Genomic DNA, 55,015 nt, shown 5'->3' with positions numbered 1-55,015 from the left:
TCGGCCTCACACGCGTCCGGAAGGATTGCCGCGCACGATGGCCGCGCGCAGGTTGTGCGGATCAAGCTGGGTGATCAGCCGCAGCTCTTCCGGTGTCGGCGGCGCCGTCTCCGGCAGGGCCTCGCCGGGCGTGTTCGCCAGCGCAAAGCCGGTGGCCGCCTGTACCTGGTCGAAGCTCGCCCCCGGGTGCAGCGAGCGCACGCGGATGGCATGGTCAGCCCCCCTGAAATCCATCACGCACAGGTCGGTGACAATCACGCGCAGGTCAACGAAGCTGCGCATGCCCTCCAGCCGGCGGGCCGGGTTGTAGCCGGCGCTGCAGACCATGTCGACTTCACCGGCGACGAACGCGCGCGTGCTGTGCGCCGGCACGAAGAAGGAGTTGGCGTGGTGGATGCTGTTGCCGGGAAAGCCGCGCGCGCCCAGCAGCTGGGTCTTGGGCTGCGCATGGGTGCCGCCCAGGCAGGAGATATTGGCCTGGCCGAAGCGGTCGATCTGCGTCGGCATCACCAGCGCGTGGCGGCGCCCGCCCCACAGGCAGTCGAACACGCGCGAGTAGCCCATCCAGCCGCTGACGCGCACCTTGTAGCCGGGCTCGCGCGGGCCCAGCGGCACCGGCGTTTCCACCAGGTAGGCCTCGCCGTCGGTCAGCAGCAGGCCCGGGTTGTGCGCAAGCCGCGCCAGGCCGGCGGCGATGCGCGGGCCGGTGCCGATGCCGGTGGCCAGCACCTCGCCGTCGTCGCGCCATGCGCGGGCGGCGGCGGCAATCATCAGCTCGGCGCGGGTGAATTCATAAGTGGCGCTCACGGTCGCTCCTTGGGTTGGCGGGTTCAAAGTACCGGCAGCGGCAGGTCGTGCACATGGCCGAGGCCGCCGATGCGCTCCAGGTAGGCCGCTTCGCTCGCGCCCACCACCTCGTCGCGCCAGGTGCGGAAGCCGTCCTCGGCCTCGGCGCTGGCGCAGTACGCCTTCAGCGCAGGCAGGTCCCAGCCGTAGGCCGGCGCACAGGAAGTGGGATGGGCGCCGCCGGGTGCGTGCACCACGCCGCTTACCAGCGAGCGCTCGAAGGCGTTGTTGCGCGCGCGCGCCAGGTCTTCATCCTCGAGGCGCGGGTGCAGTGTTTCGCAGCTCACATAGCAGCGGTGCGCGGCGCGTGCGAACCATTCATCGAAGAACGGATCGGGGCCGTCGATGCGGGTGTTGCCGAGCACATCGCTGTCGTTCACGTGCAGCAGCGCGGCATCGAGCTCGATCGCCGGCATCGCCACCAGCACTTCGCCGTCGGCATAGGGCGAACGCACCGTCTTCAGCTGGGGGTTCATGTCCAGCACGTCGGTGCCCAGCGCGGCGCGCGTCGGCAGGAACGGCAGGCGCGCGGCCGCGGCGCGCAGGCCCAGCTGCAGCATGCCTTCGTCCAGCTCCGTCACTTCCAGCACGCCGCGCTCGCGCGCCTGGCGGAAGTAGGGCTCGAGCGGAATCACGTCGAGCGAGACGAAGCCGAACACCAGCCGGCGCACCTTGCCGGCCGCGCACAGCATGCCCACCTCGGGGCCGCCGTAGGCGACCACGGTCAGGTCCTTCAGCGGCGAGCGCAGGATCTCGCGCACCAGCGCCATCGGCTTGCGGCGCGGGCCCCAGCCGCCGATGCCGATGGTCATGCCATCGGCGAGCTGGCCGACCACGTCGGCCGCGCTCATGGTCTTGTCGATTGTCTTGGTCATGGTGTGTTTAGCGGTATCCGATGCTGAAGTCGTGTCCCCACAGGCTGACGCGCGTGGCCTCGTAGGCGGCGTGGTGGCTCCAGTCCACCTCCAGGCCGCCGTGGCCGAACTCGAGGTCAAAGCCGCCGGGGGTCTTCATGTAGAAGGAAGTCATGCGGTCATTGCAGTGCTGGCCCAGCGTGGCCGAGAGCTTCACGCCGTGCTGCTGCACGCGGTCCAGCGCGCGGCCCACCTCGGCCATGTCCGGAACCTCGGCCATCACGTGGATGCAGCCCGCTTCCGACGGCATCTCGAAGATCGCCAGGCTGTGGTGGCGGGCGTTGCCGCAATGCAGGAAGTGGATGCGCTTTTCCGGTTCGGCCGGGTCATTGGTAAAGCGCACGCGGAAGATGTCGGACAAACCGAAACCCATCACCTCGCACAGGAAGGCATAGGTCTCGTCGAAGGCCGGCGCGGGCAGCACCGCATGGCCCGCCCCCATCGGGTCCGTGATGAAGCGCGGCACGCCCACCGGCGAGATAAAGCGCAGGAAGTCCGAGCGCATGCCCCAGGAGATCTCATGGCGGTTGCCCGACGGATCGGCAAACCAGGCCATGGCCTGCACGCGGCGCTGTGCCAGTTCCGCGGCGCTGGCGTGCACGACCTCAACGTTCGCCTGGCGCAGCGTGTCGAGCGCGTGGCGGTAGGCCGGTTCGTCGGCCAGCTCCCAGCCCGATGCCAGGTAGCGGTCGCGCGCGCCCGGCACCACCAGGTAGCGGTAGTCGCGCTCATCCATCTTCACGTACAGCGCACCGCCGGGGGCGCCGGAACAGGTCATGCCCAGCACCTGTTCGGCATAGTGCCGCCATTGCCCCAGGTCGGTGGACTCGACCACGATGTAGCCAAGCGCACGGATATCCAACATGCCGGTCTCCTCAGGTTCGTTGCCACTGCTGGCTGATGGGACCATTCTTCCGTGCGCTGCAGCCCGGCACATCGTCCAGTGGGACTAGCCGGTCCGGCGCTGGCGTCAGCCCGCTGCCGGGCGCACGAGGTACTGGCTGGTGGGGATCACGTCGATCTTGTCGAAGTCGATGAAGCGCTGGCAGCTTTCCATCATGGCCTGCAGGTTGCGCTGGAACTTGTCTTCGTCGCCGGCCGCGTCGAAGAACGCCTGCGGGTCGGTCATCGCCGCATCGGGGAAGCCCTCTTCGACAATGGCGTCGTAGTGCGGCGCGGCGTAGGTGAGCGGCCGCACCACCACGTTCTGCACGTAGAGGAAGTTGTCCTGGGTCTCGACCGCCACCGGCGTGTGGTGGTTGTGCCAGAGGTCCAGCCAGGCCTGCGGCGTAAGCCGGGGCGGCCGGGTAAGGAAGGCAAGCTGCGCGAAGCCGGGCGTGCGTTCGCCCGGCGCGGCCGGGAAACGTGTATTGCGGATGGGCTGGGACTCCGTCACAAGGTAGCCGGCCATGCGGCCCACGGCGGTCGCGATCGCCTGGTCGAACGGCTGCCGCAGGCGGTCGATGGCGCTGTCCATCCAGACCGAGACCAGCCCTTCCATCTGCGGGCGGGTATTCGCCTGGCGCAGGCCCGCGGCCGGCAACACCGCGTCATCGGCCACGTTCACCTGCAGTCCGCGCGCGCCCAGCGCCAATAGCTTGTCCGCAAGCGTCGTGCGCAGCCGGCGCGCGAACTCCCCCGGCTCGGTCTGAGAATCGCGCCAGACGATATAGATGACTTTTTCCATGCTCCACGCTCCCTGGTACAGGTGCCGGCCGGGGCCGGACAGGTTGATGCGTGCGCGGAACAGGACCAAGCGCGGACAGCACGCGTCGCTGCGTCCGTCTGAGGTGCCATCCGTGTGCCGCGCCCGCTTGTCGGATGCATGCTAGGGGCGCGGATGGCGGGACTCATCCTCCATTCGGACTAGGAGGACCGGTCATCGGGCCACAAGGGAGTCACGCGTGCCCTGGAACACGCGTGCGTGGATCAGGCCCTGGCGCTCAGCCGAGCGTCACCACACTGCTCAGCAGCATGCGCACCAGCGTGGCCTGCCGCGTGACCCCGGTCTTGGAGAAGATCGCGCGCAAGTGGGCGCGCGCCGTGTTCTTGCTGGTGCCCAGCGCCTCGGCGGCTTCGTCGAGCGTCATGCCGTCGGCAAGCACCAGCGCCAGCGCGGTTTCGGCGGGCGTGAGGTCGAACAGCTTGCGCACCACCTCGTGCGAGGCGCGCGACTTGCGCTCCGGATCGCGGATAAAGACCGCGCAGGCCGGGCGATGTCGGTGGTCTTCGGACCATTCGCTGAGCGGAATGGTGCGGATCAGCACGCCCAGCTTGCTGCGCCCCGAGGGGCGGGTGATCGACATGGCTTCGGCCAGCGCCGGCGCGCTGCCGTGGTGCCCCATCTGGGCGCGGCGCAGCAGGTACTGGAACTTGCGGCTTTCCTGTGCGTAGGCGATCTCGAAGTTGCCCCCATTGAGGCGGATGCCGTCGTTCTCCGCCAGGATCTCGTCGGCTTCCGCATTCTTCTTCAGGATTGCGCCGGCTGCGTCGAGGATGACCATGCCCACCAGCATGCGGTCGATCGCGCCCGCATAGAGGCTGCGTTCCGATTCGACCACATCCAGCCTGGAATGCAGCCGGACCGCGCGCCTCAGGTGCGGCAGGATGGTGGCGCACGCCGCCTTGTCCACCTCGGAGAAGTCCTGCGCGTCGTGCTGGCGGCAGACGCGCAGCCGGCACTCGACCCCGTCTTCGGTGCGGATATCGGCGCCCAGCAGGTAGCGCACGCCAAGCGGCTGCAGGAACTGACGGTAGATCTCGCTGCGGCACCAGTTGCCGGCGCCCATCGCTTCGTCGACCGTCACGGCCCGGTCGGTGGGCAGGTTGATAAAGGGATCGATGGCGTAGTAGTAGGTGTTGTACGACGCCTCGGCCTCCAGCGAAGTGCCGTGCTGCGACGCGTGCACCGCGATGCCACTGCGGTCGCTCGCGGGCGAGCGCAGGATGAAGCTCACATAGCTGGCACCAAGTTGCTTGCGCAGCATTTCCAGCGCGCGGCCCCAGGGCACGGGTTCCATCGGCCCTTCGTAGACCGCCGCCAGCAGCGCGCTGAATTGCGGCAGGCTCAGTCCGGACTGCGCAAACCAGGGCGACGCCACCCCTTGCGCCTCAACGGTCGCCATCAACATTGTCTGTCTCCTGTTTCCACACCCCATGCGGGGACTGGCCGGTGCTCTGCGGCACCTGGGCAGCGCAGATTATAGGGAGGCTGCCTGCCGATGTCCGGCGCGCGGCGCCCTTGTTCGCCCTGGTTTGCGCCATCTAAGTGTTTTCCCTGACCTGCAATCGGACGATGCCGGTCCCGCCTGCCGCCGATCAAATGGCCGCACACCACAGTGCAACCGAAGGAGAACGACTCAGATGGATTTCACCGACAAGACCGTGCTGGTCACCGGCGGCGGCGCCGGCATCGGGCTCGCCACCGCGCAAGCCTTCCTGGAACAGGGTGCGCGCGTGGCGCTGATCGAGATCGACGCACAGCGCGCCGAGCAGGCCCGGGCGCTGCTGGGCAAGACCGGCGCGGAAGTGCTGGTAGTACAGGGCGATGCCACCGATGCCGGCACCGTGCGCGAACTGGCTGCGCAGGTCGAACAGCGTTTCGGGGTGCTGGACGTGCTGGTCAACAACGTCGGCGATTTCCTGCGCATCGCCAAGCCGTTCGAGCACTATGCCGACGACGAGATCGCCAGCCTCTACGCCGCCAACCTCGGCCACGTCTTCACCGTCACGCGCGCCATGCTGCCGCTGCTGCGGCGCAGTGCCGCCGGCAGCATCGTCACGGTGTCGTCGATCGAGGCCTTCCGCGGCATTCCGTACTGCAGCGTCTACGGCGCCTTCAAGGCCGCCATCACCGGCTTCACGCAGAGCCTGGCGCTGGAGCTGGCGCCGGCGGGCATCCGCGTCAACCTGATCGCCCCCGAGACCACCGAAACGCCGCAGGTTCCGGTGTCGCAGATGGTCGCTGCGGAACACCAGCACCATATCCCGCGCTGGATTCCGCTGGGCCGCTTCGGCACGCCGCGCGACATTGCCGACGGCATCCTGTTCCTGGCCAGCGCGCGCGCGGCCTGGATCACCGGCACGGCGCTACATGTCAATGGCGGCGCGCTGGCCGCGGCCGGCTGGTATCGCGACCCCAAGGGCGCGTGGACCAACATGCCGGTCATCGGCGGCAACGGCATGAACCTCTGATGGCCGCGCACCGCGGCCACACCACCCCACCAAGGAGACAAGCATGAAGATACTGATCGTCGGCGGCACTGGCATGATCGGCGGCCACGCGGCCCTGCACCTGCGCAGCTGCGGGCACGAGGTCACCATCGCGGGGCGCAACCGCCCCGCGCCCGGCACGGCGCTGGGCGGGCTGGACTTCCTGCGCTGCGACTACATCGCCAACGACGTGCCGGCCGCGCAGCTCGGCACCTTCGACGCGCTGGTCTTCGCCGCCGGCAACGATGTGCGCCACGTGCCGCCCGGCGGCGACGAAGCCGCGCACTGGGAGCGCGCCAACATCGAGGGCGTGCCGCGTTTCCTGCGCGCGGCGCGCGCTGCCGGGATCCGGGTCGCCGTCTACGTCGGCAGCTTCTACCCGCAGGCGCAGCCGCAGCTGGCCGAGGACAACGCCTATATCCGCTCGCGCAAGCTGGCCGACGAAGGCGTGCGCGCGCTGGCCACCGATGCCTTCCGCGTGAGCAGCGTGAACGCGCCGTTCGTCGTGGGCACGGTGCCGGGCCTGATGGTCCCGATGTTCAAGGCCTATACCGACTACGCCCGCGGCAACTTTGCGCCGATGCCGGATTTCGCGCCGCCCGGCGGCGTCAACTTCATCTCGGCCACTTCGCTCTCGGAAGCGATCGAAGGCGCCCTGCTGCGCGGTGAAAACGGCAAGGCTTACCTGGTAGGTGACGAGAACCTGTCGTTCCAGGACTATTTCGGTGCCTTCTTCCGCGACGCTGGCCGCCCGGTGCCGCCTGTCATCGACCAGGAGCATCCGTTGCTGCCGGACTCGGCCATCTGCTTCGGCCGGGGCAACACGCTCTACTACGAGCCGGATGCGGCCGAGACCGCCCTGCTCGGCTATCGCCGCCGCGACATCCTGCGCACGGTCGGCGAGATCGTGACGCAGTACAGCTAGCCTGGCGGGGGGGGGGGGGGGGGGGGGGGGGGGGGGGGGGGGGGGGGGGGGGCCTGCTTGCGCGGGCCCCCGCAGCGGGCCTTACAGCCCCGAGATCAACTGCGCGTTATCGATGCGCAATTCCGCGCCATTGATAAAGCGCGACGCGTCCGAAGCCAGGAACAGGACCAGGTTGGCCACATCCTCCGGCTGGCACATGCGTGCCATCGGGTCCGTACCGATACCAAGCGTGGCCGGATCCAGGTCCGGCACCAGCGCCTGCGTCATCGGCGTCCAGACGCCATCGGGATGGATCGAGTTGCAACGGATCCGGTAGCCATTCTGCTTGCAGTGCACGGCCACGCTGCGCGTCAGCGCGGTAACGGCGCCCTTGGCGCCGCTGTACGCGCACATCATCGGCAGCCCGCCCAGCGCCGCCACCGACGACATCACCACGATGGAGCCCCCGGCGGGGTTGCCCTTCATCGCCTGCACACCGAACCTGCAGCCCAGGAAATAGCCGTCGGCATTGACCCGCATGACCTGCCGCCAGCTGTCGAGCGAGGTTTCCTCGATCGACCCGAGCGGACAGATGGCCGCGTTGTTGACCAGCACGTCGAGCCGGCCGAAGCGGTCCTGCGTGGCGGCCATGGCCTTGCGCCAGTCCTCCTCGCTGGCAATGTCGTGGCGCACGAACATGGCCGCATCCCCGATCTCGCGGGCCAGTGCCTGCCCGCCCTCCTGGTTGACATCGCTGATGACCACGCGCGCGCCTTCGGCCGCCAGCAGCAGCGCATCGGCGCGCCCTACCCCGCTGGCCGCGCCGGTGACCAGCGCAACCTTGTCCCTGACTTGATTCATTGCTTATCTCCTTGGGTTGCCGGCTTCAGCCGGCTTCGGGAATCCTGCCGGCCAGCACGGCCTGCAGCGCGGCTTCGCCATACACCGCAGCCACGGTTTCATCGAGGATGGGATTGCCGCGCAGTTCGCTGCCGCCGTCCACGGCGATGCTCTGTCCGGTCACCCAGCCCGATTCCGGTCCTGCCAGGTAGCGCACCGCGCTGGCAATGTCGTCCGGTTCGCCGGCGCGGCCCAGCGGCATCTGCGCGACGAACTTGTCGAGGATGGCCGGGTTGTCGAACATCGGCCCGGTCGCGCCGGAGCGGGTGAGTCCCGGCCGCACCGCATTGACGCGGATGCCGCATCCCGCCAGCTCCTCGGCCGCGGCGCGCACGAACGCTTCCAGCCCCGCCTTGGCGGCGCAGTACGCCGACAGCCAGCGGCAGGTCATGCGCGCCGCGTTCGACGAGATGCAGACGATGGCGCCGCCATGCGGTGCCATCAGCGGCGACGCGTGGCGCACCGCCAGGAATGCGCTGGCGATGTTCAGCTCCAGCTCCGCCATCAGCGAGGCCGCGTCATGCATCAGCAGCGGACGGAAACCGCCCCCGCCAACGGTCGCGACCACGATATCGAGGCGCTGCTGCAGCTCCCAGGCCTGCTGCAGCGCGGCCTGGACGTCATCCTCGCGGCAAGCGTCGCCGACGCTGATTGCCACGGTGGCGCGGGCCACCTGCGCGCACAGGCTGCGCCGTGCCGCTTCCAGCGCTTCGCGCCGCCGCCCCATGAGGACCACCGTCGCGCCGTCGCGCAGCAGCGCCAGCGCGCTGGCCGCACCGATGCCGCCGGCGCCGCCGGTGACGAGGGCGGTCTTGCCTTCCAGTACACGGGTCGTCGTCATCATGCCCCCCGCAGCGGCAGGTCCTGCGTCCAGTCCACCACCAGCTCGCGCGCGGCAATGCGCCACTGGCCGCCGCGCCGCACGAAGCGGTCCTGGTAGCGGATGCCCCAGTCCAGCTTGCGCGGCACGCCGTCCTGTTCGTACAGGTGGTTGGCCACGCAATAGGTTTCGCCGGTCGCGGTATCGCCATCGACGTCGACCAGTTGCTGGTGCACGTGATGCTGCGTGGCGCTGTACTGGCCGAGCGATGCCATGCCGTCAGCAATCGCCTGCGCTCCCTCCATGCGGAAGCCCGGCCCGCTCAGCCATGCATCCGCCGTGAACAGCGCCGCCAGTTTCGGGAAATCGCGCCGGTCCACCGCCTGCGCATAGCGGCAGGTCAGGGCATGGATGGCTTCCTTGCACTCCAGTTCAGACATGGCCAGTCTCACTCCTTGTTGTGACCGCCAGCGCCGCGATATGCAGCGCGGACAGTCGTTGGGATGGGGACTATCGTCGGCCTTGCCGCGCCGGGGGCCATCGTCCGCGTGGAGTATCCGGACCGGATACCGCTTAGTCCGAACGAAGGATGTAGCGACGCCGCGCCCGCCCCAAGCTTCAATGACATCAATGACACAGGAGACACACATGAAGCAGGCGGAACAGGCCATCGTCGCCGTCGTCACGGGCGGCTCGCGCGGTGCCGGCAAGGGCATCGCGCTGGCGCTCGGTGCGGCGGGCGCTACGGTGTACGTGACCGGACGCACCGAGCAGGAAGGCAGCGCGCCGCTGCCCGGCACCATCCACGCCACGGCGCGCGAGATCGATGCGCTGGGCGGGCGCGGCATCGCGGTCGCTTGCGATCATCGCGACGATGCGCAAGTGGCGCGTCTGTTCGCGCGGGTGCGAGAGGAATCTGGTCGGATCGACATCCTGGTCAACAATGCGACCTTCCTGCACGACGAGCTCATCATGCCGGGGCCGTTCTGGCAGAAGCCGCTGGAGATGGCCGGGATTCTCGACGTGGGCCTGCGCTCAGGCTACGTCGCCAGCTGGCATGCCGCGCCCGTCATGGCAGCGCAGGGCCGCGGGCTGATCGTGTTCACCTCGTCATTTGGCGCCAACTGCTATATGCACGGTCCGGCCTATGGGGCGCAGAAGGCGGGCATCGACAAGTTCGCGCATGACATGGCGGTCGACCTGCGGCCCTACGGCGTCGCGGCGGTGTCGCTGTGGATGGGGCCACTGCGCACGGCGCGCACGCTGCGGGTATGGGAGAAGCATCCGGACAAGTACGCGGGCTTCGCGCCGGTGGCGGAGACGCCGGAGTTCACCGGGCGGATTATCGATGCGCTGTATCGCGACCCCGCGCTGATGGATAAATCCGGTCGCGTGCTGATCGGCGCCGAGGCGGCGCTGGCCTATGGCATCGTCGATGCCGAGGGGGTGCAGCCGCCGTCGTACCGGCAGGCACTGGGCGGGCCTCCGCCGGTGCATCCGGCGATTGTGGAATAGGGTTGGACTAGCCATCACCCTTCGCATACGCTCCCCTCTCCCGCAAGCGGGAGAGGGGAGCAAAACAAGCGCGGCCTTCTACCCTCCCTGTGACAACAACCCCGTCGTAAACACCGTCGACCGGATCATCCACGCCCCATCAACCCGCACATACTCATCCGCATAGCGCCCGGTCAGGAACGTACGCGAGCCACTGGCATCATCCAGCGCCAGGTAGGCCAGATCCCAGCTACCCTGCGCCGTGCTGTCATTCAGCACACGGATATCCGCCTGCCCCGCAAAATGCATCTCCCGCAGCGTTGGCCGGCACGCCAGCTCCGCAAAGCACTGCACCAGCGCCTCGCGCCCGGCAAAGCTGCCGATCCGGTCATAGTGGATATGCGCGTTGTCCGGCACGAAGCAGGCGCGCATCGCGTCAGGGTCCTTGTCATCGCAAGCGCGCAGGTAGCGCAGCTTGAGCGCGCGGATCGCCTCCGCGGCTTCCAGCCGCGCGACACGGTCGGCAATGGCGGCAATGTCGGTCATGATCGGTTCCTTGTTCATCAGGCTTCGCGCAACTGGTACTTCAACACCTTGCCTGCCGCGCTGACCGGCAGCGACGTCACGAACAGCACCTCGCGCGGCACCTTGTAGTTGGCCATGTGCCGGCGCGCCCAGGCGATCAGGGTTTCGGCGTCCACGCGCGCGCCGTGGCGCAGCACCACGTAGGCACGCCCCACTTCACCGAGCCGCTCGTGCGGCATGCCCACCACCGCCACCTGGGCCACGGCCGGATGCGCCACCAGCAGCTTTTCCACCTCCGCCGGATAGCAGTTGAAGCCGCCCACGATAAACATGTCCTTGATGCGGTCGGTGATGCGCAGGTAGCCGCGCGCATCGAGCGTGCCGACATCGCCGGTATGCAGCCAGCCATCGCTGTCGATGGCCTCGGCGGTGGCGTCGGGCAGGCCGAAATAGCCCTGCATCACGTTGTAGCCGCGCACCAGCACTTCGCCCGGCTGGCCGGTGGCGGCCGGCTGCCCCTGCGCATCGATGCAGCGGATCTCGATGCCCGGCATGGCGCGGCCGGATGTGCCTGCGACGGTTTCGGCGTCGTCGCCGGCGCGGGTCAGCGTGGCGAAGCCGCACGATTCCGTCAGCCCATAGCCGGTGATGATGGTGTCGAAGCCGAGTTCGTCGCGCATGCGCTGGATCAGCGCGGGTGCGATCGCCGAGGCGCCGGTCACCGCCACGCGCAGCGTGGACAGGTCGAACTCGCGCAGGCGCGGTGCGTTGAGCAGCGTCTGGTAGAGCGTCGGCGGCCCGGGCAGCACCGTGATGCGCTCGTTCTCCACGCGCGTCATCACCGCTTCGGCGTCGAACACCAGGTGCGGCAGCACCGTGGCGCCGCGCGACAGCGCGGCAAGCCAGCCGGCCTTGTAGCCGAAGGTATGGAAGAACGGATTGACGATCAGGTAGCGGTCGCCCGCCCGCACGCCGGTGATGGCTGCCCAGCCGTCGATCGCGCGCAGGTTCTGTGCGTGGGCGGTCATCACCCCCTTGGGACGCCCGGTGGTGCCCGAGGTGAACATGATGTCCATCAGCGTGTCGCCGCGCACGCCGGCCTCGCGACTGGCGAACGCCGCCATGTCCGCCTGTGGCGCCAGCGCGAGGAAGGCTTCCCAGGCCAGCTCGTCGGGGCCGGGCGTCCGGCCCTGCCCGGGGCGCAGGATCACCAGCCGCTCCAGCGTGGCGGGGCGGTGTGGCGCCAGCATCTGCGGATAGCTTTCGCCGAGGAAAGCGTCGACGCAGAACAGCAGGCGCGCGCCGCTGTCGGCCAGCACGGCACCGGCCTCGGCCCCCTTCATGCGCGTGTTGAGCGGCACCAGCGCCGCGCCTATGCTGTGCGTGGCCAGCGCCGCGATGATCCATTCGGAGAAGTTCGGCGCCCAGACGGCAACCCGGTCGCCGGGCTGCACGCCCAGCGCCATCAGCGCCCGGGCCGCCTGTATCCGGCTGGCGTCGAGCGCGGCGTAGGTGAGGCGCAGCCCGTCTTCCTGGATGGCGATGCGCTCGCCGTGGCGCCTGGCCGCGCGCCGCACCAGCTCGGGAATGGTCGCGGCAGTGTCGTCGTTGGCGGCGGCGAGGTCGAGGTCGAGGCCGGCCGGTGCCGCAATGGCGTCGATGATGTCAGATGGGGTCATGTCAATCCGGGAACTTCAGGTGGATTTCGGCGCTGGACGGGCGGGCCTGGCAAGCCAGGGTCCAGCCCGCCTCCAGGTCGGCGCGGTCGAGCACATGGTTCTCGCCGAGCGTCACGTCGCCCTGCGTCACCTGGCACATGCAGGCGCCGCACAGCCCCGCGCGGCAGGAATTGGGCGCGGCCACGCCGGCGCGCTGCAGGGCATCGAGCACGGTTTCGTCCGGCGCCACGCCGACGTGGTGGGTCTCGCCGTCGAGCTGCACGGTCAGCGCGGCACCGCGCATCGCGGGCGATGCCGGGGCGGTGTCCCCCGCGCTGGCGGTCCCGCTTGCCGGTGCCTTGGCCGCCGGCACATCGGGCAAGGACACGAAGCGCTCGACATGCAGTTGCCCACGCGGCACTCCCAGTGCCTGCAGCGCGGCCTGGGCGCCGTCCATGAACGGGCCGGGCCCGCACACAAAGCATTGCGCCATGCTCCACGGCCGCACCAGTTCCTCGATCTGGCGCTGCGTGGGCGGCCCCTGCACACTGTCCAACCAGTGGATCACGCGCAGCCGGCCGGGGTGGCTTCGTGCCAGTTCCGCAAGCGTCTCGCGGAAGATGATGGAGCGCTCGTCGCGGTTGGCATAGACCAGCGTGACCGCGCCGCGCCCGTGGCGCAGCGCCGCCTTGGCGATCGACAGCACCGGGGTGATGCCGCTGCCGCCGGCCAGCAGCAGGAAATCGCCATGCAGCGCGGGCGGGGTGAACACCCCGGCGGGCGGCATCACCTCGACCGTATCGCCCGCGCCCAGATGGTCGCAGATCCAGTTGGACACGCGCCCGCTCTGCACGCGCTTGATCGTCACGCGCAGCGCGTTGTCCACCTCAGGCGTGCTCGACAGCGAATAGCAGCGCTGCAGCGGCACGCCGTCGACGGGCACGCGCAGGGTCAGGAACTGCCCGGGACGGTAGGCAAACGCATCGCGCAGGCCGTCCGGCAGCGCGAATACCAGCGAATGCGCCTGGTCCGTTTCCGTGACGACTTCGGCGATCTGCAGCCGGTGGAATTGCACTGGCGCCATGATGTCCTTCTTCTGCTTGGGGCGGGGTCAGGCCACGCCCATGATGGTCTGCGCGTTGTCGATGCGCAGTTCCGCACCGTTGACAAAGCGCGATTCGTCGGAGGCCAGGAACAGCACCAGGTTGGCCACGTCGCGCGGATGGCACATGCGCTGCATCGGCTCGGCGCCGCCCACCTCCTCCGGCAGGGCCGTGGCGCCGCCCGGCAGGAAGGCCGCGGTCATCGGCGTAAGGATGCCGTCCGGGTGGATCGAGTTGCAGCGGATCCGGTAGCCGCTCTGCTTGCAGTGCCCCGCCACCGCGCGCGTGAGCGCGGCCACCGCGCCCTTGCTGGCGCTGTAGGCGCAGAACGCGCCCATGCCGCCCAGCGCCGCCACCGACGACATGTTGACGATGCTGCCGCCGCCCGCCTTCATCGCGGCCACGCCGTACTTGCAGCCGAGGAAGTAGCCGTCGGCGTTGATGCGCATCACGCGCTGCCATTGCTCCAGCGTGGCGTCCTCGACCGAACCCAGCAACAGGATGGCGGCATTGTTGACCAGCACGCTGGGCGCGCCGAACTGCTTTTCGGTGCGCGCCATCACCTGCTGCCAGCCGGCTTCGCTGGCGATGTCATGCGGCACGAACAGCGCGGTTTCACCGATCTCGCGCGCCAGGGCATGGCCCGCTTCCTCGTTGAGGTCGGTCAGCACCACGCGCGCGCCCTCGCGCGCCAGCAGCAGCGCGTCTTCCTTGCCGACGCCGCTGGCGGCCCCGGTGACGATGGCGATCTTTCCTTCAGTACGTTGGCTCATGGGTGGTCTCCTCGTTGGTGTGTGCCTGCCGGTCGCCGGCAGGCTGTCGTGTCAGGTGCCGGCCCGCGTTGCGCCCCGACCAGATGCAGTCGGCAAGCGACAGGCCGCTTACGTAATGGTTGGATGCGATGCCAACGGCAGTGCGGCCCACGGCGTAGAGCCCTTGAATGGGCGCCCCGCCAGCGGCGGCCAGTACACGGCCGCTGGACTCTTCCACCGACAATCCGCCCAGCGTGATGGCAGGGCACGGAAAGACGCGGCTGTTGGCCGAGATGTCGATGGCAAGCCACGGCCCGGTTTCGAGCGACGCGCACATCGGCGCCGACTTGCCGGCCGGATCGGGGATCTCGCCGCGGGCCGCGGCGCTATAGGCATCGACGGTCGCCCGCAGCGCCGCGCCGGGCATGCCCAGCTTGCCGGCAAGCGCTTCGAGGGTGGCGGCGCGCCGCGCTCCGGCCAGCATCAGCAGCGCCGCGGGCAAGGCCTGGAAGGCCCACAGCCGGCCGCCCAGGCATTCACGCAGCGCCGCGCGCGCCAGTTCGCGGTTCAGGATGAGCCAGGCCCGCCCGCCGTGCCGTTCGCAGATGGCGTGGCCAAGGGTGGCGCCGTAGGTTTCCTCGTTGCCGATGCGCGCACCCTGCGCATCGACCACGCAGCCGCGCGCCCAGTCGAACGGCGGATTGATGAAGCGCCATGCCGAGACCCGCTCCAGGTGCCGCGTGGCCGCGCCCGCCGACTCGCCGAGGCGGATGCCGCTGCCGTCGCAGCCGGTCGCGCCAAGGCGCCAGTTCTGCAGGTACTTGCCGGCGTGGCGCGCCACCATGGCGCGGTTGAAGATAAAGCCGCCGGTGGCCAGCACCACCGCGCCGGTGCGCACCGCGACCGGGCGTGCATGGCGCAGTTCCAGTTGCAGCACGCGCTCGCGCAGCAGGTCGGCCAGCGCAGGCGCTGCGTTGTGCAGGCGCTCGGCCAGGCGCGCCAGGCGGGCGTGGCGTTTCTGGTGGCGGCCCGGCGGCAGTTGCCACAGCTCGATGCCGACGACCGCGCCGTCCTGGTCGAGAATCAGCCGCCGCGCCGCGGTCTGGCGCATCACAGTCACCTCCGGCCGGGCCTGCACGGCGGCGCGCAGCACGCCGTACAGCGTGCGGCCGGACATGCCGGGGCCTTTCACGCGGTGACCACGCGGCGCGGGCGCGGCGTGCTGCGCGTAGGCGGCGACCGCTTCGTTGCCGGAGTAGTAGAGGTAGTAGGGTTGCGCCGGATAAGAGGTCTTGCGCGGCGGCACGGTGGCGGCAAAGCGCACGCCCAGGCCTTCGAGCCAGCCGATCATCTCGCGGCTGCGCTGGCAGAACGCCTGCAGCGTGGCATCGCTGACGACCGCGCCGGTCTCCTGGCGCAGGTAGGCCGCCATCGCCTGCGGTGTATCGGCATAGCCCGCGGCGGACTGGTACGGCGTGCCGCCGCCGGCGTAGACCACCCCGCCGCTCCTGGCGCTGGCGCCCCCGCCTTCAAAGCGTTCCGCAACGATCACGCGCGCGCCGCCATGCGCGGCTTCCAGCGCGGCGCAGGCCCCGGCGGCGCCGAAGCCCACCACCACGGCATCGCACGCGGCCTGCCACGGGTGGGCGTCCGGATCGTCGAGGCGCAGCGGCGCGTGGACCGGCGTGGCGGAATCGGTCGGAGGGTACATGCTGGCTTGCGCTCCCGGCTCAGGCCGAACACAGTGCGCCAAGCGGCGCGGACGTGGTGTAGGCACCATCGACATAGACCAGCGGCGACACCTCGCCAGCCAGCTTTACCTCGCGCAGGCGTCCGATGAAGACCGCGTGCGTGCCGTAGTCGAAGCGGCCATCCTGCTGGCACACCAGGTTCGCCTGGGCATCGCGCAGGCACGGCACGCCGAGCAGGTCGTCCTCCCACTCGCCACTGGTGAAGCGCTCTTCCCCCTTGAGGCGTCCGCTGCAATCCACCGCAATATCGCGGTGGTCGGCTGCCAGCAGGTTGATGCAGAAGTCCGCGCCGGCATCCAGCGGCGGGTAGATCGAAGAATTGCGGTTGATGCAGATCAGCAGCGAAGGCGGGTCCGCGGACAGCGAATCGACCGCGGTCACGGACATCGAATAGCGGCGCTCGCCATGGCGGCAGCTGATCACCGCCACCGAGCGCGCCATGCGGCGCATCGCCATCAACATGTCGTCGCGCAGCGCGGTGCTGGGTTCGGCGCGTTTGTCTTGACTGGCGCTCATAAGGCCTCCTGTACGGTTTGAGCATGGGGCGCGGCGGCAGGCTGGCGCGCGTTCTGCGAGAGCACGTCGGCAGCGATAAAGCCGAAGGTCATGGCCGGGCCCAGGGTGGAGCCCGCGCCGGGATAGCTGGTGCCCATCATCGAGGCACTGGTATTGCCGATGGCGAACAGTCCGGCGATGGCGGAGCCGTCGTCGCGCAGCACGCGCGCGCCGGCGTCCGTCACCAGGCCGCCCTTGGTGCCGATATCGCCGGCATCGATGCGCACGGCGTAGAACGGCGCCTTGCCGATCGGCGCCAGGCACGGGTTGGGCCGCACTGCCGGGTCGCTGTAGTAGGTATCGAACAGGTTGTCGCCCTTGCCGAACTCCTCGTCCACGCCGGTGGCCGCAAAGTGGTTCATGCGCGCCACGCTGTCGGCCAGGCCGCCGGCATCGACACCGATCCGCTGCGCCAGCTGCGCCAGCGAGTCGGCGCGCACCAGGATGCCGGCGAGGCTTGCCGGAATGCTGCGGTCCGGCATGACCGAGCCGGGCAGGATCGGCCCGCACGGATATTTGTGGCGGAAGGTGGCGTCGAACACCATCCATGCCGGCACGCTGCTGCCGGTCTTCTCGTGGTCGCGGTACATGGCGGGAACGAACTCGGAATACGGCGCGGCCTCGTTGACGAAGCGCCGGCCCTGCCCGTTCACCACCAGGCAGCCGGGCATGGCGCGCTCGATAAAGAGCGCGCGCTGCTTTTCCTCGCCCTGCACATGCACGGTGGGTGCGCCCCAGACGTGGGACATCAGCGCGACGCCGGCACCGGCGGCCTGGGCGGCGCGGATGCCGTCGCCGGTGTTGTTGGGCGGGGTCGCGCTCCAGGCGGCCTGGGTCGGTTGCGGCAGGTACTGTTCGCGCATGGCCTGGTTGCGCTCGAAGCCGCCGGCGGCCAGGATCACGCCGCGCAGCGCGCGGATCTCCACCACGCGCCCGTCCTGCACCGCGCGCACGCCGCGGACGGTGCCGTCTTCTACGATCAGGTCCTGCAGCGCGGTGTCGAGCCACAGCGGAATCGCGCGGTCCATCATGGCCCGCCGCAGGCCGCCGACCAGGCTGTTGCCGAGCGTGAGCCGGCGGTCGCGCCGGGTCTTGCGGCGCCAGCCCAGGTCCAGCCAGTAGCGGGCAAACTGGCGCACCGCCAGGCCCAGCCAGCCGGGCGTGCGGCACAGCAGCGCATGCGCCTCGGCCGAGGTCACGGCCACGCGCCCGCCCACCAGCGTGCCCGGCGACGGCGGCCGCAGCCGCGCGAATTCCTCGCCCAGCTGCGCGCCGTCGAACGGCATCGGGTCGAGCGCGCGGTAGCCCGGCATCGCGCCCGGAACCTTCTGGAAGTAGTCCGCGTAGCGCGGCAGCGTGTAGTAGCGCACGCCGGCCTGCTGCTCCAGGTACTGGAGCATGCGGGGCGCCTGCTCAAGATAGGCGCGCACGCGCTGCGGATCGCCGTGCTCGCCGGCGCACGCCAGGATGTATTCCAGCGCCGTGGCGTAGTCGTCGCGCCCGCCCGCCGGCGCGATATGGTGGTTGAGCGGAATCCAGATGCCGCCGCCGGACACCGCCGAGGTGCCGCCGTACTGGCTGCTCTTTTCCAGCACCACCACCGACAGTCCGCGGTCCGCGGCGCGGCAGGCGGCCAGCATGCCGCCGGCGCCCGAGCCGACCACCACCACGTCGAACTCGCTGGGCTGCATGCGCGCTCTGCTCTGGCTCATATTGGGTCTCCGTGCCGGCGCGCGGCTCAGATGAAGAAGTCAGTGTTGGCGCGGCCCATCATCACGCCGCCCAGGTTCTGGCCGAAGCGGTCCAGGTTGTTGGCGTAGTGGGCGCGGGCCGCATGCAGGTCGAGGAAGCGGCGCACCATCGGGTTGCTGCGGTAGATGCCGTTGCCGCCGGCATAGCGCAGCAGGCCGTTGGCCAGCTGCGCGCAGCGCTCGGCCACTTGCGCGGACTGGTAGCGGAAATGCAGGCGGCGCGGGGTCTGCACCTGGCCGCCTTCACGCGCAACGGCCAGCAGCTCGTCGAAATTGCGCTCAAGGATGGTCCGCATCTCGTCGATGGCGACCTGCGCGTTGGCGCAAGCCATCTGCGCGCCGCCGTCTTCCGCGGTCTTGCCGCCACCGTTGCTGCTGACGCGGCCGTCGGCATAGGCGACAAAGTCATCGAGCGAGCCTTCCAGCGCGCCGATGCAGGCGGTGCACACCGCGCGCACGAAGATCTGCGCGAACGGCAGCCGGTACAGCGGAACGTCATTGACGGCCAGACCCGGGCTGGTGCCCATGGCGCCATCGACGGCGCGGTGGGTGCGGTACTCGGGCACGAACACGTCGTCGACCACGATGTCGTGGCTGCCGGTCGCGCGCAGGCCCAGCACATCCCAGTTGCGCACGATCTTGTAGTCGGAACGCGGCAGCAGGAAGGTGCGGTAGTCATAGGCGCCGCCTGGCTCTGCCGGCGGCACCAGCCCGCCCAGGAAGATCCAGTCACACAGTTCGCTGCCGCTGGAGAACTTCCAGTGGCCGGAGAAGCGATAGCCGCCTTCGACCGGCGTGACCTTGCCCACCGGCATATAGGTCGAGGCGATCAGCGTGGCAGGGTTGCTGCCCCACACTTCCTGCTGCGCGCGCTCGTCGAACAGCGCCAGCTGCCAGTTGTGCACGCCGACCACGCCATAGACCCAGGCGGTGGACATGCAGCCCTTGGCCAGCGCCATCTGGATGCGGAAGAAGGTCTGCGGATCGAGTTCGTAGCCGCCGTGGCGGCGGGGCTGCAGCACCTTGAAGAAGCCCGCGGCCTGCATGTCGGCGATGGTCTCGGCGGGAATGCGCGCTTCGGCCTCGGCCTGCGCGGCGCGCTCGGCCAGCACCGGAATCATCTGCTCGGCACGCGCGATCAGCCGTGCCGCCAGTTCCTTGGAATTGTTGTCGTGATGCACCGCGGTCTCCTTGTTGCTTGGTCTTGTAGCTGGCCTTGATGTTTGCACCGGTGGGGCCGGGTGCCATCGTCTATTGGGACTAGCTATGTCGCGATTTGGTGAGTGGGACTTCGTGGATGTGCTGGCCCTCTCCCCCTGCCCCTCTCCCGCAAGCGGGAGAGGGGAGCAAACCCGCAGGCTTGCATAGCGCCGATCAAGCCAGCGCGCGCAGCTTCCGTCCCTGCTTGCGGAAGTGCGGGATCACGTGCTCGCCGATATTGCGGATGGTTTCCAGCTGCGCCCACTGCGGCACCGTGCCCATCTGGCAGATGAACAGGATCTCGTCGGCGCCGGAATCGATCAGGCGCTGCACGTAGCCGATGCAGTCCTCCACCGTGCCGTAGGCATGGTTCGGGTTGAGCATCATCATCGCCGGGTCGCTGAAATCCACCGAAACCTTCTCGGAAGCGAAGTTCGTGTTGATGACGGCCTTGCCCTGCGCGTCCGTGGCGGTGACATGCTCGTCGTCCCACTTCGAAGGATCGGGCCGCTCGCCGCCCGCATACCAGTACGACAGCGACTCCATGAAGTAGCGCTGGCCCTTGATGCCGATCTTGCGCGCGGCCACGCCGTCGTCCAGCACGATGGTCGGGCACAGCGCGGCCAGGTGCTGGTGCGGGCGGAAGCCCACCTGGTCCTCAGGCTTGCGGGTCTCCCACGCAGCGCGGTAGATCTCGTTCTTCTTGGCGACATCCTCGGGGCCGCCGAAGCCGAGCACCAGCGCGCCCATGCCGCGCGCGCCGGCGCGCTGCAGCGTGTCGGCATTGGTGCAGGCCAGGTACATCAGCGGGTGCGGGTCCTGGCGCGGCTTGGGGTGGATCGGGCGGCGCGGGATCTTGATGAACTCGCCGTCATGCTCGATCTCGTCCTGCGTCATGATCTTCGGGATCAGGTACATCGACTCGTCGATCATCGGGTGCAGGCTGTTCAGGTCGTAGCCGAAGGTGCCGGCCTCCTGCTGGGTGCCGCCCTTGCCCACGCCGAAGTGCACGCGGCCGCCGGACAGGATGTCCAGCGTGGCGATGCGCTCGGCCACCTTGACCGGATGGTTCATCGCCGGCGGCAGGCACACCACGCCGTGGCCGATGCCGATGCGCTGCGTGCGCCCGGCGACGAAGGCCAGGAAGGTTTCCGGCGCGCTCATGTGCGCATAGTTGGTCAGTGCGGTGTGTTCGACCGCCCAGACCACGTCAAAGCCCATGTCCTCGGCCAGCACCACCTGTTCCATGATTTCATCGAACACCTTGTGGTCGCCGGCACGCGAGGCATCGACGGTCTGGGCTTCATAGATCAGTGAAAAACGCATTGCAGTCCCCTTGTCTGGCATTGATGGTTCAGGACCGCCGCCGGGGCGCCGCCCGTTGCCGCGCCACCGGCCCGAAACGGCCTGTGTGATCGCAGTGTGGTCGGCGCAAGGCGTTGCAACATCGTCTGATTGGATTATGAACAGGACATGGAGCATCCCTATCATTGGCCACGGGCATCACGCCCGCTTTCACCAGGAGGATCAGGACATCATGCAAGCCAGGCTGCTGCTTTACCCCGTCGCGGACATCGACACCGCGCTGCCGTTCTTCACGGAAGGACTCGGACTACCGGTGAAGTTTCGCGACGGAAACCGCTATTGCGCGCTCGACGCGGGCGCGCTGACGCTGGCGCTGGTGGCCGGCGAGGAACGCCTGGTGGACCAGCCCGCGCTGGCCTTCAAGGTGGATGAGGCTGACGATATCGCCGCGGCGATGGCGCGGCTGGTGGGTGCCGGCGCCAGCGTAACGCTGCCCGCGGCGCAGGGGCCGCATGAGACGCGCGCAGTGCTGGAAACGCCGGAAGGCTTTGCGCTGGTGCTCAGCGCAAAGCCCTGACGTGCGTTACGTGGCTTAGCCGAGAGAAATCACGCTGCTCAGCAGCATGCGCACCAGCGTGGCCTGCCGGGTCACGCCGGTCTTGGAGAAAATCGCGCGCAGGTGCGCGCGCGCCGTGTTCTTGCTGATGCCGAGCTCGTCCGCGGCCTCATCGAGCGTGAGCCCGTTGGCCAGCTGCAGCGCCAGCTGCGTCTCCGCCGGGGTGAAGTCGAACAGCTGGCGCACCACCTCGTGCGAGGCCTGCGAGCGCCGCTCGGGGTCGCGGATGAACACCACGCAGGCGGGGCGCTTGCGGTTGTCCTCGGACCACTCGCTGAGCGGGATGGTGCGGATCAGCACGCCCAGCCTGGCGCTGCCGGACGGGCGCGTGATCGACATCGCTTCCATCAGCGCCGGCGTGGTGCCGAGGTGGCCCATCATGGCCTGGCGCAGCAGGCGCTGGAACTTGCGGTTCTCCTGGCCGTATTCCACGTCCAGGCTGCCTTTGGCGACACGGATGCCATCCTTGGCGCCCAGGATTTCATCGGCGGCCGCATTGGTCTTGATGATGGTGCCGGACTCGTCCAGGATCACCATCCCGACCAGCATGCGGTCGATGGCGCTGGCATAGACGGTGCGCTCGGATTCAACCACGTCGATGCGCGAGTGCAGGTCCACCGCGCGCTTCAGGTGCGGCAGCAGCGCGGTGCACAGCGCCTTGTCCGCGGCGGAGAAGTCGCGGCCGTCATGCTCGCGGCACACGCGGAAGCGGCATTCGACGCCGTCATCGGTACGCAGGTCCGCGCCAAGGATGTAGCGGATGCCGATGTCCTTGAGGAACTGCTGGTAGAGCTCGCTCTGGCACCAGGCGCCGGGTCCGAGATGCTCATCGATGGTCACCACCCGGTCCGACGGCAGGCCGATGAACGGGTCGAGCGCGTAGTAGTAGTTGTTGTAGGAGGTCTCGCCCGGCAGGGTCGAGCCATGCTCGGACGCATTGATCATCAGCCCGGGCCGGTCCGTGGCCGGCGAGCGCAGGATCAGGGTGCAATAGTTGGCGTTGAGCTGGCGGCGGATCTGTTCCAGTGCCTTGCCCCAGGGCACCTGCTCCATCGGGCCCTGGTAGATATTGCCCAGCAATGTGCTGAACTCCGACAGCGACACCGTCGCCTGCGCGAACAGGTGTGCGGCCGCCTGGTTCTGGCTAACCTCCATCAGCATTTTCCTCTGTCTCCATTGTGGCGTGCGCAGCGCTTCGGGCGTGCCGGGTCGGCGCTGGCCTGCTACGGGCTCTGTGGCCCTTTTTTATGCCCTGATTATAGGGACGGCAAAGGGGTCGCGGCTTGCCCCCCGCCTTCATGGTTTGCCCTAGGCAAGACCGGCTGCACACGCTGGCCGGACTAGTCCTGCGGGACAGGCCAATCCTCACGCGCCGGCGGGCCGAACACATACTCCAAACAGACTAAGGACAGACCCATCCCGGCCTGTCGAGGGCAAACCCCTAGACACCATGTGACGCCGCCCTCCTACCCAAACAGACGATGCCGTGCCGCCGCGCTGCCGCTACAAGTCAGCCATGCGCGGCGATCCCCGCCGCCTTCTTTTCACGGAGAAACATGACCATGGCGGCAAACCCGCGGCAGCAAGCCGCAGTGATCACCGGAGCGGCCAGCGGCATCGGCCGCGCGCTCGCGCAGGCGCTGGCAGCGCAAGGCTACGCGCTGGCGCTGGCCGATATCGACGCCGGCGCGCTTGAAGCGGTGCGCGAGGCGCTTGCCGGCCAGGGGGCAAACGTCATCGCCATCCCCACCGACGTCTGCGACGCGCGGCAGATCGAGCACCTGTGCGAGGAAAGCTTCGTGCGCCTGGGCCGTGTCGACCTGCTGGTCAACAACGCCGGCGTGCTCGTCACCGGCCGCTGCTGGGAGCTGCCGCCGGAAGTGTTCGACCACGTGATGCGCGTCAACCTGTGGAGCGTGCTGCACGCGCTGCGCTGCTTCGTGCCGCGCATGGCGGCGCAAGGCGCCGGCCATATCGTCAACGTGGCCTCGATGGCCGGCCTCGCCGTGGGGCCCTGGCTGGCCCCCTACACGCTGTCCAAGCAGGCGGTGGTGGCGCTCAGCGAAGGGCTCGCGCTGGAGCTGCAGGCCGCGGGCCTGCCGCTGGGCGTGTCCGTGGTCTGCCCCGGGCCGGTGGCCACCGGCATCGCTGCGGGCCTGGACGGCGGCGGCGCGCAAGAGGTGGACCACATGAACGGCGCGCTGCGCAGCGGCATTGCCGCCGGCATGACGCCGGACGCGGTCGCGCGCTACATCCTGGACGGGGTCTCGGCCGGCCAGTTCTGGATCCTGCCGCACGAGCAGGCCGTGCATGCGGCGCTGGCGCGCGCGCAAGGCATTGCCGCCGGCACCACGCCGGCATTCGCGCTCTGACACTGATTTCCCCACCGCAATCCAGGAGACCCCATGCCGCTCGATCCCCAGGCCCGCGCCGTGCTTGAAGCCATGGCCGCCATGCCCAGCCCCGACTTCTCCACCCTGCGCGCGGCCGACTACCGTGCCGCGCTGGCTGCCATGCCCGCGTTCGCGCCCGGCGACACCGTCGCCGCGCAGCAAGATCTCACCATCGATGGCGCCGCAGGCCAGCTGAAGGCCCGCCTGTACCGGCCCGACGACAGCACCGCACTGCCGCTCGTGGTCTATTTCCATGGCGGCGGCTTTGTCCTCTGCGGCCTCGATTCGCACGACAACATCTGCCGCGGCCTGGCGCGTCGCAGCGGCGCGCTGGTGCTGTCGGTCGACTACCGGCTCGCGCCGGAGGCACGCTTCCCGGCCGCGGCCGACGACGCCGTCGCGGCCGTGCGCTGGGCCGCCGCGCATGCGGCGCAACTGGGCGCCGACCCGGCCCGCCTTGCCGTGGCCGGCGACAGCGCCGGCGGCAACCTTGCCGCCGTTGCCTGCCAGCAGTTGCGCGGCAGCGGCATCGCGCTGCGGCACCAGTTGCTGCTCTACCCCTACCTGGACTGCAGCGACGCCGCGGCCGCCAGCGCCAGCTACCGCGAATGCGCGCAGGGCTACTTCCTCAGTGCCGCGGAACTGGACTGGTATCGCGCCCAGTACCTGGCCAACCCGGCGGACGCCACCGATGTGCGCGCCAGCCCGCTGCACCAGCGCGAGCTGCACGGCCTGCCGCCAGCCACCATCATCACCGCGGAATACGACCCGCTGCGCGACCAGGGCGAGGCCTATGGCGAGGCCCTGCAGCGCGCGGGCGGCAACGCCACCGTGCGCCGCTGGCCCGGCCAGTTCCACGGCTTTATCAGCATGCAGGGGATGATCGATGCCGCCAGCGATGCGCTGGATGCGGCCGCGGCATCGCTGCGGCAGGCCTTCGGCAGCACCAGCCGGCAGGAGGCAGCATGAGCCCCGCCACCACACTGCCGCCGATGGCCGACGTGCTGGCGGCGCTGGCCGCGGGCCAGCGTGTGCTGGTGATCGAGGACGAGACCGACGAGGCCACCGGCTGCGTCCTGGTTGCCGCCGAGCGCGCCAGCGAGGCCGACGTCAACTTCATGGCCGCCGAGGCGCGCGGCCTGGTCTGCATGGCGATCACCGAGGCGCGCCGCGCGCGGCTGCAGCTGCCGCCGATGGCCGCGAACCACCGCCAGCGCGAGCGCTACACGGTGTCGATCGAAGCGGCCAGCGGCGTCAGCACCGGCATCTCCGCCGCCGACCGCGCGCTCACGCTGCGCGTGGCGGCGGCAGCGCGCGCGCAGCCGCATGACCTGGTCCAGCCCGGCCACATCTTCCCGGTGGTGGCCCAGCCCGACGGCGTGCTGCGCCGCGCGGGCTTTGCCGAGGCCTGCTCCGACCTGCCGGCGCTGGCCGGGCGCGTCGCCGCCGGCGCCTATGCGATGCTGCTCGATGACGACGGCGACCTGCTGCGCGGCCCCGCGCTACTGGCCTTCGCGCGGCACCACGGCTTGCCGGCGGTTTCGATCAGCGGGCTGATCCACCACCGGCTGCTGACCGAAAGCGCGCTGCGCCGCACGCATTCGACGGAACTGGCCACGCCCTTCGGATGCTTCACCGTGCACGCCTACCACGACGCGCCGGTGGATGCGCTTCATCTTGCGCTGGTGCTGGGCCAGCCCGATCCTGGGCAGCCGGTGCTGACGCGCGTTCAGACTGTGGAAATGCAGCGCGACGTACTGGGCTTCGGCACGCCGGCCCTGCCCGCCTGGAACCTGGAGCGCTCGCTCGCCCGCATCGGCGCCGAAGGTTGCGGGGTGCTGGTGCTGCTGGATGAACGAGAATCGCCGCAGCAGCGGCTGGAGCGGCTGGCGGCGCCGGCCGCCGCCACGCCGGCGCTGGCCTTCGCGCAACGCGCGCTGGGGGTCGGGGCGCAGATCCTGCGCGATGTGGGAGCGCACAAGCTGCGCCTGCTCAGCCATCCGGTGCCGTATCGCGCCGTCACTGGCTTCGACCTGGAGGTCACCGAGTTCGTGCCGCCGTGCTGACTCGTCAGGAACGGGGACCGAAGCAATCGGCAAAGCTGCGCGTGAAGCGCTCCACGTCGGCGTCTGGCAGGTGGTTGATGCCGCCTGCCAGGCGCCGGCCGCCGCCGGTCTCGAAGCCGCGGCAGAAATCGGCCGCACCGGTGGCGCTGTGGGCGGGCACCCGCACGCTGACGGCAAAGCCGCCGCCGGACTTCGGCGAGAGCAGGCCGATGGCGTCGCCGGGCCGCCCGCGCACCAGCTCATTGGCCAGCACGCCGATCGCGCGCCGCGCCCACGGCGCGTCAGGCAGCACCAGCAGCGCGGCGCCGGGCACTTCGTGCGCTGGCGCCAGGCAGCGCGCGCGGGTCATGTCGTCCGCATAGCCGTCGCACAGCACCGCATAGGCGCCGCATTGCGCGGCGAAGGCCAGCGGGTCGGCAAACGGCAGCATGTGCCGCGCCAGCTCGGCGGGATCGAAATGCAGGTCCGCCACGCACTCGCCGTAGGCGTTGTAGTTCAGGCACGTGCCCAGCTGTTCCAGCACCGCGGTTTCGCACTCGCCCAGCCCCGCCTGCGCCGCCAGCGCGCGCGCCACGCTGCCCAGGTTGTCGCCGAACGCGGCGGTGATCGCCCAGCGCCGGTGGCAGCCGTCCAGGTGGCGGTCGACCAGGAGGCTGGTGCAGACCTCCGGCCCCTCGTCGATATGCGCGCGCAGGCCGGCATGCCCGGGCAGTTCGCCGGCATGGTGGTGGTCGAAGTAGTCCACCCGCGCACCGGCGCCGAGCAGCCGCATCAGGCCATCGCGGTTCTGCTCTAGCGAGATGTCCAGCGCGGTCACGGTGTCGCCGGGCCCGGCGTCGATGCGCTCGAGCAGCCGGATATCGCGCTTGACGCCGGTGACCAGCGTGGCGTCGCCGGCATGCGCCAGGCGCAGCTGCTGCAGGGCGCACAGGCCGTCGGCATCGCCGTTGAAGGCAAAGTAGCGTGTCATGGCAGGTGTGGTCAGGACTCAGGGCATGAAATCGCCGCCGTTGGCGTCGAGCGAAGCGCCGGTGATGGCCCTGGCGTAGTCTGACACGAGAAACAGCGCCGCGCGCGCGCAGTCGTCGTCGGTCGGCATGCGGCCCAGCGCAATCTGCGCGGTCACCGGAGCGACCACGGTGTCCTCGCTCACGCCCTGCTCGGCCGCGGCGTGGCGCACATAGCCCTGCACCGGCTCGCCCCACATCCAGCCCATGAAGATGCTGTTGGCGCGGATGCCATGCGGGCCCAGTTCGCGCGCCAGGTACTTGACCGCCACCGCCAGCGCGCCCTTGGACGCCGCGTAGCCGGATTCGCCGGGCATCGGCTTGCGCGTGGCCTGGGTGTTGATCATGACGATGGCGCCGCCGCCCTGCGGCTTCATCAGCGCCGCCACTTCCTGCGTCAGCGTCATGGTGCCGAACACGTTGGTGTCGAACACCTGGCGCCAGACGTCCAGGTCGGCCGCTTCCACCGGCTCGGGGAAGTTGCCGTGCTGGAAGGCGCTGTTGACCAGCGCGTCGATGCGCCCGAAGCGGCGCATGGTCTCGCCGGCAAGGTGCCGGGACTGGGCCCGGTCGGTGATATCGGTCACCACCTTGAGCACTTCGCAGTCGGCGCCCAGTGCATCGATGCGGGCCTGGGCGTCGTCCAGCTTCGCCGCGGTGCGCGCGGCGATGGCAACGGCACGCGCGCCTTCGCGCGCCGCCTCCACGGCCAGCTTGACGCCCAGCCCGGGACCGATTCCCGACACGATGACGACCTTGTCTTTCAACAGCATGGTGTTGTCTCCTGTGATGCGCAGTGCGCTGTCTTAGTTTTGCTTAAGGATGTGCCGCGCGCGGTAGCCGGCGAAATCGCGTTCCAGTTGTTCCTGGCTCAGTCCGAACTGCTCCAGCGTATAGGCGTGGGCCGCGCGCTGGTTGCGCGGGTTGCCCTCCATCCATGCCCACATGCCGGCGCGCGCGGACTCGGTCAGCGGCATGCCGGCAAAGCGGTAGACCGCCTGCGCCACGCCGAAGGGATCGCGCACGGTATCCTCGAAACGCACGTCGAGGAAGCGATCGGCAGGCAGACCGTCGCGCACCGTCATGGCATGGGCGGTGGCGCGCTGCATCTGCCCGCTCCACTGCCGCCCCACCGTGGCGGCATCGGGCGCGTCGGCGTACAGCTTCCACAGCGTATGCGCCATGCTGGCCATCGACGGAATGGTCTGGGCCGGGTCGCGATGGGTCAGCACGACCTGCGCGCCGGGGAAGACCCGGAACAGGATTTCCAGCGTATGCAGGTGCTGCGGCGTCTTCAGCACCCACCGCTGCGCCGGCGCCTCGCCGCGCTGCCGCTTCTGCCACTGCAGGAACTGCAGCATGGTCTTCAGGCAGGCATAGACCTGGGTGTGGTCCTGCCGCGCCAGCCAGTCGGTATAGGACGGCACGTTGGCGTAGGAATCCATCGCGCACAGGAAGGAATGCTCCATCAGCATGAATTCCTCGTCGGCCGCCATGGCGTCGAGCGGATGGATGGCGAGGATGTCCGGGATAAAGCGGATCATCTGCGCCACTTCCTCGCGCGCCAGCCCGATGCGCCGGCCGGCGTCGCGCACGTGCTCGCCGGGCAGCGGCGCCGGGTAGCGCGTTTCCCACCACGCCGCCGAGTGGAAGCGCGCGTCCGTGGCCAGCATGCGCTGCAGCAGCGTGGTGCCGGTGCGCGGCAGGCCGACGATCACCAGCGGATCGTCGACGCGCTCTTCCAGGATTTCGGGATGGCGCCGGCAGTAGTCCTGGATCACCAGCCGGTTCACCAGTTGCGCCTGCAGCTTGCCTTGCAGCATCTGCGCGCCCTGCGGCGACAGCCCGGCTTCGCGTGCAAGCGAGTCAAACAGCACCTCCAGCGCCTCGCGGTAGTCGCCCGGGCCAAAGTCAGTCAGCCCGCCGGCCTGTGCGCTGGCCTGAGCCAGCAGTCGCTCCACGTCAAGCACTGCGGTGTCGTCGGATGCGATGGTGTTCATGCGTTCTCCCTGCATTCATTCCTGAGCGATTCAAGCTTGACCACGCGCGTGCGCGGATGCACCGGCTGCGCCGCCCCCACCCAGCGCCAGCACATGGTGCCGTTGCGGTGGCCGGCGGTTTCCAGCCAGTTGGGCAGGCCCGGATCGCGCGCGCTGAGGACGACGGTGACGCCGCCGTTGGCATCCAGCCGGGCACTGTGCTTGTTCAGGCAGATGTCGTGGTAGCGGTAGTCGAGCGACTCCATCCAGTAGTTGTTGATCTGGAAATTCCAGAAATCGCAGACCGGCACCCGGTCCACCTCGACCACCAGCGCTTCGTCGTCCGCCAGCGCCCAGCAGGAGTGGTAGTAGAAGATGTTGGGATCGCCGCCTGCCGCCTGGCATACGGCCTGGTCGGCGGGCGGCAGCGCATTGACATGGCCGCCATAGCCCTGGGCCCAGTCGGCGAAGATGCGCGCGGTGCCCTCGACAAAGCCCGCGGCGCGCAGCAGGCCGCCGTGCAGGCGTTCGGCATCTAGCACGGGCGGCTTGCCGCTGCCATTGAGGCGCTCGATGTGCAGTTCGGCCGGGGTCTCGGCCTTGCGCTCGAGAAAGGTCTGCCGCACCACCAGCGCATTGGTGCCCGGCTCCATGCGCACCCAGTTGCCTTCATGCTGGCGCGCGCTGAGGATGATTTCGAAACTGCCATCCGCCGCCACTGCCAGCTTGTTGCAGTCGATAAAGCCGGTCTGGACCATGCGCCCGTCGGTTTCGTAGCCGCCCTTCTGCGTGCCGAAACTCAGGTAGGCCACGGTGCCGCGCCGGCCGCGGATGCGGTACTCGGCACTGCCGTCCAGGCGTGCGTAGCGATAGAGATTGTCCGGATTGTCCGCGCCGATCTTGGCGGTTTCGTGCGACGGCGAGAAGAAGCCGGGAAACGCCGGATCGGCGAATTCCACATGCATCTCCAGCGCAATGCGCAGCAGGCGGCTCAGGTAGCGGAAGCCCTCGGCGCGCGTGAGCGCATCCGACGGGGCCTCCGGGCGCAGGATCTGCTGCCCGCTGCGCTTGAGCACCTCGCAAAACTCGGCCCAGGTCTGGCCGCTCAGCATTTGTTCTTCGGCGGAGTTCGCCATCTGCCTGCTCCCGTGGTTCGTCGGCGAAGCAACGATACCGAGCGCGGGGCCGCCCCAGCCTCGTCCGGGTGGACTAGGAAATGCGCGCCGCGTCCCGCGATTTCTTAGTCCGCCCGGACGAAGTGGCGAAGGGCCCCGGCTCGCTACCTTGTGGCCATGCCGGACCGCCGCGACATCCCTGCACGGCGCCGGCAAATCAAGAGGAGATCCCGATGTTGACCCACCTGGAGCAACTGGAGGCGGAGAGCATCCACATCATGCGGGAGGTGGTGGCGGAATGCGAAAACCCCGTCATGCTCTATTCCATCGGCAAGGACAGCGCCGTGATGCTGCACCTTGCCATGAAGGCCTTCTATCCCGCGCGGCCGCCGTTCCCGCTGCTGCATGTCGATACCACATGGAAGTTCGGCGAGATGATCACGTTCCGCGACCAGACCGCCGCGCGGCTTGGCCTGGACCTGCGCGTGCATGTGAATCCCGAGGGGCTGGCACGCAACATCAGCCCGCACGAGCACGGCTCCGCCGTCCATACCGACGTGTGGAAGACCCAGGGCCTGAAGCAGGCGCTGGACCACTACGGCTTTGACGCCGCCTTCGGCGGCGCGCGCCGCGACGAGGAGAAGTCGCGCGCCAAGGAGCGCGTGTTCTCGGTACGCACCGCCCAGCACCGCTGGGACCCGAAGATGCAGCGCCCCGAGCTCTGGCGCCAGTACAACACCCGCAAGCGCAAGGGCGAAAGCCTGCGCGTGTTCCCGCTGTCCAACTGGACCGAGCTGGACATCTGGCAATACATCTACCTGAACGACATCCCCATCGTGCCGCTCTACTACGCCAAGGAGCGGCCGGTGGTGGAGCGCGACGGCACGCTGATCATGGTCGACGACGAGCGCCTGCCGCTGCGCCCCGGAGAAACGCCGCAGCTGCGCAAGGTGCGCTTCCGCACGCTGGGCTGCTACCCGCTCACCGGCGCGATCGAGAGCGAGGCCGACACCCTCGGCGGCATCATCCAGGAAATGCTGCTGGCGACCACCTCGGAGCGCCAGGGACGGCTGATCGACAGCGACTCGGCCGGATCGATGGAAAAGAAGAAGCAGGAGGGATACTTCTGATGGAAACCCTGATCGACACCGCGCCCGCGCCTGCGCAGGACGCCGCGCAAGCCACCGCCACCTCGGGCGAGATCGCCCGCTACCTGCACGCCCAGCAAAACAAGAGCCTGCTGCGCTTCATCACCTGCGGCAGCGTCGACGATGGCAAGAGCACGCTGATCGGCCGGCTGCTGTATGAATCCAAGATGCTGTTCGAAGACCAGCTCGCCCAGCTGGAAGCCGACTCGAAGAAGATGGGCACGCAGGGCGAGGACCTCGACTTCGCGCTGCTGGTGGACGGCCTGGCCGCGGAGCGCGAACAAGGCATCACCATCGACGTGGCCTACCGCTTCTTCGCCACCGACAAGCGCAAGTTCATCGTCGCCGATACGCCGGGGCACGAACAGTACACGCGCAACATGGTCACCGGGGCCTCCACCGCCGACCTGGCCATCCTGCTGGTGGATGCGCGCCGCGGCGTGCAGACCCAGACGCGCCGCCACAGCTACCTGGTGGCGACGCTTGGCATCCGCCGCGTGGTGCTGGCGGTCAACAAGCTGGACATGGTCGACTACTCGCGCGAGGTCCATACGCGCATCGAGAACGAGTACCGGGAGTTCGCCCGGCAGATCGGCCTGACCGATATCACCTGCATTCCGATGTCGGCCCTGCGCGGCGACAACATCACCGAGCCCAGTGCGAACACCCCGTGGTACCACGGCCCGACGCTGATGGCCCACCTGGAGAACGTGCCGATCGACAACGCGCCCGTGCAAGGCGAACCGTTCCGGCTGCCGGTGCAGTGGGTCAACCGGCCCAACCTGGACTTCCGCGGCTTTGCCGGCACCGTCAGCGCCGGCGAGATCCGCCGTGGCGACCGCGTGCGCGCGCTGCCCTCGGGCCGCGAGAGCCGCGTGGCCGGCATCGTCGGCGCCGCCGGCGCGTGCGAGCACGCCATGCGCGGCCAGGCGGTGACGCTGACGCTGGAGAACGAGATCGACATCAGCCGCGGCGACGTGCTGGCCTGCCCGGAAGACCCGCCGGCAGTGGCCGACCAGTTCGAGGCCACGCTGGTGTGGATGAACGAGGACGCCATGCTGCCCGGGCGCCCCTACCTGCTCAAGCTCGGCACGCGCACCGTGGGCGTGACCGTGGCGCAGCCCAAGTACAAGGTCAATGTCAACACGCTCGAACACCTGGCCGCGCGCACGCTGGAGCTGAACGAGATCGGCGTGTGCAACCTGCACCTGGACCAGCCGGTGGCCTTCGATCCCTACGCGCGCAACCGCGAGCTGGGCGGCTTTATCATCATCGACCGTCTCAGCAACAACACGGTCGGCGCCGGCATGCTGCACTTTGCGCTGCGCCGGGCGCAGAACGTGCACTGGCAGGCCATCGACGTGGACCGCCGCGCCCATGCCGCGCTCAAGCACCAGTCGCCGCGCATCGTCTGGTTCACCGGGCTCTCCGGCGCGGGCAAGTCCACCATCGCCAACCTGGTGGAAAAGCGCCTGCACACGCTGGGCCACCACACCTACCTGCTCGACGGCGACAACGTGCGCCACGGCCTGAACAAGGACCTGGGCTTCGCCGAGGCCGACCGCGTCGAGAACATCCGGCGCGTGGCGGAAGTGGCAAGGCTGATGCTCGATGCGGGCCTGATCGTGCTGGTGTCCTTTATCTCGCCGTTCCGCTCGGAACGCGACATGGCCCGCGCGCTGGCCGGCGACGGCGATTTCGTCGAAGTCTTCATCGACACGCCGCTGGCGGTGGCCGAGCAACGCGACCCCAAGGGCCTGTACCGCAAGGCGCGGCGCGGCGAGCTGAAGAACTTCACCGGCATCGATTCGCCGTACCAGCCGCCCGAGCGGCCCGAGATCCGCATCGACACCACCGCCGACAGCGCGGAGCAGGCGGCGGAGCGGATCGTGGCGTGGCTGCGGGAGAAGCCCTAGGCCGAACGGACGATGAGGCGACGGACGGGGTCGGTACGATGGGACAGGGATTCCTGCCCTGGACTACCGCCACGTCTGGCGCCAGTCATGGCCTTTGCATGACCGATTGGGCGCTCCCTCGCCCGCTTGCGGGAGAGGGTTGGGGTGAGGGCGGGAATGTCCACGAAGTTCCGGCTGCTGGTATGCCGCCGCCGGCCCTCACCCCTGCCCCTCTCCCGCACGCGGGAGAGGGGAGCAAACCGTCGCACCGCCATCATGCTGCCAGCCTCCCTGCCCGCCGCCGAGCTGAGCGCCCTGCTCGCCCAGCTCTACCAGGGCCCGACCGAAGCCGTGCCCTGGGCAAGTTTCCTGGAAAGCGTGCGCCAGCGCCTGGGCGCCGCCTTCGTCACGCTGGTGCTGCGCCACCCGGCCACCGACCGGCCGGGGCTGATCGTCAATGCCTCCGACTACGGCCCGCACCTGCCGGGCGAGCCCTCGTACAGCGAGCAGTACTACGCGCTGTGCCCCTTCCTGGACCTGCACCCGGACCGGCTCTTCAGCGCCGACGAACTGTTCGGCGAAGCCGGCTGGCTGGCACACCCGTTCTACGCGCAATACCTTCAACCGCTGGGCCTGCGCTATATCCTGGCGGCCAACCTGGTCACGCCCGACGGCGTGGAATGCGCGCTGTTCATCAGCCGCGTCCACGCGGGACAGGACTTCGGCGAGGCCGACAAGGCACTGCTGCACGGCCTGCTGCCGCACCTGAAGCGCGCAGTGGACCTGCATGCCGCGCTCGATGTGCTTGCATCCGAACGGTCCCTGTACGCGGATGCGGTCGACCGGCTGCAGGTCGGCACGGTGATCCTGGACGAGCACGGCAGGACCATCCGGACCAACGACGTCGCCGGCCGCCTGCTGCAGGCGCGCGACGGCCTCTACCTGTCGGAGGGCGCGCTGCACGCGCACTGCCCGGTGGAGAACCGCAGGTTCCGCAAGATCCTGGAGGACGCGGCCCAGGCCCACGCGCTGGCCGCACCGCGCAGCGAAGTCACCACGCTGAGCCGGCCCGCCGCGCCCACGCCCCTGAGCGTGCTGGTGCGGCCGATCCCGCTCAGCTATCGCAGCGAAGACAAGTCGCGCCGACCCGCGGTGGCGGTGTTCATCCGCGACCCGGCGGGATCGCCGCGCAACACCCACGCCAACCTGCGCAAGCTGTTCCACCTGACCCCGACCGAGATCGAACTGGCTTTGCTGATGGTCGACGGGCTGACGCTGGACGAAGCCGCGATGCGGCTCGGCGTCAAAAAGAATACGGCACGGGCGCACCTGCGGGGCATCTTTGCCAAGACCGGGGCGACGCGGCAGGCGGTGCTGGTGAAGATGTTGCTGTCCAGTGTGGTGGGGATGGGGTGAGGGCTTCGTACTCCAAGCGGACGATGCCGGAGTAGCGCCGGACTGCTTTAATCCTCGCAAACCACCGGAGACGAGTCGATGACCGACGATGCCGTGCAGCTTGCCAATCTCCTCTACATCTATGCCGAGCGCATGGACGCCGGTGATCTGCCGGGGGTCGCCGCACTGTTCGAACATGCGGAGATCGAAACCGGAGATGCAGTGCTGCGAGGTTCCGAGGCCATGCTCAAGCTCTGGCAAGCCTATGTGAAATTGCATGCGGATGGAACGCCCAGAACCCGGCATGTCATCAGCAATCCGATCATTGAGATTGCTCCGGACAAGCTGACGGCAACCGTCAGATCGTACTATACGGTTCTCCAGGCATCCGAGCGTATCCCACTACAGGTGATCGCAGCCGGTCGCTATCATGACGCCTTCGAAAAGGTCGAGGGACGCTGGCGCTTCAGCCGCCGGAATTATTCGATGCTCGATCTGAAGGGCAACCTGACCGATCATCTGCTCTTCCCGTCTGCCTGAGGGATGGCACGGCGGCACTCCTGGCAGGTCGAAATGCTAGGCAAGCAAGCGCAAGGCATCAGCGAGCGAAAGCACCGTTGTGCGCGAATCGAATGCCGTTGAAAAGAGATGGTCGTGCACGACCTGATCCGGGTCGTAGCAGCAATCCTTGACCGTGAATAAGCGGAAGTCCGCATCGCTCGCATAGGCGACCGACGACAGCACCACACCGGTCGACGCAATGCCCACCATGAGCAGGGTATCGATACCCTGCGCGGAAAGCCGTACCTGCAGGTCGGTACCAAAGAACACGCTGGCGCGATGCGCGATGATCAGCGGCTCAGTGGCCTGCTGGCCGAGTTCCGGCGAGATCTGGTCGTCGACGAAAAGACCAAGCTGCTTGATTCCCTGCCCGTTCCGGTTCAACGGACTGACTTCCGGATAGCCTGGAGCAAAGTGGATCTTGGCGAAATAAACGCTGACGCCCCTGGTCCGCGCGGCGTCACACAGCTTGCGCGTGTTGGAGAGCAGAGTGGGCGCGACCGAGGGAAATAGCGCCAGGATGTCGGTCTGGTAGTGCATGACCACCAGCGCGGTTTGCGCGGGAACAATTGCCGGAATCTCAACGGGTGGCGACATAAGGCTACACGATAAGAAATGATGGTCGACTCTACCACGACCAATCGGTTGGCCGTTCTGGGTCGCCTACGGAAGTTGGCCGTGGGATCGTCAGCGAACGACCTGCACCCGGCTTCGAGGGTTCAACTGCGTCCACAGCCCGTTCAACATTGACTATGTTCGTCTCGCTGGCGGGCCTAACCTCGGCCCTGTACCGGAGGATCAGTCTCTATGGCCGAAGCCGGCAGGCTTTGGGCCACGGGGGGTAATGCCAGGGTCAGGAACTCGATCACCGGATCGGCCGGGCTGCAGGTCAAGTGGTGACCCAAGGGCGGCCGCGATTGGGATACGCACGGTCAGCATAGTCCCCTCCCCTGTGGATCGCACGCTGAGCGTCCCGCCTAGACGCCGGGTACGCGCGCGCATGCTGCGCATGCCGGTGCCCGGATGCCGTTCGATGGCGGCGGGTTCGAAGCCCATTCCGTTGTCGCTGACAACCAGCTCCAGTCCCCGGGCATCATTGCGCAGGACGACGTCCGCGCGACTCGCCTTGCTGTGCTTCAGTACATTGGTCAGCGCCTCTTGCAAGGTCCTCATGACATCAAGAATTTGCGAAGTCGGCAGATAGCATTGATCGAGGCCAGTGAGCTGCCACCGGCACTCGATGTCGTGGCTCTCGAACAGCCGCGTAAGACGGTGCCGCAGCGGCACGATCTGACCCGCCAGCGCGTGCTCGCCAAACTGCTGGCTGGAGGTGGCATCGATGATGATGCGCAGGTCGTCGCGCAGCTCCTTGAGGATCGACAGGACCTGGCCTGGCGGGATGTCGTGAGGGATGCGCTCCAGTGTCGCAATTCCGCTGACGAGCGTGCCGCCGAGCCCGTCGTGCAGGTCGTGTGCGAGATTGAGCCGTTCACTGAGCCGCGCATTGGCGACTTCGAACTCGCGCTGGCGATCCAGGTTGGCTGCGAGCTCCGCCTTGGCCGCGTCGATCTTGCAGTGCAGTTCGTCATTGAATCGTTCAATGCGGCGCAGGTTGGCGACGAAGCGCCAGGCCAGCACCAGCGCCATGGCGATCATCTGGAACTGCGAAGTGAGGGCTGCGTAGTAGAGGTTGTCCTTGAGGATGCCAAGAAAGCTCAGCAGGTCGTGTACCGCGGCGACAAGGAAAATTGCAATGCAAAACGAGAGGATGCGATGATCGGTGCGACCACTGCGCCAGGCAAAGCAGAGAAATACAAGGCACGTCGCGAAGAAATTGCACGCCAGTCCCACCGTCAGCGTGTTGCGCACGTCGGTCAGGTAACCGTGCGGCGCCCCGAGCATGACGGCCGCGCCCAACACTACCAGCGTCCAGAGCACCGCTTCGATGCGCGGCAGGCGCCGTTCGCAGAAGCGCACCATGGACATCGTGAAGGCAGCACTGTAGATGAGCAGCGCGATGATATTTGCGCGCCCCCAGGCATCGGTACTGGCAAACGGCCAGGTGCTCGTCGCCACCTGATTCAGCGCCACCCACCACCAGGCCAGCGACATCAGGCTGAACCATCCGTAGGTCACTTCTTGCCGGCGCATCACCCAGAGCGAAAAGAAGAAGCAACCTAGCGCGACGGTGACTGCAAGGCTGACCAACTGCAGGTCATGACGCAGCCGGTAGGCCTGTTCGTAAGCGGCCCGCAGGCGGTCCGGGTCGGCGACCGATACGGGTCCAAGGCCGGGTTGGTATGCCGACAGCCCCGAGACGCGAATCAGCAGCGTGTTGGTGCCCTCCCGCAACAGCGGCGGAGATATCAACTGATAACGGGGAGTATTCCAGGCTCGCGTGAGCGGTTCGACGAGGCTCGCGTCACGCATCAGCAAGCTGCCGTTGAGATAAACCGCCCCCGCCATATTCAGGTAAGCGAGCATCAGCGCCGTGGGTTGGCTTGCATCTGTGCATTGCCAGCTCAGCCGGTACCAGACCACGCCGTCGAACTCGGGCCAGCGCGAGGACCAGTCGTCCGGCAGCTTCACTGGGACCCAGCCCGCCGCCGGCGGGCTATCACCCTGCCAGGTCGATCGGGCAGCCTCTATGCGGGTGAAGGCCGTGGCGCCCGGCCCTTCCTGCGCGTTTGCAGCGCCGGCGAGGAGCGTGGCGCCCAAGATCAGCGCAACAAGCCATGCGCACGCGCTTCGAAAACGGCCTGCGTGCGGGAGTGGACGGCCAACTTCTTGTATATGTTCCTGATGTGGCATTCGACCGTCAGTCTGGACAAGGACAGCAAATCCGCGATCTCCCGATTGGTCAGGCCCTTGCCGACCAGCGAGAGGATTTCGATTTCCCGTGCGCTCAGCGGCGACGCGCCGACCAATCGGCGCGCATGAATTTGCGCCCCGCCGGACAATGGTGCCGTCGTGGCGACCAGATCGAGGATATGCCTGGCAACGAAAGGATCGATCGGCGCTCCGCCGCGCAGCGCACTGCGGATCGACAAGGAAATCTCGAGGTCGTCGCGCTCCTTGAGCAGGTAACCGGTGGCACCCGCCTGCAGCGCGCTCACGATGACGCGCTCCGTGTTCCAGGTCGAGATTACCAGAATTGGCAAGGCGGGATCGCGCTCGTGCAACGCGCGAATGAGGTCGATGCCATTGCCGTCGGGCAGCCCGACGTCAACCAGCACCATCGCAAACGGCTGGGCGGTTAGCAGCGCATTGGCGTCGGCGAGGCTGCCGGCAAACCACAAGGCCTCATCGGCATAGCCGAGCGTGGCCAGGATCGTGCGTAGCCTGGTCTGCATCAGTGGCTCGTCCTCGACGACCAGCAAGGGCGCGGGCAACACCGATTCGCCGGTGTCAGTCAATGGTTGGCTCATGGGGTACGGTGCGGTCACGGCCAGAGTTTAGCTGTACCACCGGAATTGGCCGATCTCCGGATCACGCCAGGCTGACAGAAATCGGCCGTGAGGGGCATCCCCGGAACCAGGTAATCCGGGCGAATCTCGCCGGCGGGTAGCCGAGCTTACCAAATTGCTACCTTAAACCCGCTCAGTCCAGCTTTGCAGCAAAGTCAAGCAGTTGCTGTGCCGTCACCGTGGCCCCGCCACATACCACCACGGCAATGCTGGAGGCCGCCTGCAGCACCGGGGTGTCGCAATCCAATGCCGCCAAGGCTGCGCCGCATGCCGGCTCAACCAGGACGCGGTGTTCGTCAAGAAACCTTATCGCTGCCTCCACCGCCTGTTTGTCTGACACAACGACGCTGTGGATCTCGTGACGCTGCGCCCATCGGAGCGCGCCATCACACGGCCGCCTGGCGCCAAGCGACGTCGCCACGCTGGTGATCTGTGAGAGTTCCACCGGCCTGCCTTCGGCAACCGAGCGGGCGTAGCAGTCCGCACCGTCGGTTTCTACCGCGATCACAGGCACGTCGGACGTGTTCGGTCTGGTTTCGGCGGGGATGGGTTGCGCGTTTGTCCCCGCAAGCCTGTCAACCGTCTGTCCGCCGACCGTGCGGCTGGTGCCACTGCCTGAGGTCGCTGACCGCTTCGACGTGGAATTCGCGTTCGACGAGGAGGTAGCGACGCCAGCGGTCAGGCAATTCGTGCAGGCGCTGCAGCACGTGATCGATGATCGGGCAAGCCAATAGCCGTTGGTTTCGTGACGGCCCGTGCCGGTCGGTCACATGACGCATTGCGCGGTTCCGGTGTCGGACAGCAAGCGGCACGTCAAAACATGCACTGCAGGGGCGGCGTCTCACATGGAATACCGTCGCCGTCCCCATCCATCTTTTTGGAAATGGAAGGATGCCACAACAGCGTCGTTGTCGGTCAGGCGCTCTGCCACTACTCTGCCAGCCTTGCTGCGACCTCGCCTACCATGTCGTGCAACTCTGAACCCAGCTTTTGGCGCAACGCACGGTGGGCTGGCTGCCACAGCGCCAGGGCCTGCTGCAACTTGAAGGCGCCAGCCTCTGTCAACCACACCGCGCGGCGGCGGCGATCCGCTTCGGACGTGACGACTTCCACCAGCCCCGTGCTGACAAGCTGATCCACATTCCTCGACATTGTCGATTGATTCAGTCCGGCTCGTTGCGCCAATGAGGCAAGGGTGTCGTCCGTTGCTGACGCGATCAGGCACATCAATCCAAATTGGGTACTGGACAGGCCAGATGAAGCCAACGCCTCATCCAGCTCCGCTGTAATTCTGCGCGCCAACAGGCGCGACCACCAGCCGAGATCGACATCGAGAACCGCAGCGGCGTCTGCGCGCAGGGTCCTGGCTCCTTGCCTTCGCTTTTGCATGCCGATACTATATGCAGATGCATTGTTTGTATCTGCATATATTACCAACAACGAGGAGATCTGACGAGATGGAATATCGATACGGCCTTGCCTCACCCGCCGACGTCGCAAACATGAACGGCAGGGCAATTCTTCAAGCCATTGTGGACGGACACCTGCCGCAGCCGCCCATCTCACAGGCCCTCGACTTCTGGTTAGTTGAGGTCGGCGACGGATTCGCCGCGTTCGAAGGCGAGCCGTCGTCCAGACTGCTCAATCCAATGGGTTCGGTGCACGGCGGATGGCCCCTGACGCTCATCGACAGCGCAGCCGGCTGTGCAGCCAACTCCCTTCTTCCCGCCGGCACTGGTTACACCACTATCGAAACAAAGGGCAATTTCTCCCGGCCGATCAAGCCCGATACAGGCCGGGTCCGTGTCGAAGGCCGCGTTGTCAGCCACGGCCGTCAGATCATTACCGCGGAAGCTCGCGTGCTTGCGAAGGACGGGCGCGTTCTGGCCCATGGCACGTCTACGCTACTCGTGCTATCGCCTGCGCGGGAACAATAGGCAAACCAAGCGAATGTCTGGGGAAGCCGGCTTGAGTCGGGCTGGCGACCACAGACATTCGGCTGGACTGCGGTGTTGGTGAGGCGCTTTCCATTCGGAATCTGACAAGCTAATGTTGAACTAGCTGCGCGCAGATGACGGAGGCGGATATGGGCATGGTCTCAATAGAACCCGGCAGCTATCACGTTGCACCGCCACAAAACCCCGGCGAAGTCATCGATCTGATCCGGACGCACGCGATCCAGGTGGTTGACCTCAGGTTCACCGACTTGCCCGGCGTGTGGCAGCACTTCTCGATCACGCTGCCGGAAGTCAACGACGACCTGTTCTCGGCCGGCATCGGTTTCGACGGGTCTTCCATTCGCGGGTTCCAGGAAATCCACGAGTCCGACATGCTGGTCAGGCCTGACCCGGCCACGGCATTCATCGATCCGTTTTGCGCAGCACCAACGCTGGCGCTGATCTGCGATGTGCTGGACCCTGTCCTGCACCAGCCGTATTCGCGCGATCCGCGCCACATCGCACGCAGGGCAGAGCTCTACCTCCGGCAAACCGGTCTTGCCACGGTTTGCTACCTTGGTCCCGAACTTGAATTCTTTATTTTCGACTCCATCCGCTTCGGGCAGGACCAGCACTCTGGCTACTACCATGTCGAATCCGCCGAAGGCGAATGGACCTCGGGGCGTGACGAAGGCGCCTATGGTGGCGGCAATCTCGGCTACAAGCAGCGCTACAAGGGAGGATATTTTCCCGTGCCGCCAAGCGATACGCTGCAGGACATCCGCTCCGAAATCGTGCTCGCGCTGATGCAGGCCGGCATCCAGGTCGAGGTGCATCACCATGAGGTCGCCACGGCGGGCCAGAACGAAATCGACATGCGCTTTGCGCCACTGATGCGAATGGCAGACAACGTGATGATGTACAAGTACATCTGCAAGAACGTTGCGCGCCGCCACGGCAAGGTCGCCACCTTCATGCCCAAGCCGCTGTTTGCCGACAACGCGAGCGGCATGCATTGCCACCAGAGCCTCTGGCGCGACGCCGAGAACCTCTTTTATGACAAGAACGGTTGGGCGCAGACGTCCCAGATGTGCCGTTGGTATATAGGCGGCTTGCTCAGCCACGCCCCCGCGCTGATGGCTTTTTGCGCACCGAGCACGAACTCCTACAAGCGGCTGGTGCCCGGATACGAGGCGCCTGTCAATCTGGCCATGTCGCAGCGCAACCGGTCCGCCGCGGCCCGGATTCCCATGGTTTCGGATTCCCCAAGTGCCAGGCGCGTTGAATTTCGCTGTCCTGACCCGTCCGCCAATGCCTATCTAGCCTTCTCGGCAATGCTGCTCGCCGGCCTGGACGGCATTGAAAACCAGACGGATCCCGGCGACCCGCTCGACAAGAACATCTATGATCTGCCACCGGAGGAAGCGGCCAGCATCCGGCAGGTACCAGGTTCGCTCGAAGAGTCGCTTTGCGCGCTGGAAGCCGACTCAGCGTTCCTGCGAAAAGGTGATGTTTTCACTGAAGACCTGATCAGCACCTGGATCGACTACAAGCGCACGCGCGAGATCGATACCTTGAAGGTGCGGCCGCACCCATGGGAATTCCAGCTCTACTTCGACATTTGATCACCGTAGGTGGCGCCGGGACGACGAACGCTGGCGGCCCAGCCGGTGATGGAAGACTGTGCATCCCGCCGGCCGATCGTTAGTCCACGAGGAATCGTTCGCATAGCAGGGCCCAATACGCCGCACCGACAGCAATGTTCCCGTCATTGAAGTCGTAGCCGGGATTGTGGACCGAGCAGCCTCCGGCCATTCCGCCTTCGCCGTTTCCGATCCACAGGTAGCAGCCGGGCACGGCATCCAGCATGAAGGCAAAGTCCTCACTTGCGGCAATGGGCGACGCCTTGCAATTGACGTGGCTCGGGCCCAGCAACTCCAGAGCAACCTGGCTCGCGAACGCCGTTTCAGCCGGCGTATTCACCAGGACTGGGTATCCGCGCTGATAATCGACCTGCGCCGTGACGCCATAGCTCTGCGCCTGCGCCGATACCAGATCCCTGACACGCTGTTCGATCTGCTCTCGCACATCGCGGTCCAGTGCGCGGACACTCAGCCTGAGCACGGCATGCGAGGGAATGATATTGGAGACGGTACCGGCCTGGAATGCGCCCACGGTAATGACCGCCGCTTGCAGCGGATCGACATTGCGCGCCACGATGGTCTGCAAGGCCATCACGATGGAGGCGCCGGCCACGACAGGATCGGCCGCGTGGTGTGGGATCGCTGCATGGCCACCGACGCCTTCCAGCGTAATGGTCACGTTGTCGGCCGAAGCCTGCGCCGCGCCCTCACGCAAGAGCAGACGGCCCGATGCGGTGCCCGGTACGTTGTGCATGGCGAAGACGGCATCGCAAGGGTACTTCCTGAACAGTCCGTCCTCCATCATCTTCTTTGCACCGCCCAACCCCTCCTCTGCCGGCTGGAAGATAAGGTTCAGCGTTCCACTGAAACCGCCGCGCCGGGCGAGGTACTTTGCTGCGCAAAGCAGCATGGTGGTATGCCCATCATGCCCGCAGGCGTGCATGACGCCAGGATGGCAGCTGGCATAGGCCAGCCCTGTGGCCTCCTCCATCGGCAAGGCATCCATGTCGGCGCGGATGCCAAGGCTGCGGTTGCCCGAACCGCGCCGCAGCCGGCCGACGACCCCCGTTGTCCCCAGCCCGCGCTCGACCTCATAGCCCCATTCGGCGAGCAGGCTGGCAACGATGTCGCTGGTGCGATGTTCCTCGAAGCCGAGTTCCGGATGCCGGTGCAGGTCACGGCGAACTGCTACGAACTCTTCGGCGCTATCCCGCAGCGCGGCCAGGATGGGATGCATGGCGTCCTTATTGCGGCTGCAAGCCGATGGCACGGGCAATGCCGCGGTATTGTTCGATGCTCTGCTGATAGGCCTTCTGACTTTCCGCAAGCGACACCGGCCTGGACGCAGGCAGGTTCGCGGCATCGAGGCTGGCGCGCACCGAGGGGTCGGCCAGCGTATGCACAATCGCGTTGTGCACCGCCTGCACAACCGGCTCGGCTGTGTCCTTCTTCACGAAGATCCCGGCCCAGGTTGAATAGTTGAAGCCCCGCAGCGCCTTGCTTTCATTGACGCTGGGCACCGACTTCACTGCATCCACGCGTGTGGGCGACAGGACCGCCAGCATCCTGACCTGGCCGGTGCGCATGCGTTCGATATCAGGCTTGCCAAACGGCGAGATAAAGATATCGACGATTCCGCCAACGAGGTCCTGGATCACGGGCGCGCCGCCCTTGTAAGGCACGTGAGTCATCGGCGCTCCGATGGTTTGGGACATATGCGCCCCCAGGAGGTGATAGAGCGAGCCGATGCCGACGCTGGCATACGTCAGTGGTTTGCCGGCCTTGGCTGCCTGCGCGGCATAGGCGGCCAGTTCGTCGACATCCTTTACCGGCAGATCCCTGCGCACCAGGATGGCAAGATCGACCGCGCCGACCATATGCACCAGCCGGAAATCCTCGCTCCTGAATTTGATTGCGGCATTGGCCAGCGGCGTAGTGATGAGCTCGCCGGGCCCTGCCTGCAATAGCAAATGGCCGTCGGCCGGTGCGTGAAGGACCTTCTGCGCGGCAATTGCTCCACCAGCTCCCCCGAGGTTTTCGACGATGACCGGCTGCCCGAACTGCCGGGCGAGGGGCCGGTTCAGGTTCCGGGCAACAACGTCGGAGAGGCCCCCCGCCGGGAACGGCACCATCAGCGTTACCGGCCGGTCAGGAAAGCCGTGTGCCGGCGCCAGGCCGGCAAGAAGCAGTGCTGCAACCAGGCCGCCGAGCCAACGGCGGCCGACGTTCTTGAATCGGGTCATGGCTGTCTCCTCAATCCGTGTTCTTGTGGAATCGGATCGTAAAGCGCCATCAAGCATGCGTCCAATGCATTATCAGACTAAAATTTATTCAAAAATCTCATCACGAAGTGCGCAATGCATCTCAAACATCTCAAGCATCTGCTGATGGTGGCGGATATGGCGTCCTTCAGCCAGGCGGCGCAACGCCTGCACCTGACCCAGTCCGCGCTGAGCCGGAGCATCCAGACGTTGGAGGATGAACTGGGAGGCCGCCTGATCGACCGGCACGGCAAGCGCAATGTGCTGACCCCATTGGGGGAGCTGATTGCCAACCGGGCCCGGCGCATCGTGTTCGAGGAAGCGGAACTGCATCGCAGCGTCGAACTGTTCCACCACCACCACCTGGGTGCCATCCGCGTCGGCCTGGGCGCCGGGCCGGGCGCAGTGCTGGCGACGCCGTTTCTGCGATACATGGCCAGGCACCATCCCGGCATACAGGTCAGCGTGTCGCTTGGTACTTCCGATGCGCTGATGATCCAGCTGCGTCAGCGATCGCTTGATGCAGTCGTCGTGGAGGTGAGCAGCGTGGCGCCAGCAACGGACCTTCGCCACGAGTTGCTGAACGCGTTGCAGGGTCGCTTTATCTGCCGCACAGGACATCCGCTTGTGCAACAGGCCGCCGGCGGAGACGCTGTAACGTTTGACGATGTCATGCGTTATCCGCTGGCTTCCGCCCCGCTCAGCACGGAAGTCGCGCGCAACCTCGTGAAGCGCTTCGGACCGCGCGCCGATCCGGAGCATTGCCTGAGCCTCAGGTGCGAGAATGTCCGGAGCCTGGTCGAAGCTGTGCTGGATTCCGACGCGATACTGTTCAGCATCGTCGCGGCAGTGCGTGCGGAGATTGCCGCAGGAAAACTATGCGAACTGGACACTACCCCAGCGGTCGATGACGGCCCCCGCTATGCCTTCTTCACCCTGGCGGGGCGAACCGAGGCACCGAGCATGGAAATATTCCGAAAATTCATGGGCGAGCATTTGCGTGACTAGCCGCCGCCCGGCGCGGCGTCATCTCCTGGCAGGCCGTGCTGACGGTGAAATGCGTCCTGTGGACCGTCGGTGACCGGCATCACGGCACATCCATGCCATCAACGACTCGCGCTGGCAGACCCCGCTGCACGCAGATGCTGCAGCAGCGTCCTTGCCTCCGGCAGGAGACCAGCTTCATCCCTCACGCCCAGCCAGAGAATGCGTGAGGCCCAGGCGTCGGACAGGTAGACGGCATGCAGCCCGGCACCCAGCAGTTCGGGCCGGACCGCGCCATCCGGCAGGACGCCGATGCCCAGGCCGGCCTCGATCATCCGGCAGATCGCATCGAAGCTGCTGACCTGGATCCTCAGCCGCACGACCTTGTCCAGTGCCGATGCAGCGTCGGTCAGGCGCTGCAGCAGCGAGCTGCCCTGGTTGAGGCCGACAAAGTCGTACTCCAGGGTTTCGTCGAAACTCACTTCCGAGCGCCCGGCCAGCGGATGCCCGGCAGGCACCAGGACGACCAGGCGGTCACGCCGATAGACAGACTTCCTGATGTCATAAGCGGGCACGTTGTCGGCGAACACGCCGATATCGGTTTCACCGGACAGCAGCGCCACCACCACGTCTTGGCTCAGGCGCTCCTCCAGGCTGATCCTGATCATCGGCTGCGAAGCCAGGAAGCTTGCCAGGTCGTGCGGAAGGAACTGGATCACGGCTGACGTATTGGCCCAGACCTTGACGTGTCCGCGCACGCCGGTGGCGAAGTCGCTCATCTCGCCCGCCATCTGGTTGACCTTGTCGAGCACCATGCGCGCATGCTGGACCAGCTCATGGCCAGCCGGCGTCAGCTCAAGCCCGCGCCGAACCCGCAGGAACAGCGCGCATCCCACCGTGCGCTCAAGGTCTGCGATCCGTTTGCTCAGGGCCGACAGCGTCATGTGTGACTTGTTCGCCGCCTGCGTCAGCCCGCCGCATTGGGCCACCAGCTGGAAGACGCGCAGGGACTGGAGATCGAAATGGGCAGGATTGATCATCGGATTGCACTGGCGACGCGCGCCGACTGGATTGAAAGTCAGGAAAGGCTAGTAAGCCGCTCGCGCCTTGTCAAACGGCGCGCCGGGCTTCCCGAATCTCGATGCTAGCCTTGATCCGCCTGGGATAGCCGACAAGTGGCGGGTTGTGCCGGTGGTGGTGCCCCCGTACAGCAATATGGACCACCTTTTCCCGTCAGGAAAGGACGGTTGAGAATCCATCGATTACCAGGCAACGGCTTTTGACCCACTATCTCCAGCACACACACAGCAGGAGCCATCGAGTTGACGTCCTCCCCTGCCTAAAGGCAGGGGATTCCCACACTTGGCGATGCACGTCCGCATCGGAGAATGTTTAACGCAGCATTGGTATCACGGTCATGCACGACACCACATCTACTGCAAGTCCACTCTCTTATTCGCAGTCCTGCGATACCTTTCGGCCGCGTCGTGCTGTCCTTCGAACCGCACGCCGAACAGGACTGGGTAGAACCGCTTTCGTTCACTTCCTCAAACGTAGCTCCGTGCGCAATCGCTTTGTAGCGGAGCTTCTCCCGGAAGGACGACCAGGATGCGTCGTAGACGCTCTTCGCCATCTTAGTTTTGGCGAGTTTCAAAGCCGACACGTTGCCGACCGCGATGTAATCGAAGCGCCGGACGAGCTCGAGCGCAAGCTTGTGCTGGAAGTCGGCGCGGGCATTCGCCACCTTGGCATACAGCTTGGCAATATGCCGCTTGTGCTTTCGCGCACGCTGCGCCTTCGCCAGTCGTTCGGCGGCATGCCGGCCAAAGCGGTCATTGGGGAGCTTCTCGCCGGTCGAGAGCGTCGCGAAGTCCTTCAAACCAAGATCGATGCCGACGCCAGTTTGAATCGGGCGTGCCGGCATATCAGCAACCTCTATCACGATGTTGAGAAACCAGTTCCCGCGCGAATCCTGCGCAAAGTTGGTGCCGTCCCTGATCTTGCCTTCGGGCAACAGGCGACTATTGAACACGCGGAAGGTATGCCCGGCAAAGCGAAACGCCTCGCTCTCTCGCTTCAAATCGCGGCCCTTCATGGGCACCCATCCAAGGCTCTTCCTACCGCGGTATCGCAAGTAAGGACGGCGATGCTGGCTGCGCGATTTCGCGTACTGCTCGCATGTCGCGTTGACCGTGCCGGAATGAATGCCGAGTTCCTTGCTGCTGCCGGTGGTCAGCACGTTCAGATCGAACCCGCTCGGCCACTTCTTCCCCCATTTGAGCGCGTGCTTCTGCAAGTCATTGCAGAAGTTCCAGACGTAGTTCACCGCGCGGCTCTGCTGATTGAGCAGGCCGTTCAGCGACTTCACCCGGTAGCGATAGACGAGAAGCATGCCGGCCATTCTAATTTGGGATTGCTTGCTGCCGGCAGCACTCCTTTCACTCCCCGCCATGAATGGCGAGGTTTCTCGGAGCAAATCTGATGGAGATGGAAACAAGCAAGTCAAAGCCTCTTGCCGGCGTACGCGTCCTGGAACTGGGGCAGCTGATCGCGGGGCCGTTTGCCGCGCGCATGCTGGCGGCGTTCGGCGCGGAAGTGATCAAGGTCGAGCCGCCGGGCACGGGCGATCCGCTGCGCAAGTGGCGGCTGTTGCATGAAGGCACCTCGGTCTGGTGGGAGGCACAGTCCCGCGACAAGCAGTCGGTCACGCTGGACCTGCGCACGCCGCAAGGCCAGGAAGTCGTGCGCAAGCTGGCCGCGCAAAGCGACGTGCTGATCGAGAACTTCCGCCCGGGCACGCTGGAAGGCTGGGGCCTGGGCTGGGACAGCCTGCGCGCGGCCAACCCCGGGCTGGTGATGCTGCGCGTGTCCGGCTATGGCCAGACCGGTCCCTATCGCGACCGGCCGGGCTTCGGCGTCATTGGCGAAGCGATGGGCGGCTTGCGCCACCTGAGCGGCGAGCCGGGCCGCACCCCGGTGCGCGTGGGGGTATCGATCGGGGACTCCCTGTCCGCGCTGCACGGTGTGATCGGCATCCTGCTGGCGTTGCGGCACCGGGAGCAGAACGGCGGCCAGGGCCAGGTCGTGGATGTGGCCTTGTACGAGTCGGTGTTCAGCATGATGGAGAGCCTGCTGCCGGAATACTCGGTGTTCGGCGCCGTGCGGCAGGCGGCCGGCAGCAGTCTTCCCGGCATCGCGCCGACCAATGCGTACCGCTGCGCCGACGGCAAGTATGTGCTGATCGCTGGCAATGGCGATGGCATCTTCAGGCGGCTGATGGACATGATCGAGCGCCCCGACCTGCGCGACGACCCTGCCCTGGCCCACAACGACGGCCGGGTCAGCCAGGTCGCGATGCTCGACGCCGCCATTGGCGAATGGGCGGCACAGCGCAGCCTGGAAGCGGCACTCGACGCGCTCAATGGCGCCCGCATCCCCGCGGGCAAGATCTACGACGTCGCCGATATCGCCAGCGATCCGCACTACCGCGCGCGCGACATGATCCTGGACGCGCAATTGCCGGACGGCACCCCCGTCCAGTTGCCCGGCATCGTGCCGAAGCTGAGCGCCACCCCCGGCGCACTGCCCAACCCCGCCCCCGCGCTTGGCCAGCATACCGACGCGGTGCTGGAAGGCCTTGGCATCGGCACGGCGCAGCGCGAGGCATGGCGCGTGGCAGGGATTATCTGACAAGGAGACCGGCATGACTGCCAGGAAGGTTTACATACATGAAGTCGCCACGCGAGACGGCTTCCAGAACGAGGCCCGTTTTGTCGAGACCGATGACAAGGTTGCCCTGATCGACGCGCTGAGCGCGTGCGGCTACGCCAGGATCGAGGTGACTTCCTTCACCTCGCCCAAGGCGATCCCGGCGCTGCGCGACGCGGAAGCGGTGATGCATCGCATCGCGCGGCGCCCGGGTGTGGTCTACACGGTGCTGGTGCCGAATGTGCGCGGCGCCGAGCGCGCGCTTTCCTGCCAGGTCGACGAGGTCAACCTGGTGATGTCGGTCAGCGACAGCCACAACCGCACCAACCTGCGCATGTCGCGCGAGCAATCGTTTGCCCAGCTTGCCGACGTCATCCGCGTGGTGAGGGAGACGCCGACCGCGATCAACATCTCGCTGTCGACCGCGATGGGCTGCCCGATGGAAGGCGACGTGCCGCTGGAAGACGTGCTGGGCTGGATGCAGCGCTTCGCCGACCTGGGGGCTCACGGCGTGACGCTGTGCGACACCACTGGCATGGCGTTTCCGTCGCAGGTCGCCAGGCTGTGCGAGGCCGCGCGGCGGCAGTTCCCCAGCCTGGCGCTGACCCTGCATTTCCACAATACCCGGGGCCTGGCGCTGGCCAACACGCTCGCCGCGCTGGAGCAGGGCATCGACCGCTTCGACGCTTCGCTGGGCGGCCTCGGTGGCTGTCCGTATGCGCCGGGCGCGACCGGCAATGTCTGCACCGAAGAGCTCGTCCATATGCTTGAACTGGACGGCTATGACACCGGCGTCGACCTGGCAGCCATCCTGGATGCCGCCGCGCGCCTGCGGGGCCTGATCGGCCATGACGTCCCAAGCCAGCTGCTGAAGGCCGGCCGCCGCCTCGACCTGCATCCGATGCCGGCCGCCGACGCGATCCCCGAACAGCGGGCCTTCCAGCCCTGACATCTACCTGGAAACCATCATGTCCCTGATCGACCATCTTGACCATCTGGTGCTCACCTGTGTTGACCTCGAAGCCACGCGGCACTTCTACACCGAAGTCATGCAGATGCAGCCTGAAACCTTCGGCAACGGTCGCCTGGCCTTCCGCTTCGGCAACCAGAAGATCAATCTCCACCAGCGCGGCGCCGAGTTCGAGCCCAAGGCACACCTGCCCGTTCCCGGCGCACTCGATCTTTGCTTTATCGCTTCGGTCCCGCTCGACGACGTCATCGCCCATCTTCAGCAATGCCGGTGGCCGATTGTCGAAGGACCGGTGGCACGCACCGGCGCCACGCAGAAGATCCGCTCGGTCTACGTGCGCGATCCGGACCTGAACCTGATCGAGATATCAGAACTGGTCGACTGAAGATCGGCCAACCCGACAAAACGACGGAGGAGACACCCATGAAACGCATGACGATCGCCGCGGCCGCCCTGGCGGCCCTGGCTGCGGCCGCCCCGGCCCACAGCACCAACGCCTATCCCACCAAGCCGGTCACCCTGGTGGTGCCCAGCGCACCGGCCGGATCCACCGATATCGTTGCCCGCCTGGTCGGCGAACAACTGCAGGCCGCGCTTGGCCAGCCCGTGGTGGTGGACAACAAGCCCGGCGCCAGCGGCAATATCGGCACCGAAGCCGTGGCGCGGGCGGCGCCGGACGGCTATACGCTGCTGCTCCAGTATTCCGGCTACCACGTCGGCAATCCGGCGCTGTTCCCGCAGATCCGCTGGAAGCCGTCCAGCTTCGTCCCGGTGGCGCTGGTCATGCGCGCGCCGCACGTCATCGCCGTCAGCGGCAAGCTGCCCGCGACATCGATAGCCGAACTGGTCGCCTACGGCAAAAGCAATGGCAAGGGCCTGTTCTATGCCTCGTCCGGCAATGGCTCGATCCAGCATATCGCCGGCGAGATGCTGGCGCGGCAGACCAAGGTGCCGATGACGCACGTACCGTACAAGGGCGCCGGGCCCGTGGTCACCGACCTGATCAGCGGGCAGGTCGACATGTTCATCACGACCCCGCCGAGCGTGATCGGGCATGTGCAGGCAGGCAAGATCAAGGCGCTTGCCTATGCCGGACCGAAGCGCCATCCCTCCATGCCCAATGTGCCGACCACCGCGGAGGCTGGGCTGCCAGGGTATGAGGTGGAATCCTGGTTTGCACTGTTTGCACCGGCGAATACACCGCCGGCCATCGTCGAGCGCTTGTCCCAGGAGGTGAAGAAGATCGTGGCCAGCGACACCTACAGGAAGAAGATCGAGGAACAAGGTGCCTTCGCTGCCTACATGGGGCCGCAGGAACTGGGCAAGTTCGTCGATCAGGAACTGGCGTCCTGGTCGCGTGTGGTCAAGACATCGAATATTCGCGCGGACTAAGTATCTTCGATGCGTGGAAGGTCTCCCCGGGGTGGGGAGACCCTTTTTTTCTATACGCCCAGGCGATTTTCCTGCCGGCCGGCGGCGACATACAGGCGCGCAAGCTGGCATGCAGCATCCTCAAGCAATGCCGCCGCATGCTCCATCGCAAAGCCGATCGATACCGGCCCCTGCTGAATCGAGATGCATCCGTCGAAGGCTTCGGCCAGTCCGGCATCGGGCTCGACGGCGCCAGAGAGCAGCGTCACCGGCACACCAGCCTGGCGCGCCATGCGCGCGATCATGGCAGGACCTTTCCCCATCATGGTCTGCGCATCGGACCGTCCCTCGCCGGTAATGACCCAATCGAAGGCGCCGAGCCCTGCACCGAGGCCGGCGGCACCCAGCACAAAGGCCGCGCCGGGAACGATCTCGGCGCCGAGCAGGCGCAACGCAAAGCCGATGCCGCCGGCGGCGCCGCTGCCTTGCGCATCGGCAACATCCAGCCCGACGACGGCCGCGCATCGCTTTGCGAACCGTTCCAGCCGGGCATCCGCAGCGGCCAGGTCTTGCACGCCCTTCTGCGGGCCGAAGACAAAGGTCGCGCCGTTTGGCCCGCAGAGCGGATTGTTGACGTCGGACAGGCCCAGCAGCCGGACCCGGCCAAGCTGCGCAGGCTGCTGATACGTTGCGGCGCAGATCGCGTCCAGCGTATCCAGGGTTGGCCACAATGCGTTGCCCTGCGCATCGGTAAAGCGAAAGCCGGTTTCCGCCAGCAGGCCGGCACCTGCGTCATTGGTGGAAGATCCGCCCAGCCCGATCGCGATGGTATCGACACTGCGCTCAGCGAGCGCGCGGATGACATGGCCGATGCCCCTGGTCGTGCGTTGCCCCGGCGCCAGCAGGGCGTGCGGAAGGCCGACGATTTCAGCCACCTCGACGATCGCGAGCTCGCCAAACTCCTGCGTGCGGCCGCGGAAGTACCGCACCGGCTTTGGCACGCCATTGGCATCGGTGGCAACCACCGCTTCCCACACGCCCGCAAGCGTGGCCGCCAGGACTTCTGCGGTACCTTCGCCGCCATCGGCAATCGGTGCCACGGTGACATCCGCACCAGGCACCGCACGCCGGATGCCGGCGCGGATGCGATCCGCCACCTCGGTCGCACTGAGGCTGCCTTTGAACGAGTCAGGTGCAACCAGCACCTTGAGTCCTGCTGCTTTCATTGTCGGCACCATCCTTCGTCCGGCGGGCACGTCATGCGGCCACCACGTTCCTGGGCGCGCCTTGCGCGAAGGCACAGATATTGTCGATAAGCTGGTCGGCCAGGCCTTGCACGGCCTCGTCGCTGGCCCATGCAACGTGCGGGGTCAGGATGAAGTTCGGCGCATCCTTCAACTGATGGAACGGGTGTTCCGCGCCGGGCGGTTCCTGCGTCGCAACGTCGAAGCCTGCCCCCGCCACCTTTCCGGATTGCAGCGCTTCCACCAGCGCCGCTTCGTTGACCAGCCCGCCTCGGGCAGTGTTGATCAGCAACGGGCGCCGTTCCATCTTCAAGAACGCCGCGGTGTCGATCAGGTTGCGTGTCTGCGCCACCAGCGGGCAATGCAAGGTGATGATGTCGCTGCGGCGCAGTACCTCGTCGAAAGGCGTGTAGAGCGGGCCCATGCCCTCGCGTCCCTTGTGGGCCGCAAACAGCGGCTGCATGCCCAGCGCACTCGCCATCCTGGCCACCGACTGGCCGAGCACGCCGTCGCCGACGATGCCAAGCACCGACCCGTGCAAGTCCTTGATCGGGTAGTCGAAGAAGCAGAAGGATCCGGATTCCTGCCAGCGGCCGCGCCGGACCGCATCGTGGTAGGCGGCCAGGCTTCGCCGCAGCGCGAAGATCAGGGCAAAGGTATGTTCCGGCACCGTATGGACGGCATAGTTGCGGATATTGGAGACGACGATGCCGCGGGCGGCACAGGCTTGCAGGTCGACAACATCGGTGCCGGTCGCCGCAATGGCGATGAGCTTCAGGTTCGTTGCCTGCTCAAGCTGGCGGGCATCCAGCTTCACCTTGTTGGTGATGACCACGTCCGCGGCGGCGATGCGCGCGGCGACGTCCTCGTCAGCCGTTTCCCCGTAGAGTTCAAGCTCATGCGGGAACGGCAGCGCTCGCAGCGTGGTCTGCGGCGAGATGGTGGAACGGTCCAGGAATACGATCTTCATTGCATGACTTCCAGGTTTGCGGGCCGCCCGCGGCGTGCCGATGTGAGGCACGGCTCATCGCACTGGCGCGTAGGGACGGGCTGCGGTCGAGGGGCGGCAGGCATCTGCCGCATTGCTGCGCCACAGACATGATGAGGGGAAGGCGGGCCAGGCTGGAATCGCGGCTTTCTCCACCTTCCTTTCTCAAATGGAAAGGCAATGGCCACGCCACGGGCAGCATCGGGCCTGCATGGCGCGGAACATTTCGGCCCGGGCTGACACGAACTACGAGAGGGCCGCGGAAACGCCGACGCAGCGCGACGGCATCACATTCCCCGGCCATTCGCGGTATCTATCCTGGCAGGAGGACCGACATGAACACCACTGCAAGACTCATTCCCTCAACCGAGTTGGCGCAACAAAACCCCGTCCGGTTTCCCAATGAAAGCGCGGAGTACCGCAAGGCGCGCAATGCGCTGCTGGCGGAGGAAATCGAGCTGCGGCGCCACATCGAGCGCGTGGCCGAACAGCGCCGCGGCCTGCCCGCGGGCGGCGAGGTGACAAAGCGCTATACCTTCCAGGGAGAAGGCGGTCCGGTCACGCTGGCCGAACTGTTCGGCGACAAGGACACCCTGGTCATCTACAGCTATATGTTCGGACCGCAGCGGGAACAGCCTTGCCCCATGTGCACGTCAGTGATGGCGTCGTGGGATCACAAGGTTCCGGACATCGAGCAGCGCGTGGCGCTGGCGATGATCGCCCGCTCGCCCATCGAGCGCCTGGTCGCCGCCAAGAAGGCGCGGGGCTGGACCAAGCTGAAGGTCTATGCGGACGTCGACGGCGATTTCACCCGCGACTATGTCAGCCCCGAGGATGCCGACGTTCCGGGCTACTCGGTGTTTACGCGCCGGGACGGCAAGATCCGCCATTTCTGGAGCAGCGAGATGTATGCCCTCTCGGTCGACCCGGGTCAGGACCCGCGCGGTGCGCCGGACCTGGATCCGCTGTGGACCCTGCTGGACACCACGCCGGAAGGCCGGGGGGCGGATTGGTATCCGGAGCTGGAATACCCCGAGGGGAAATGATCGTCCCTCTGATGGCAGGGTCAGGCCTCGGGTTGGTGGCAAACCACTTCAATGTTGTGCCCGTCCGGACCAATGACGAACGCTGCGTAGTAGTTGGCGTGGTAGTGCGGCCGCAGACCAGGCGCCCCATTGTCTTTGGCACCCGCCTCCAGGGCCGCGCGATGGAAAGCTTCGACTTGCCGGCGATTCTCGGCAGTGAACGCCAGGTGCAGATGCGCCGGCTTTTCCTCGGTCTGGAACAGGCACAATGAAGCCTTGCCCTTTGGGCAAAGCTCGACACCGTACACCGGCGGCCCCTCCGAGGCAACCGCTACGCCGAGCGGTTCGAGTGCCTTGAGGAAGAACGCCTTGCTCGCTGCATAGTCGCTGACTCCGAATTTGACGTGGTCAAACATGGGTTCTCCTGAAGTGTGTGGGCCCTGCGCGCGGCCCGACCCCAGAGTTTGACGATGAACATCGAGTCGGGTGAGGGGTCGCCCCCTCAGCCCGCTCACACCACCGTACGTGCGGTTCCGCATACGGCGGTTCACG

At 67.0% G+C, this 55,015-nt stretch carries 54 protein-coding genes and 1 pseudogene; 20 read left to right on the top strand and 35 right to left on the bottom strand.

Annotation, left to right across the window (positions count from 1 at the left end; all coding sequences use genetic code 11):
- Positions 1–6 precede the first annotated feature (6 nt).
- From AC3WVS_RS27230 to AC3WVS_RS27210, 5 genes are all read right to left on the bottom strand, one after another.
- Positions 7–807, bottom strand: a complete 801-nt coding sequence (locus AC3WVS_RS27230; RefSeq protein WP_492321099.1) for a CoA-transferase subunit beta — start codon at positions 805–807, stop codon at positions 7–9.
- Positions 808–830: 23 nt separating this feature from the next.
- On the bottom strand, positions 831–1,721 hold the full coding sequence (locus tag AC3WVS_RS27225; protein ID WP_492321098.1) for a CoA transferase subunit A: 891 nt from the start codon (positions 1,719–1,721) through the stop codon (positions 831–833).
- Positions 1,722–1,728: 7 nt separating this feature from the next.
- A complete protein-coding gene (locus tag AC3WVS_RS27220) occupies positions 1,729–2,625 on the bottom strand; it encodes a VOC family protein (protein ID WP_492321097.1) in 897 nt (298 codons plus the stop codon).
- Positions 2,626–2,730: 105 nt separating this feature from the next.
- A complete protein-coding gene (locus tag AC3WVS_RS27215) occupies positions 2,731–3,447 on the bottom strand; it encodes an EthD domain-containing protein (protein ID WP_492321096.1) in 717 nt (238 codons plus the stop codon).
- Between the two features lie 256 nt (positions 3,448–3,703).
- Positions 3,704–4,891 carry a helix-turn-helix transcriptional regulator gene (locus AC3WVS_RS27210; RefSeq protein WP_492321095.1) on the bottom strand — a complete coding sequence of 396 codons (1,188 nt, stop codon included), beginning with the start codon at positions 4,889–4,891 and terminating at the stop codon, positions 3,704–3,706.
- 232 nt (positions 4,892–5,123) lie between these two features.
- Between AC3WVS_RS27210 and AC3WVS_RS27205 the strand changes: the two genes are divergently transcribed.
- Together AC3WVS_RS27205 and AC3WVS_RS27200 are read left to right on the top strand one after the other, a co-directional pair.
- Complete coding sequence (locus tag AC3WVS_RS27205) at positions 5,124–5,954, top strand: SDR family NAD(P)-dependent oxidoreductase (protein WP_116384512.1); 831 nt, start codon at positions 5,124–5,126, stop codon at positions 5,952–5,954.
- Between the two features lie 43 nt (positions 5,955–5,997).
- Positions 5,998–6,897: an NAD-dependent epimerase/dehydratase family protein gene (locus AC3WVS_RS27200; RefSeq protein WP_492321094.1), complete on the top strand. Its 900-nt coding sequence runs from the start codon at positions 5,998–6,000 to the stop codon at positions 6,895–6,897.
- Positions 6,898–6,978: 81 nt separating this feature from the next.
- On the opposite strand, the gene AC3WVS_RS27195 is transcribed toward AC3WVS_RS27200, so the two are convergent.
- From AC3WVS_RS27195 to AC3WVS_RS27185, 3 genes are read right to left on the bottom strand one after another with little or no spacing between them, the layout of a single operon-like run.
- Positions 6,979–7,737 (bottom strand): glucose 1-dehydrogenase, encoded by a 759-nt coding sequence (locus AC3WVS_RS27195; RefSeq protein WP_116384510.1) that lies wholly within the window; start codon positions 7,735–7,737, stop codon positions 6,979–6,981.
- 25 nt (positions 7,738–7,762) lie between these two features.
- Positions 7,763–8,620 carry an SDR family NAD(P)-dependent oxidoreductase gene (locus tag AC3WVS_RS27190; RefSeq protein ID WP_116384509.1) on the bottom strand — a complete coding sequence of 286 codons (858 nt, stop codon included), beginning with the start codon at positions 8,618–8,620 and terminating at the stop codon, positions 7,763–7,765.
- Positions 8,617–9,036 (bottom strand): nuclear transport factor 2 family protein, encoded by a 420-nt coding sequence (locus AC3WVS_RS27185; protein WP_492321093.1) that lies wholly within the window; start codon positions 9,034–9,036, stop codon positions 8,617–8,619. The genes AC3WVS_RS27190 and AC3WVS_RS27185 overlap by 4 nt, the downstream gene beginning before the upstream one ends.
- 208 nt (positions 9,037–9,244) lie before the next feature.
- Here AC3WVS_RS27185 and AC3WVS_RS27180 point away from each other — a divergent pair, with 208 nt between their 5' ends.
- Positions 9,245–10,111, top strand: coding sequence for an SDR family NAD(P)-dependent oxidoreductase (locus AC3WVS_RS27180; RefSeq protein WP_492321092.1), 867 nt, complete (start codon positions 9,245–9,247; stop codon positions 10,109–10,111).
- A 78-nt stretch (positions 10,112–10,189) separates the two neighbouring features.
- On the opposite strand, the gene AC3WVS_RS27175 is transcribed toward AC3WVS_RS27180, so the two are convergent.
- The 9 genes from AC3WVS_RS27175 to AC3WVS_RS27135 all read right to left on the bottom strand — a co-directional run bounded on the left by AC3WVS_RS27175 (position 10,190) and on the right by AC3WVS_RS27135 (position 20,711).
- Positions 10,190–10,654, bottom strand: coding sequence for a nuclear transport factor 2 family protein (locus AC3WVS_RS27175; protein WP_492321091.1), 465 nt, complete (start codon positions 10,652–10,654; stop codon positions 10,190–10,192).
- Entirely contained in the window at positions 10,654–12,294 is a 1,641-nt protein-coding gene (locus AC3WVS_RS27170; protein WP_492321090.1) for a FadD3 family acyl-CoA ligase, read from the bottom strand. The genes AC3WVS_RS27175 and AC3WVS_RS27170 overlap by 1 nt, the downstream gene beginning before the upstream one ends.
- A gap of 1 nt (position 12,295) precedes the next feature.
- On the bottom strand, positions 12,296–13,357 hold the full coding sequence (locus tag AC3WVS_RS27165; protein WP_492321089.1) for a 2Fe-2S iron-sulfur cluster-binding protein: 1,062 nt from the start codon (positions 13,355–13,357) through the stop codon (positions 12,296–12,298).
- A 27-nt stretch (positions 13,358–13,384) separates the two neighbouring features.
- On the bottom strand, positions 13,385–14,149 hold the full coding sequence (locus AC3WVS_RS27160) for an SDR family oxidoreductase (RefSeq protein WP_492321088.1): 765 nt from the start codon (positions 14,147–14,149) through the stop codon (positions 13,385–13,387).
- A complete protein-coding gene (locus AC3WVS_RS27155; RefSeq protein ID WP_492321087.1) occupies positions 14,133–15,839 on the bottom strand; it encodes an FAD-binding protein in 1,707 nt (568 codons plus the stop codon). Before AC3WVS_RS27155 ends, AC3WVS_RS27160 begins: the two co-directional genes overlap by 17 nt.
- Positions 15,840–15,858: 19 nt before the next feature.
- A complete protein-coding gene (locus AC3WVS_RS27150; RefSeq protein WP_492321086.1) occupies positions 15,859–16,395 on the bottom strand; it encodes a flavin reductase family protein in 537 nt (178 codons plus the stop codon).
- On the bottom strand, positions 16,392–18,146 hold the full coding sequence (locus AC3WVS_RS27145) for an FAD-dependent oxidoreductase (protein ID WP_492321085.1): 1,755 nt from the start codon (positions 18,144–18,146) through the stop codon (positions 16,392–16,394). The genes AC3WVS_RS27150 and AC3WVS_RS27145 overlap by 4 nt, the downstream gene beginning before the upstream one ends.
- Before the next feature lie 26 nt (positions 18,147–18,172).
- Entirely contained in the window at positions 18,173–19,366 is a 1,194-nt protein-coding gene (locus AC3WVS_RS27140; RefSeq protein ID WP_492321084.1) for an acyl-CoA dehydrogenase family protein, read from the bottom strand.
- A 193-nt stretch (positions 19,367–19,559) separates the two neighbouring features.
- A complete protein-coding gene (locus AC3WVS_RS27135) occupies positions 19,560–20,711 on the bottom strand; it encodes an LLM class flavin-dependent oxidoreductase (RefSeq protein ID WP_492321083.1) in 1,152 nt (383 codons plus the stop codon).
- 211 nt (positions 20,712–20,922) lie between these two features.
- On the opposite strand from AC3WVS_RS27135, the gene AC3WVS_RS27130 reads away from it, so the two are divergent.
- Positions 20,923–21,267 (top strand): VOC family protein, encoded by a 345-nt coding sequence (locus tag AC3WVS_RS27130; RefSeq protein WP_492321082.1) that lies wholly within the window; start codon positions 20,923–20,925, stop codon positions 21,265–21,267.
- Positions 21,268–21,282: 15 nt separating this feature from the next.
- Here AC3WVS_RS27130 and AC3WVS_RS27125 read toward each other — a convergent pair whose 3' ends face one another.
- Positions 21,283–22,467: a helix-turn-helix transcriptional regulator gene (locus AC3WVS_RS27125; RefSeq protein WP_010814001.1), complete on the bottom strand. Its 1,185-nt coding sequence runs from the start codon at positions 22,465–22,467 to the stop codon at positions 21,283–21,285.
- Positions 22,468–22,868: 401 nt separating this feature from the next.
- Here AC3WVS_RS27125 and AC3WVS_RS27120 point away from each other — a divergent pair, with 401 nt between their 5' ends.
- From AC3WVS_RS27120 to AC3WVS_RS27110, 3 genes are read left to right on the top strand one after another with little or no spacing between them, the layout of a single operon-like run.
- Positions 22,869–23,678 (top strand): SDR family NAD(P)-dependent oxidoreductase, encoded by an 810-nt coding sequence (locus AC3WVS_RS27120; protein WP_492321146.1) that lies wholly within the window; start codon positions 22,869–22,871, stop codon positions 23,676–23,678.
- A gap of 33 nt (positions 23,679–23,711) precedes the next feature.
- Positions 23,712–24,668, top strand: a complete 957-nt coding sequence (gene lipP1 / locus AC3WVS_RS27115) for a LipP1 family hormone-sensitive lipase (protein ID WP_492321081.1) — start codon at positions 23,712–23,714, stop codon at positions 24,666–24,668.
- A complete protein-coding gene (locus tag AC3WVS_RS27110; RefSeq protein ID WP_492321080.1) occupies positions 24,665–25,765 on the top strand; it encodes a 3,4-dihydroxy-2-butanone-4-phosphate synthase in 1,101 nt (366 codons plus the stop codon). Before lipP1 ends, AC3WVS_RS27110 begins: the two co-directional genes overlap by 4 nt.
- A gap of 4 nt (positions 25,766–25,769) precedes the next feature.
- On the opposite strand, the gene AC3WVS_RS27105 is transcribed toward AC3WVS_RS27110, so the two are convergent.
- From AC3WVS_RS27105 to AC3WVS_RS27090, 4 genes are read right to left on the bottom strand one after another with little or no spacing between them, the layout of a single operon-like run.
- Positions 25,770–26,735: an acetyltransferase gene (locus tag AC3WVS_RS27105; RefSeq protein WP_492321079.1), complete on the bottom strand. Its 966-nt coding sequence runs from the start codon at positions 26,733–26,735 to the stop codon at positions 25,770–25,772.
- 18 nt (positions 26,736–26,753) lie between these two features.
- On the bottom strand, positions 26,754–27,545 hold the full coding sequence (locus tag AC3WVS_RS27100; protein WP_492321078.1) for an SDR family oxidoreductase: 792 nt from the start codon (positions 27,543–27,545) through the stop codon (positions 26,754–26,756).
- Between the two features lie 33 nt (positions 27,546–27,578).
- Positions 27,579–28,772, bottom strand: coding sequence for a sulfotransferase family protein (locus AC3WVS_RS27095; RefSeq protein ID WP_492321077.1), 1,194 nt, complete (start codon positions 28,770–28,772; stop codon positions 27,579–27,581).
- Complete coding sequence (locus tag AC3WVS_RS27090) at positions 28,769–29,887, bottom strand: DUF1214 domain-containing protein (protein ID WP_492321076.1); 1,119 nt, start codon at positions 29,885–29,887, stop codon at positions 28,769–28,771. The genes AC3WVS_RS27095 and AC3WVS_RS27090 overlap by 4 nt, the downstream gene beginning before the upstream one ends.
- 212 nt (positions 29,888–30,099) lie before the next feature.
- Between AC3WVS_RS27090 and cysD the strand changes: the two genes are divergently transcribed.
- The 4 genes from cysD (at position 30,100) to AC3WVS_RS27070 (ending at position 34,844) form a co-directional block, all read left to right on the top strand.
- Positions 30,100–30,996, top strand: a complete 897-nt coding sequence (gene cysD, locus AC3WVS_RS27085) for a sulfate adenylyltransferase subunit CysD (RefSeq protein ID WP_492321075.1) — start codon at positions 30,100–30,102, stop codon at positions 30,994–30,996.
- Positions 30,996–32,930, top strand: coding sequence for a sulfate adenylyltransferase subunit CysN (gene cysN, locus AC3WVS_RS27080; RefSeq protein ID WP_492321074.1), 1,935 nt, complete (start codon positions 30,996–30,998; stop codon positions 32,928–32,930). The genes cysD and cysN overlap by 1 nt, the downstream gene beginning before the upstream one ends.
- 255 nt (positions 32,931–33,185) lie before the next feature.
- Complete coding sequence (locus tag AC3WVS_RS27075; RefSeq protein ID WP_492321073.1) at positions 33,186–34,325, top strand: helix-turn-helix transcriptional regulator; 1,140 nt, start codon at positions 33,186–33,188, stop codon at positions 34,323–34,325.
- A gap of 78 nt (positions 34,326–34,403) precedes the next feature.
- Complete coding sequence (locus tag AC3WVS_RS27070; RefSeq protein ID WP_492321072.1) at positions 34,404–34,844, top strand: nuclear transport factor 2 family protein; 441 nt, start codon at positions 34,404–34,406, stop codon at positions 34,842–34,844.
- 36 nt (positions 34,845–34,880) lie between these two features.
- Here the strand turns inward: AC3WVS_RS27070 and AC3WVS_RS27065 are convergent, their stop codons facing one another.
- From AC3WVS_RS27065 to AC3WVS_RS27050, 4 genes and pseudogenes are all read right to left on the bottom strand, one after another.
- Entirely contained in the window at positions 34,881–35,462 is a 582-nt protein-coding gene (locus tag AC3WVS_RS27065) for a cysteine hydrolase family protein (RefSeq protein ID WP_492321071.1), read from the bottom strand.
- A gap of 201 nt (positions 35,463–35,663) precedes the next feature.
- Complete coding sequence (locus tag AC3WVS_RS27060) at positions 35,664–37,583, bottom strand: sensor histidine kinase (RefSeq protein WP_492321070.1); 1,920 nt, start codon at positions 37,581–37,583, stop codon at positions 35,664–35,666.
- 2 nt (positions 37,584–37,585) lie between these two features.
- The gene (locus tag AC3WVS_RS27055; RefSeq protein ID WP_492321069.1) at positions 37,586–38,293 is read right to left on the bottom strand and encodes a response regulator; all 708 of its coding nucleotides are present in this window, start codon (positions 38,291–38,293) and stop codon (positions 37,586–37,588) included.
- A gap of 172 nt (positions 38,294–38,465) precedes the next feature.
- Positions 38,466–38,849 (bottom strand): annotated as a pseudogene (locus tag AC3WVS_RS27050) (pyridoxal-phosphate dependent enzyme); the annotation flags it as partial.
- 28 nt (positions 38,850–38,877) lie between these two features.
- Here AC3WVS_RS27050 and AC3WVS_RS27045 point away from each other — a divergent pair.
- Positions 38,878–39,066 carry a hypothetical protein gene (locus AC3WVS_RS27045; RefSeq protein ID WP_492321145.1) on the top strand — a complete coding sequence of 63 codons (189 nt, stop codon included), beginning with the start codon at positions 38,878–38,880 and terminating at the stop codon, positions 39,064–39,066.
- Between the two features lie 79 nt (positions 39,067–39,145).
- Here AC3WVS_RS27045 and AC3WVS_RS27040 read toward each other — a convergent pair whose 3' ends face one another.
- Both AC3WVS_RS27040 and AC3WVS_RS27035 read right to left on the bottom strand, forming a co-directional pair.
- Positions 39,146–39,232 (bottom strand): excalibur calcium-binding domain-containing protein, encoded by an 87-nt coding sequence (locus AC3WVS_RS27040; protein WP_492321144.1) that lies wholly within the window; start codon positions 39,230–39,232, stop codon positions 39,146–39,148.
- A gap of 30 nt (positions 39,233–39,262) precedes the next feature.
- Entirely contained in the window at positions 39,263–39,721 is a 459-nt protein-coding gene (locus tag AC3WVS_RS27035) for a MarR family winged helix-turn-helix transcriptional regulator (protein WP_492321068.1), read from the bottom strand.
- Between the two features lie 68 nt (positions 39,722–39,789).
- Here AC3WVS_RS27035 and AC3WVS_RS27030 point away from each other — a divergent pair, with 68 nt between their 5' ends.
- Both AC3WVS_RS27030 and glnA read left to right on the top strand, forming a co-directional pair.
- Positions 39,790–40,269, top strand: a complete 480-nt coding sequence (locus AC3WVS_RS27030; RefSeq protein ID WP_492321067.1) for a PaaI family thioesterase — start codon at positions 39,790–39,792, stop codon at positions 40,267–40,269.
- 149 nt (positions 40,270–40,418) lie between these two features.
- A complete protein-coding gene (gene glnA / locus AC3WVS_RS27025) occupies positions 40,419–41,894 on the top strand; it encodes a type I glutamate--ammonia ligase (RefSeq protein ID WP_492321066.1) in 1,476 nt (491 codons plus the stop codon).
- 79 nt (positions 41,895–41,973) lie between these two features.
- Here glnA and AC3WVS_RS27020 read toward each other — a convergent pair whose 3' ends face one another.
- On the bottom strand, positions 41,974–43,149 hold the full coding sequence (locus tag AC3WVS_RS27020; RefSeq protein ID WP_492321065.1) for a M20 aminoacylase family protein: 1,176 nt from the start codon (positions 43,147–43,149) through the stop codon (positions 41,974–41,976).
- Between the two features lie 7 nt (positions 43,150–43,156).
- Entirely contained in the window at positions 43,157–44,155 is a 999-nt protein-coding gene (locus AC3WVS_RS27015; protein WP_492321064.1) for a tripartite tricarboxylate transporter substrate binding protein, read from the bottom strand.
- A 114-nt stretch (positions 44,156–44,269) separates the two neighbouring features.
- Here AC3WVS_RS27015 and AC3WVS_RS27010 point away from each other — a divergent pair, with 114 nt between their 5' ends.
- On the top strand, positions 44,270–45,181 hold the full coding sequence (locus AC3WVS_RS27010) for a LysR family transcriptional regulator (RefSeq protein WP_492321063.1): 912 nt from the start codon (positions 44,270–44,272) through the stop codon (positions 45,179–45,181).
- A gap of 98 nt (positions 45,182–45,279) precedes the next feature.
- Here the strand turns inward: AC3WVS_RS27010 and AC3WVS_RS27005 are convergent, their stop codons facing one another.
- A complete protein-coding gene (locus AC3WVS_RS27005; protein WP_492321062.1) occupies positions 45,280–46,197 on the bottom strand; it encodes a LysR family transcriptional regulator in 918 nt (305 codons plus the stop codon).
- A gap of 299 nt (positions 46,198–46,496) precedes the next feature.
- Complete coding sequence (locus tag AC3WVS_RS27000) at positions 46,497–47,549, bottom strand: RNA-guided endonuclease InsQ/TnpB family protein (protein WP_492321143.1); 1,053 nt, start codon at positions 47,547–47,549, stop codon at positions 46,497–46,499.
- A gap of 95 nt (positions 47,550–47,644) precedes the next feature.
- Between AC3WVS_RS27000 and AC3WVS_RS26995 the strand changes: the two genes are divergently transcribed.
- Genes AC3WVS_RS26995 through AC3WVS_RS26980 form a run of 4 tightly spaced genes read left to right on the top strand, consistent with a single transcriptional unit; the run spans position 47,645 to position 51,227 of the window.
- The gene (locus AC3WVS_RS26995; RefSeq protein ID WP_010811647.1) at positions 47,645–48,847 is read left to right on the top strand and encodes a CaiB/BaiF CoA transferase family protein; all 1,203 of its coding nucleotides are present in this window, start codon (positions 47,645–47,647) and stop codon (positions 48,845–48,847) included.
- 13 nt (positions 48,848–48,860) lie between these two features.
- A complete protein-coding gene (locus tag AC3WVS_RS26990; protein WP_492321061.1) occupies positions 48,861–49,814 on the top strand; it encodes a hydroxymethylglutaryl-CoA lyase in 954 nt (317 codons plus the stop codon).
- A 19-nt stretch (positions 49,815–49,833) separates the two neighbouring features.
- On the top strand, positions 49,834–50,220 hold the full coding sequence (locus tag AC3WVS_RS26985) for a VOC family protein (RefSeq protein WP_492321060.1): 387 nt from the start codon (positions 49,834–49,836) through the stop codon (positions 50,218–50,220).
- Between the two features lie 38 nt (positions 50,221–50,258).
- A complete protein-coding gene (locus tag AC3WVS_RS26980) occupies positions 50,259–51,227 on the top strand; it encodes a Bug family tripartite tricarboxylate transporter substrate binding protein (protein ID WP_492321059.1) in 969 nt (322 codons plus the stop codon).
- Between the two features lie 50 nt (positions 51,228–51,277).
- Here the strand turns inward: AC3WVS_RS26980 and AC3WVS_RS26975 are convergent, their stop codons facing one another.
- Both AC3WVS_RS26975 and AC3WVS_RS26970 read right to left on the bottom strand, forming a co-directional pair.
- Entirely contained in the window at positions 51,278–52,432 is a 1,155-nt protein-coding gene (locus AC3WVS_RS26975; RefSeq protein ID WP_492321058.1) for a glycerate kinase, read from the bottom strand.
- A 31-nt stretch (positions 52,433–52,463) separates the two neighbouring features.
- A complete protein-coding gene (locus AC3WVS_RS26970; RefSeq protein WP_492321057.1) occupies positions 52,464–53,420 on the bottom strand; it encodes a D-2-hydroxyacid dehydrogenase in 957 nt (318 codons plus the stop codon).
- Between the two features lie 353 nt (positions 53,421–53,773).
- Between AC3WVS_RS26970 and AC3WVS_RS26965 the strand changes: the two genes are divergently transcribed.
- A complete protein-coding gene (locus tag AC3WVS_RS26965; protein ID WP_492321056.1) occupies positions 53,774–54,484 on the top strand; it encodes a DUF899 domain-containing protein in 711 nt (236 codons plus the stop codon).
- Positions 54,485–54,504: 20 nt separating this feature from the next.
- Here the strand turns inward: AC3WVS_RS26965 and AC3WVS_RS26960 are convergent, their stop codons facing one another.
- The gene (locus AC3WVS_RS26960) at positions 54,505–54,879 is read right to left on the bottom strand and encodes a VOC family protein (RefSeq protein WP_492321055.1); all 375 of its coding nucleotides are present in this window, start codon (positions 54,877–54,879) and stop codon (positions 54,505–54,507) included.
- Positions 54,880–55,015: the final 136 nt, after the last annotated feature.

This window comes from Cupriavidus sp. CPT47-8839-RL05A (genome assembly GCF_058792255.1).
The sequence above is the reverse complement of the archived record's forward strand: the minus strand, read 5'-3'. Positions and strand labels throughout refer to the sequence as shown.

Coding starts and splice junctions, on each gene's coding strand:
- AC3WVS_RS27175 (WP_492321091.1), bottom strand. CDS start 10,654: ATGAACAAGGAACCGATCATGACCGACATTGCCGCCATTGCCGACCGT.
- glnA (WP_492321066.1), top strand. CDS start 40,419: ATGGGCATGGTCTCAATAGAACCCGGCAGCTATCACGTTGCACCGCCA.
- AC3WVS_RS27105 (WP_492321079.1), bottom strand. CDS start 26,735: ATGACACGCTACTTTGCCTTCAACGGCGATGCCGACGGCCTGTGCGCC.
- AC3WVS_RS26995 (WP_010811647.1), top strand. CDS start 47,645: ATGGAAACAAGCAAGTCAAAGCCTCTTGCCGGCGTACGCGTCCTGGAA.
- AC3WVS_RS26970 (WP_492321057.1), bottom strand. CDS start 53,420: ATGAAGATCGTATTCCTGGACCGTTCCACCATCTCGCCGCAGACCACG.
- AC3WVS_RS27000 (WP_492321143.1), bottom strand. CDS start 47,549: ATGCTTCTCGTCTATCGCTACCGGGTGAAGTCGCTGAACGGCCTGCTC.
- AC3WVS_RS26980 (WP_492321059.1), top strand. CDS start 50,259: ATGAAACGCATGACGATCGCCGCGGCCGCCCTGGCGGCCCTGGCTGCG.
- AC3WVS_RS27030 (WP_492321067.1), top strand. CDS start 39,790: ATGGAATATCGATACGGCCTTGCCTCACCCGCCGACGTCGCAAACATG.
- AC3WVS_RS27020 (WP_492321065.1), bottom strand. CDS start 43,149: ATGCATCCCATCCTGGCCGCGCTGCGGGATAGCGCCGAAGAGTTCGTA.
- AC3WVS_RS27195 (WP_116384510.1), bottom strand. CDS start 7,737: ATGAATCAAGTCAGGGACAAGGTTGCGCTGGTCACCGGCGCGGCCAGC.
- AC3WVS_RS27015 (WP_492321064.1), bottom strand. CDS start 44,155: ATGACCCGATTCAAGAACGTCGGCCGCCGTTGGCTCGGCGGCCTGGTT.
- AC3WVS_RS27185 (WP_492321093.1), bottom strand. CDS start 9,036: ATGTCTGAACTGGAGTGCAAGGAAGCCATCCATGCCCTGACCTGCCGC.
- AC3WVS_RS27135 (WP_492321083.1), bottom strand. CDS start 20,711: ATGCGTTTTTCACTGATCTATGAAGCCCAGACCGTCGATGCCTCGCGT.
- AC3WVS_RS27170 (WP_492321090.1), bottom strand. CDS start 12,294: ATGACCCCATCTGACATCATCGACGCCATTGCGGCACCGGCCGGCCTC.
- AC3WVS_RS27070 (WP_492321072.1), top strand. CDS start 34,404: ATGACCGACGATGCCGTGCAGCTTGCCAATCTCCTCTACATCTATGCC.
- AC3WVS_RS27045 (WP_492321145.1), top strand. CDS start 38,878: ATGGGTTGCGCGTTTGTCCCCGCAAGCCTGTCAACCGTCTGTCCGCCG.
- cysD (WP_492321075.1), top strand. CDS start 30,100: ATGTTGACCCACCTGGAGCAACTGGAGGCGGAGAGCATCCACATCATG.
- AC3WVS_RS26990 (WP_492321061.1), top strand. CDS start 48,861: ATGACTGCCAGGAAGGTTTACATACATGAAGTCGCCACGCGAGACGGC.
- AC3WVS_RS27215 (WP_492321096.1), bottom strand. CDS start 3,447: ATGGAAAAAGTCATCTATATCGTCTGGCGCGATTCTCAGACCGAGCCG.
- AC3WVS_RS27075 (WP_492321073.1), top strand. CDS start 33,186: ATGCTGCCAGCCTCCCTGCCCGCCGCCGAGCTGAGCGCCCTGCTCGCC.
- AC3WVS_RS27160 (WP_492321088.1), bottom strand. CDS start 14,149: ATGAGCCAACGTACTGAAGGAAAGATCGCCATCGTCACCGGGGCCGCC.
- AC3WVS_RS27090 (WP_492321076.1), bottom strand. CDS start 29,887: ATGGCGAACTCCGCCGAAGAACAAATGCTGAGCGGCCAGACCTGGGCC.
- AC3WVS_RS27155 (WP_492321087.1), bottom strand. CDS start 15,839: ATGTACCCTCCGACCGATTCCGCCACGCCGGTCCACGCGCCGCTGCGC.
- AC3WVS_RS27100 (WP_492321078.1), bottom strand. CDS start 27,545: ATGCTGTTGAAAGACAAGGTCGTCATCGTGTCGGGAATCGGTCCCGGG.
- AC3WVS_RS27125 (WP_010814001.1), bottom strand. CDS start 22,467: ATGCTGATGGAGGTTAGCCAGAACCAGGCGGCCGCACACCTGTTCGCG.
- AC3WVS_RS27120 (WP_492321146.1), top strand. CDS start 22,869: ATGGCGGCAAACCCGCGGCAGCAAGCCGCAGTGATCACCGGAGCGGCC.
- AC3WVS_RS27200 (WP_492321094.1), top strand. CDS start 5,998: ATGAAGATACTGATCGTCGGCGGCACTGGCATGATCGGCGGCCACGCG.
- AC3WVS_RS27035 (WP_492321068.1), bottom strand. CDS start 39,721: ATGCAAAAGCGAAGGCAAGGAGCCAGGACCCTGCGCGCAGACGCCGCT.
- AC3WVS_RS27220 (WP_492321097.1), bottom strand. CDS start 2,625: ATGTTGGATATCCGTGCGCTTGGCTACATCGTGGTCGAGTCCACCGAC.
- AC3WVS_RS27055 (WP_492321069.1), bottom strand. CDS start 38,293: ATGAGCCAACCATTGACTGACACCGGCGAATCGGTGTTGCCCGCGCCC.
- cysN (WP_492321074.1), top strand. CDS start 30,996: ATGGAAACCCTGATCGACACCGCGCCCGCGCCTGCGCAGGACGCCGCG.
- AC3WVS_RS27225 (WP_492321098.1), bottom strand. CDS start 1,721: ATGACCAAGACAATCGACAAGACCATGAGCGCGGCCGACGTGGTCGGC.
- AC3WVS_RS26965 (WP_492321056.1), top strand. CDS start 53,774: ATGAACACCACTGCAAGACTCATTCCCTCAACCGAGTTGGCGCAACAA.
- AC3WVS_RS27205 (WP_116384512.1), top strand. CDS start 5,124: ATGGATTTCACCGACAAGACCGTGCTGGTCACCGGCGGCGGCGCCGGC.
- AC3WVS_RS27095 (WP_492321077.1), bottom strand. CDS start 28,772: ATGAACACCATCGCATCCGACGACACCGCAGTGCTTGACGTGGAGCGA.
- AC3WVS_RS27150 (WP_492321086.1), bottom strand. CDS start 16,395: ATGAGCGCCAGTCAAGACAAACGCGCCGAACCCAGCACCGCGCTGCGC.
- AC3WVS_RS26985 (WP_492321060.1), top strand. CDS start 49,834: ATGTCCCTGATCGACCATCTTGACCATCTGGTGCTCACCTGTGTTGAC.
- AC3WVS_RS27110 (WP_492321080.1), top strand. CDS start 24,665: ATGAGCCCCGCCACCACACTGCCGCCGATGGCCGACGTGCTGGCGGCG.
- AC3WVS_RS27180 (WP_492321092.1), top strand. CDS start 9,245: ATGAAGCAGGCGGAACAGGCCATCGTCGCCGTCGTCACGGGCGGCTCG.
- AC3WVS_RS27210 (WP_492321095.1), bottom strand. CDS start 4,891: ATGTTGATGGCGACCGTTGAGGCGCAAGGGGTGGCGTCGCCCTGGTTT.
- AC3WVS_RS27190 (WP_116384509.1), bottom strand. CDS start 8,620: ATGATGACGACGACCCGTGTACTGGAAGGCAAGACCGCCCTCGTCACC.
- AC3WVS_RS27145 (WP_492321085.1), bottom strand. CDS start 18,146: ATGAGCCAGAGCAGAGCGCGCATGCAGCCCAGCGAGTTCGACGTGGTG.
- AC3WVS_RS26960 (WP_492321055.1), bottom strand. CDS start 54,879: ATGTTTGACCACGTCAAATTCGGAGTCAGCGACTATGCAGCGAGCAAG.
- AC3WVS_RS26975 (WP_492321058.1), bottom strand. CDS start 52,432: ATGAAAGCAGCAGGACTCAAGGTGCTGGTTGCACCTGACTCGTTCAAA.
- AC3WVS_RS27130 (WP_492321082.1), top strand. CDS start 20,923: ATGCAAGCCAGGCTGCTGCTTTACCCCGTCGCGGACATCGACACCGCG.
- AC3WVS_RS27065 (WP_492321071.1), bottom strand. CDS start 35,462: ATGTCGCCACCCGTTGAGATTCCGGCAATTGTTCCCGCGCAAACCGCG.
- AC3WVS_RS27005 (WP_492321062.1), bottom strand. CDS start 46,197: ATGATCAATCCTGCCCATTTCGATCTCCAGTCCCTGCGCGTCTTCCAG.
- lipP1 (WP_492321081.1), top strand. CDS start 23,712: ATGCCGCTCGATCCCCAGGCCCGCGCCGTGCTTGAAGCCATGGCCGCC.
- AC3WVS_RS27165 (WP_492321089.1), bottom strand. CDS start 13,357: ATGGCGCCAGTGCAATTCCACCGGCTGCAGATCGCCGAAGTCGTCACG.
- AC3WVS_RS27010 (WP_492321063.1), top strand. CDS start 44,270: ATGCATCTCAAACATCTCAAGCATCTGCTGATGGTGGCGGATATGGCG.